Annotated in this window: 41 protein-coding genes and 1 pseudogene; 19 read left to right on the top strand and 23 right to left on the bottom strand. The window is 58.4% G+C overall.

Annotation, left to right across the window (positions count from 1 at the left end):
• The first annotated feature begins 197 nt into the window (after positions 1-197).
• Together arfA and GIR22_RS23310 are read left to right on the top strand one after the other, a co-directional pair.
• On the top strand, positions 198-362 hold the full coding sequence (arfA, locus tag GIR22_RS23315) for an alternative ribosome rescue factor ArfA (protein ID WP_154745622.1): 165 nt from the start codon (positions 198-200) through the stop codon (positions 360-362).
• Between the two features lie 61 nt (positions 363-423).
• A complete protein-coding gene (locus GIR22_RS23310; RefSeq protein WP_154745621.1) occupies positions 424-1,749 on the top strand; it encodes a lytic murein transglycosylase in 1,326 nt (441 codons plus the stop codon).
• A gap of 57 nt (positions 1,750-1,806) precedes the next feature.
• Here the strand turns inward: GIR22_RS23310 and GIR22_RS23305 are convergent, their stop codons facing one another.
• From GIR22_RS23305 to GIR22_RS23245, 13 genes are all read right to left on the bottom strand, one after another.
• Positions 1,807-2,727 (bottom strand): S66 peptidase family protein, encoded by a 921-nt coding sequence (locus GIR22_RS23305; protein ID WP_154745620.1) that lies wholly within the window; start codon positions 2,725-2,727, stop codon positions 1,807-1,809.
• 2 nt (positions 2,728-2,729) lie between these two features.
• Positions 2,730-3,749 (bottom strand): lipoyl synthase, encoded by a 1,020-nt coding sequence (gene lipA, locus GIR22_RS23300; protein WP_154745619.1) that lies wholly within the window; start codon positions 3,747-3,749, stop codon positions 2,730-2,732.
• Position 3,750: 1 nt separating this feature from the next.
• Positions 3,751-4,398, bottom strand: a complete 648-nt coding sequence (gene lipB / locus GIR22_RS23295; protein ID WP_154745618.1) for a lipoyl(octanoyl) transferase LipB — start codon at positions 4,396-4,398, stop codon at positions 3,751-3,753.
• Complete coding sequence (locus GIR22_RS23290) at positions 4,398-4,673, bottom strand: DUF493 domain-containing protein (RefSeq protein WP_154745617.1); 276 nt, start codon at positions 4,671-4,673, stop codon at positions 4,398-4,400. Before GIR22_RS23290 ends, lipB begins: the two co-directional genes overlap by 1 nt.
• Positions 4,674-4,755: 82 nt before the next feature.
• A complete protein-coding gene (locus GIR22_RS23285; RefSeq protein ID WP_154745616.1) occupies positions 4,756-5,913 on the bottom strand; it encodes a D-alanyl-D-alanine carboxypeptidase family protein in 1,158 nt (385 codons plus the stop codon).
• 183 nt (positions 5,914-6,096) lie between these two features.
• Positions 6,097-7,101 (bottom strand): septal ring lytic transglycosylase RlpA family protein, encoded by a 1,005-nt coding sequence (locus GIR22_RS23280; protein ID WP_154745615.1) that lies wholly within the window; start codon positions 7,099-7,101, stop codon positions 6,097-6,099.
• Positions 7,101-8,138 (bottom strand): lytic murein transglycosylase B, encoded by a 1,038-nt coding sequence (mltB, locus tag GIR22_RS23275; protein WP_377663732.1) that lies wholly within the window; start codon positions 8,136-8,138, stop codon positions 7,101-7,103. Before mltB ends, GIR22_RS23280 begins: the two co-directional genes overlap by 1 nt.
• 5 nt (positions 8,139-8,143) lie before the next feature.
• Complete coding sequence (gene rodA / locus GIR22_RS23270; RefSeq protein ID WP_154745627.1) at positions 8,144-9,247, bottom strand: rod shape-determining protein RodA; 1,104 nt, start codon at positions 9,245-9,247, stop codon at positions 8,144-8,146.
• 31 nt (positions 9,248-9,278) lie between these two features.
• Positions 9,279-11,177, bottom strand: a complete 1,899-nt coding sequence (gene mrdA, locus GIR22_RS23265; RefSeq protein ID WP_154745613.1) for a penicillin-binding protein 2 — start codon at positions 11,175-11,177, stop codon at positions 9,279-9,281.
• A gap of 15 nt (positions 11,178-11,192) precedes the next feature.
• Positions 11,193-11,660, bottom strand: a complete 468-nt coding sequence (rlmH, locus tag GIR22_RS23260) for a 23S rRNA (pseudouridine(1915)-N(3))-methyltransferase RlmH (RefSeq protein WP_178122434.1) — start codon at positions 11,658-11,660, stop codon at positions 11,193-11,195.
• A 9-nt stretch (positions 11,661-11,669) separates the two neighbouring features.
• On the bottom strand, positions 11,670-12,164 hold the full coding sequence (rsfS, locus tag GIR22_RS23255) for a ribosome silencing factor (RefSeq protein ID WP_154745612.1): 495 nt from the start codon (positions 12,162-12,164) through the stop codon (positions 11,670-11,672).
• Positions 12,165-12,233: 69 nt separating this feature from the next.
• Positions 12,234-12,878, bottom strand: a complete 645-nt coding sequence (gene nadD / locus GIR22_RS23250) for a nicotinate-nucleotide adenylyltransferase (protein WP_154745611.1) — start codon at positions 12,876-12,878, stop codon at positions 12,234-12,236.
• Positions 12,878-14,143 carry a glutamate-5-semialdehyde dehydrogenase gene (locus GIR22_RS23245; RefSeq protein ID WP_154745610.1) on the bottom strand — a complete coding sequence of 422 codons (1,266 nt, stop codon included), beginning with the start codon at positions 14,141-14,143 and terminating at the stop codon, positions 12,878-12,880. The genes nadD and GIR22_RS23245 overlap by 1 nt, the downstream gene beginning before the upstream one ends.
• 176 nt (positions 14,144-14,319) lie before the next feature.
• Between GIR22_RS23245 and GIR22_RS23240 the strand changes: the two genes are divergently transcribed.
• Positions 14,320-15,003: a DNA-3-methyladenine glycosylase gene (locus GIR22_RS23240; RefSeq protein WP_154745609.1), complete on the top strand. Its 684-nt coding sequence runs from the start codon at positions 14,320-14,322 to the stop codon at positions 15,001-15,003.
• A gap of 150 nt (positions 15,004-15,153) precedes the next feature.
• Positions 15,154-16,470: a bifunctional DedA family/phosphatase PAP2 family protein gene (locus GIR22_RS23235; protein ID WP_154745608.1), complete on the top strand. Its 1,317-nt coding sequence runs from the start codon at positions 15,154-15,156 to the stop codon at positions 16,468-16,470.
• Position 16,471: 1 nt separating this feature from the next.
• Here the strand turns inward: GIR22_RS23235 and GIR22_RS23230 are convergent, their stop codons facing one another.
• From GIR22_RS23230 to GIR22_RS23215, 4 genes are all read right to left on the bottom strand, one after another.
• On the bottom strand, positions 16,472-16,678 hold the full coding sequence (locus GIR22_RS23230; RefSeq protein WP_154745625.1) for a hypothetical protein: 207 nt from the start codon (positions 16,676-16,678) through the stop codon (positions 16,472-16,474).
• A gap of 105 nt (positions 16,679-16,783) precedes the next feature.
• Positions 16,784-17,374 carry an LON peptidase substrate-binding domain-containing protein gene (locus GIR22_RS23225; protein ID WP_154745607.1) on the bottom strand — a complete coding sequence of 197 codons (591 nt, stop codon included), beginning with the start codon at positions 17,372-17,374 and terminating at the stop codon, positions 16,784-16,786.
• A 21-nt stretch (positions 17,375-17,395) separates the two neighbouring features.
• A complete protein-coding gene (locus GIR22_RS23220) occupies positions 17,396-18,112 on the bottom strand; it encodes an LrgB family protein (RefSeq protein WP_154745606.1) in 717 nt (238 codons plus the stop codon).
• Positions 18,109-18,471, bottom strand: coding sequence for a CidA/LrgA family protein (locus GIR22_RS23215; RefSeq protein WP_154745605.1), 363 nt, complete (start codon positions 18,469-18,471; stop codon positions 18,109-18,111). Before GIR22_RS23215 ends, GIR22_RS23220 begins: the two co-directional genes overlap by 4 nt.
• Positions 18,472-18,678: 207 nt before the next feature.
• On the opposite strand from GIR22_RS23215, the gene GIR22_RS23210 reads away from it, so the two are divergent.
• The 3 genes from GIR22_RS23210 to GIR22_RS23200 all read left to right on the top strand — a co-directional run bounded on the left by GIR22_RS23210 (position 18,679) and on the right by GIR22_RS23200 (position 21,640).
• Positions 18,679-19,134, top strand: coding sequence for a MaoC family dehydratase (locus tag GIR22_RS23210; RefSeq protein ID WP_154745604.1), 456 nt, complete (start codon positions 18,679-18,681; stop codon positions 19,132-19,134).
• Positions 19,135-19,251: 117 nt separating this feature from the next.
• Positions 19,252-20,970 (top strand): C13 family peptidase, encoded by a 1,719-nt coding sequence (locus GIR22_RS23205; RefSeq protein ID WP_154745603.1) that lies wholly within the window; start codon positions 19,252-19,254, stop codon positions 20,968-20,970.
• 28 nt (positions 20,971-20,998) lie between these two features.
• On the top strand, positions 20,999-21,640 hold the full coding sequence (locus GIR22_RS23200) for an oxidoreductase (protein WP_154745602.1): 642 nt from the start codon (positions 20,999-21,001) through the stop codon (positions 21,638-21,640).
• A gap of 56 nt (positions 21,641-21,696) precedes the next feature.
• Here the strand turns inward: GIR22_RS23200 and GIR22_RS23195 are convergent, their stop codons facing one another.
• The 5 genes from GIR22_RS23195 to GIR22_RS23175 all read right to left on the bottom strand — a co-directional run bounded on the left by GIR22_RS23195 (position 21,697) and on the right by GIR22_RS23175 (position 27,692).
• Complete coding sequence (locus tag GIR22_RS23195; protein ID WP_154745601.1) at positions 21,697-21,981, bottom strand: YceK/YidQ family lipoprotein; 285 nt, start codon at positions 21,979-21,981, stop codon at positions 21,697-21,699.
• A complete protein-coding gene (gene ubiX / locus GIR22_RS23190; protein WP_154745600.1) occupies positions 21,974-22,603 on the bottom strand; it encodes a flavin prenyltransferase UbiX in 630 nt (209 codons plus the stop codon). Before ubiX ends, GIR22_RS23195 begins: the two co-directional genes overlap by 8 nt.
• The gene (mpl, locus tag GIR22_RS23185) at positions 22,600-23,949 is read right to left on the bottom strand and encodes a UDP-N-acetylmuramate:L-alanyl-gamma-D-glutamyl-meso-diaminopimelate ligase (protein WP_154745599.1); all 1,350 of its coding nucleotides are present in this window, start codon (positions 23,947-23,949) and stop codon (positions 22,600-22,602) included. Before mpl ends, ubiX begins: the two co-directional genes overlap by 4 nt.
• A gap of 237 nt (positions 23,950-24,186) precedes the next feature.
• Entirely contained in the window at positions 24,187-25,284 is a 1,098-nt protein-coding gene (locus GIR22_RS26510; protein WP_246208472.1) for a hypothetical protein, read from the bottom strand.
• Between the two features lie 485 nt (positions 25,285-25,769).
• Complete coding sequence (locus GIR22_RS23175) at positions 25,770-27,692, bottom strand: sigma-54-dependent Fis family transcriptional regulator (protein ID WP_154745598.1); 1,923 nt, start codon at positions 27,690-27,692, stop codon at positions 25,770-25,772.
• 329 nt (positions 27,693-28,021) lie between these two features.
• Here GIR22_RS23175 and exaC point away from each other — a divergent pair, with 329 nt between their 5' ends.
• The 11 genes and pseudogenes from exaC (at position 28,022) to GIR22_RS23120 (ending at position 39,669) form a co-directional block, all read left to right on the top strand.
• Positions 28,022-29,542, top strand: a complete 1,521-nt coding sequence (gene exaC / locus GIR22_RS23170; RefSeq protein WP_154745597.1) for an acetaldehyde dehydrogenase ExaC — start codon at positions 28,022-28,024, stop codon at positions 29,540-29,542.
• Between the two features lie 150 nt (positions 29,543-29,692).
• Positions 29,693-31,126 (top strand): ethanolamine permease, encoded by a 1,434-nt coding sequence (eat, locus tag GIR22_RS23165; RefSeq protein ID WP_154745596.1) that lies wholly within the window; start codon positions 29,693-29,695, stop codon positions 31,124-31,126.
• A gap of 52 nt (positions 31,127-31,178) precedes the next feature.
• Positions 31,179-32,573: an ethanolamine ammonia-lyase subunit EutB gene (locus GIR22_RS23160; RefSeq protein ID WP_154745595.1), complete on the top strand. Its 1,395-nt coding sequence runs from the start codon at positions 31,179-31,181 to the stop codon at positions 32,571-32,573.
• Positions 32,570-33,415: an ethanolamine ammonia-lyase subunit EutC gene (gene eutC / locus GIR22_RS23155; protein WP_154745594.1), complete on the top strand. Its 846-nt coding sequence runs from the start codon at positions 32,570-32,572 to the stop codon at positions 33,413-33,415. Before GIR22_RS23160 ends, eutC begins: the two co-directional genes overlap by 4 nt.
• A 91-nt stretch (positions 33,416-33,506) precedes the next feature.
• Positions 33,507-33,952, top strand: a pseudogene (locus GIR22_RS23150) (GNAT family N-acetyltransferase).
• Between the two features lie 194 nt (positions 33,953-34,146).
• Complete coding sequence (locus tag GIR22_RS23145) at positions 34,147-34,803, top strand: DedA family protein (RefSeq protein WP_154745593.1); 657 nt, start codon at positions 34,147-34,149, stop codon at positions 34,801-34,803.
• Positions 34,804-34,809: 6 nt separating this feature from the next.
• Entirely contained in the window at positions 34,810-35,625 is an 816-nt protein-coding gene (locus GIR22_RS23140) for a M90 family metallopeptidase (RefSeq protein WP_154745592.1), read from the top strand.
• 108 nt (positions 35,626-35,733) lie between these two features.
• Positions 35,734-36,261 (top strand): inorganic diphosphatase, encoded by a 528-nt coding sequence (gene ppa, locus GIR22_RS23135; RefSeq protein WP_154745623.1) that lies wholly within the window; start codon positions 35,734-35,736, stop codon positions 36,259-36,261.
• Between the two features lie 222 nt (positions 36,262-36,483).
• On the top strand, positions 36,484-37,257 hold the full coding sequence (locus GIR22_RS23130) for a LexA family transcriptional regulator (protein WP_154745591.1): 774 nt from the start codon (positions 36,484-36,486) through the stop codon (positions 37,255-37,257).
• A gap of 366 nt (positions 37,258-37,623) precedes the next feature.
• Positions 37,624-38,838 (top strand): tyrosine-type recombinase/integrase, encoded by a 1,215-nt coding sequence (locus GIR22_RS23125; RefSeq protein WP_154745590.1) that lies wholly within the window; start codon positions 37,624-37,626, stop codon positions 38,836-38,838.
• Positions 38,839-39,000: 162 nt separating this feature from the next.
• Positions 39,001-39,669: a hypothetical protein gene (locus GIR22_RS23120; RefSeq protein WP_154745589.1), complete on the top strand. Its 669-nt coding sequence runs from the start codon at positions 39,001-39,003 to the stop codon at positions 39,667-39,669.
• Positions 39,670-39,771: 102 nt separating this feature from the next.
• Here the strand turns inward: GIR22_RS23120 and GIR22_RS23115 are convergent, their stop codons facing one another.
• Positions 39,772-40,818, bottom strand: a complete 1,047-nt coding sequence (locus GIR22_RS23115) for a YagK/YfjJ domain-containing protein (protein ID WP_154745588.1) — start codon at positions 40,816-40,818, stop codon at positions 39,772-39,774.
• A gap of 51 nt (positions 40,819-40,869) precedes the next feature.
• Between GIR22_RS23115 and GIR22_RS26140 the strand changes: the two genes are divergently transcribed.
• A partial coding sequence (locus GIR22_RS26140; RefSeq protein WP_218581672.1) for a hypothetical protein occupies positions 40,870-41,053 on the top strand: 184 nt, incomplete at its 3' end.

Genomic DNA, 41,053 nt, shown 5'->3' with positions numbered 1-41,053 from the left:
AGGACCGTCGACCACCGATCACTTGTAGCCGCTGGCGCAGCCTGCGATCGGCTGCGTAGCAGTCGTGTGGGGCCTTGAGATTGTTGAAGGTCCTTCGGTCCTTATCGCAGCCTCGTGCCTCGGCAGCGGGGGCTAGACAGAATCCAAACTTCGGCAGATGATTCGTCCCGCAATTACCCACCTTGAGAGTACATGTCATGAGCAAAAAGCCATCAACGCATGGCCCAAACAAGGCCAAATCCATCATCGCCCAACCCCTGTTCCGCAGCCGCCAGGAACGTGCCAGCAAGGGCAAAGGCAGCTACCGCCGCGAAGCCTTCCAGTCTAATAGCTGGGAGGCTTCTTACTTTCTGGCTGCATGAAGTCAAGCGCCCCTCCGGCATGATAAGGTCTGCACCTGATTCGTTTTTTCTGGACTTGTGCATGCCCTCTAGTCTTTCCCGTCGTTGGCACCTTCGCCAATTGATCGCTGCCTCCAGCCTCATTCTGTTAGTCGCCTGCGCGGAAAAACCTACCGCTGCAGACGCTCAACCCCTACCGACCGTGCAGACTGCAGCGGTGACCGCTCCTGCCGTGGTTGCGCCATTGGCGGTAGACAATCTTGACATCCAACCCACGCAGACCTTCGCCGAATGGCAGGCCGGTTTTCGCGTTGAAGCTTTGAAAGCCGGCATTACCCCAGCGGTGTTCGACACTGCATTCGCCAACGTCAGCCCCGACATGGCCGTGATCCGCGCCGATCGCAGTCAACCGGAGTTTTCCCGGCCGGTGTGGGAATACCTCGACAGTGCACTGTCGCCATTGAGGGTACGTAACGGCCAGGCCTTGCTGATCAAAAATGCCGAGCTGCTGCAAAGCATCGAACAGCGCTATGGCGTCGACCGCCAGGCACTGGTCTCGGTGTGGGGCATGGAAAGCAACTTCGGCCAGTTCCAGGGCAATAACTCGGTGATCCGCTCCCTGGCGACCCTGGCCTATGAAGGCCGTCGCCCGGCGTTCGCCCTGGCGCAGCTCTTGGCAGCCCTGAAAATCATCCAGCACGGCGACATCCCGGCTGACCAGATGCGCGGCTCCTGGGCTGGAGCCATGGGGCAGACCCAGTTCATTCCGACCACCTATGACACCCACGCCGTGGATTTCGATGGCGACGGTCGCCGCGACATCTGGAATAGCCAGGCCGACGCCCTCGCCTCCACCGCGCACTATCTGCAAAGCTCCGGTTGGCAGAAAGGCCAGCCTTGGGGCTTTGAGGTGCAACAACTGCCGTTGAACTTTGATTACGCCCTGGCTGATGGTGGCGTGCGCAAGACCGTCGCCGAATGGCTGAAACTGGGAGTCCAACTGCCGGCCGACGCCAGCATGCCAGCCAACGTCGAGCATTTGTCCGCCGCCCTGCTGCTGCCTGCGGGCTATCGCGGCCCGGCGTTCCTGGTGCTGGATAACTTCCGCGCAATCCTCAAGTACAACAATTCGTCGTCCTATGCGCTGGCAGTTGGTCTGCTGTCGGAGCGGTTTGGCGGTGGCGGTGTGATTCGTGGCGATTGGCCAAAAGATGAGCGGCCACTGAGTCGCTCCCAGCGCATCGAACTGCAGACGGTGCTCAGCGCCAAGGGTTATGACACGGGCAACCCGGACGGGATTATCGGCGCCAATACGCGCAAGGCGATCCGTGCGGCACAGCAAGCGCTGGGCTGGCCAGCGGATGGCTACCCGACGGTGAAGCTGCTGGAGTCGCTGCAGAACCGCTGAGGCCATGAGCATTCCCACGCTCTGCGTGGGAATACCCAAGATCAAACGACCAGGGCTCTAGGGTTTGAGCACCACATCTTGCTCCAACACCAACCTCTTCTCCCCCGCATCCAACCGCACCAGCGCGCCCATTGGCAATGTCAGGTTGGGATCGCAGTGCCCGCTGCGCCAGCCGGACAACACCGGAATGCACAACGGTGCAAAGGTCTGCCTGAGCAAACCTTCAAGCGCTGAGTTATCCACACCCGCCACATCACCCACCACCACACCCGCTACCTGAGCCAGTTTGCCGGCCAAGTGCAAGTGGGTCAGCAAGCGGTCGATGCGGTACAGCGGCTCATTGACGTCTTCGATAAACAGGATGATGCCCTCGGCATCGATCTCGTAGGCCGTGCCCAGGGTTGCGGCGATCATCGACAGGTTGCCACCCAACAGGCGCCCGCTGGCGATACCAGGCTCGAGGGTGGTCAGCGGATAAGCCACCGGATGCGCCAGCACACTGCCGGTGCCTAGTTGTCCACGCAACAAGCTGAACAGCGATGACTCAGTGGGCTGCTGCTTCTCGCCTAGCAGGTCGGCATTGAGCATCGCCCCGTGAAACGTGACGAAGCCAGCATAACGATTGATCGCCAGATGCAACGCGGTGATATCGCTATAACCTACGAATGGCTTGGGATTGGCCGCCAACAGATGAAAATCCAGGCGGTCCAGCAATCGCGGGGAACCATAGCCGCCGCGCAGACAGAAGATGGCATCAATTTCAGGGTCGGCAAAGGCAGCGTGCAGGTCATTGAGCCGCACCTCGTCGCTGCCGGCCAGATAACCGTCCCGCTGGCCGACGCCAGGGAATACTCGTAGCGTGTAGCCACGGGCATGCATCCATTGCTGCGCCTTCGCGGTATCCAGAGTGGCAGGCCCGGCGGGAGCAATCAGGCCGATCACCCCTTCAGCGCGCAACGCCGGTACCGCAGCGCTCATGCTCAGGAAACCAAGCTGGCCTTGACCAGTTTCGCCTGCTCGTCAGCATGGTACGAGGAACGTACCAGCGGCCCCGAGGCGACGTTCTTGAAGCCCATCTTGTAACCTTCCTCGGCGAACCAGGCGAAGATGTCCGGATGCACAAAACGCTGCACTGGCAAGTGGCTGCGGGACGGCTGCAGGTATTGGCCCAAGGTCAGCATGTCGATGTCGTGTTCGCGCATGCGCTTCATGACTTCGATCACTTCATCGTCGGTTTCCCCCAGGCCCAGCATCAAGCCGGACTTGGTCGGGATGTGCGGCATCATCTGCTTGAATTTTTGCAACAGGGTCAGCGACCACTGGTAATCCGAACCCGGACGCGCGGCCTTATACAGGCGCGGCACGGTTTCCAGGTTGTGGTTGAACACATCTGGCGGCTCGGCAGCGGTGATTTCCAGGGCTACATCCATCCGGCCACGATAGTCCGGGACCAGGGTCTCGAGCATCACGTTCGGTGACAGCTTGCGGATTTCGCGGATGCAGTCGGCAAAGTGCTGGGCACCACCGTCACGCAGGTCGTCGCGGTCTACCGAGGTGATCACCACGTACTTCAGTTTCAGGTCGGCGATGGCAATGGCCAGGCTTTCCGGCTCGTTGACGTCCAGCGGCTTCGGACGGCCGTGGCCGACGTCACAGAACGGGCAACGACGGGTGCAGATGTCGCCCATGATCATGAAGGTCGCGGTGCCACCGGAGAAGCACTCGCCCAGGTTCGGGCAGGACGCTTCTTCGCAGACGCTGTGCAGCTTGTGCTTGCGCAGCAGGGCCTTGATCCGGTCGACTTCCGGCGAAACCGGGATGCGCACGCGAATCCAGTCAGGCTTTTTCGGCAGTTCGGTGGTCGGAATGATCTTCACCGGAATGCGTGCAACCTTCTCGGCGCCGCGCAGCTTGACGCCGGCTTCCACCTTGGCACGCGGGGCCGGGCGCTCGGTAATGTCCAGCGTCGGGATCATGGTTTGCACAACATCAGTAGTCATATCAGTCGATTCCGCCCGTCAGGGTCGTCTGCTCAGCATAGTCGAGGTGTTTGACGAGCTGCGCGCGCAGCCGGGCACTTACCTCGGCAAATTCTATTGGTGCTGCGTGATCGCTCAGCTGGGTCATCGCCAGCCCGGCGTAACCGCAGGGATTAATCCGTTGAAACGGTGCCAGGTTCATGTCCACGTTCAAGGCCAGGCCATGAAAGGAGCAACCGTGGCGGATCCGCAGGCCCAGGGAGGCGATTTTCGCACCGTCGACATACACGCCCGGGGCATCGGGCTTGGCCGCCGCGGTTACGCCATAGCTGGCCAGCAATTCGATCAGGCAGGTTTCCATGCGGCTGACCAGATCGCGCACGCCAAAACCCAGCTTGCGCACATCCAGCAGCAAATAAGCGACAAGCTGCCCGGGACCATGGTAAGTCACTTGGCCACCTCGGTCGACCTGCACCACCGGGATATCACCCGGAAGCAGTAGGTGCTCAGCCTTGCCGGCCTGCCCCTGGGTGAAGACAGGCGGGTGTTCCACCAGCCAGATTTCATCATCGCCAGTAGAGCCACGCTCATTGGTAAACCGCTGCATGGCATGCCAGACAGGCTCGTAAGCCATCTGGCCGAGCTCGCGAAAGCCCAGAACCTGTGACATCACAACACCATGTGCACGAAGCCGGTAGCCCGCAGTTCGCTATTGATGTTGTAGAGCTGGTCCTGATCAGTTGCAACGATGTGCAACTGAATCGTGGTGTACTTGCCGTTGGAGCTGGAGCGCTCGTCCACACGGTTGTCATTGATCGTCGCGTGCTTCTTGACGATCTCAAGGATCTTGTCCTTGTTGCCCACACCTGTATCGCTGATCACCTTGACTGGATAATCAGTCACTGGGAATTCGATCTTTGGTGCCTTAACTTCGGTATCGGTCATGGCGTAACGGCCTCGTAAGCGGTAAGCCGTGGCGACGGGCAAAGCCCCGCGGATCAACGCGAGGCTTTGCAGGTGCACACTATCAGTTGAACAAGCCGTAGAAGAATAGACGGATGCTATCCCACACGCGGCGGAAGATACCACCTTCGTCGACAGCCTCGAGGGCAATCAGGTCGGCGCTGTGCACCACCTTGTCATCCAGCTTCACTTCGACCTTACCGATGACATCACCCTGGGCGATCGGTGCGACCAACTGCGGGTTCATGGTCATGCTGGCGGCGAGCTTCTTCAACTGGCCTTTCGGCATGGTCAGGGTCAGGTCGCCAGCCAGGCCGGCCTTGACTTGCGAGGTCGCGCCTTTCCACACCGGAGCCTGAGCCAGTTCGGCGCCCTTTTGGTAGAAGGTCTGGGTTTCGAAGAAACGGAAACCGTAAGTCAGCAGCTTTTGCGTCTCGGCCGCACGGGCCTGCTCGCTATTGGTACCGAACACCACGGCAATCAGACGCTGGCCGTCACGTACGGCCGAAGACACCATGCAGTAGCCGGCTTCTTCGGTGTGACCGGTTTTCAGACCGTCAACGGTCTTGTCACGCCACAGCAGCAGGTTGCGGTTTGGCTGCTTGATGCCGTTCCACAAGAACTCTTTCTGCGAGTAGATCGCGTAGTGCACAGGGTCGATACGAATGATCGCGCGAGCCAGGATCGCCATGTCATGAGCCGACGAATAGTGCTCCGGGTTCGGCAGGCCAGTCGGGTTCATGAAGTGACTGTTGGTCATCCCCAGGTCAGCCGCGGTCTTGTTCATCATGTCGGCGAATGCATCTTCGCTGCCGGCGATGTGCTCGGACAGGGCCACGCTGGCGTCGTTGCCGGACTGAATGATGATGCCATGCAGCAGGTCGCTGACGGTCACCTGGGTACCGACCTTGATGAACATCCGCGAACCACCGGTGCGCCAGGCGTTTTCGCTGACAGTCACCGGATCGTTTTCGCCGATCTGGCCGCCACGGATTTCCAGGGTCGCAATATAAGCCGTCATCAACTTGGTCAGGCTGGCCGGCGGCAGGCGCTGATCACCATTGTTCTCGACCAGCACGTTGCCGCTGGCGGCATCCATGAGCACATAGGACTTGGCGGCCAATTGTGGTGGCGCTGGCATCATTTCGACCGCCCAGGCAGCAGGCGTGATGATCAGCGGGACAAGCAGGCACAGGCGTTTGGCTAAGGTAGTGATGTTCATCCGTCTCTCGAAATTGCTTATGGAAACTTGCCCTCGCGGGCAAAACTATTCAGACAGCCCGTTTCCAGACTGTCCCGCGTTCGGTTGCCCGCTCACCCCTTGCCCCTGGGTTTTATTGTTCAACGAGCCAACAACCAGGGTCCGAGCCCGCAAGCGAGCCTGAACCATCAATTAAGGTACTGCTTATTCTGCACTGACCACACTGGGCTGCCCCAGGTTGGCCAGACGCACGCTGTTCTGCACTTGCTGGATCTCACCCGGCGAACCGATCGGCCCCAGGCGGACCCGGTGCAAGGTCTGTTGGTTACGCACGATGGAGCTGATAAAGACCGGGGCGCTGACCATCCCACTGAGCTTGGACCTTAACAGTTCTGCCGCATCCGGGTTGGCGAAAGCCCCGACTTGCAGGTACTGACCATCGGCTGCACTGCCAGCCGCCGCTTGAGGTACGGCCACCACAGGCGCTGCGTGTTGCTGCGCCGGTGGAGTCCACTGCTCGACCTTGCCCGCTTGAGCAATGTGCGACTGCGCGGTTTTCGGCTCGTTGAGCATCAACGGCGCCGGCTTGCCACGCGCCGCCCAGTATTGCTGTGGATCGATGCCCTCGACCTTGACCCGGGCGGTACCGGTTTCGGCGTAACCCAGTTTTTTCGCGGCTGCGTAGGACAAATCGATGATCCGGTCCGAATAGAACGGCCCACGGTCGTTGACCCGCAGGATCACCGTGCGCTGGTTGTCCAGGTTGGTCACCTTGACGTAGCTGGGCAACGGCAAGGTCTTGTGGGCCGCACTCATGCCGTACAGGTCATAGACTTCGCCGTTGGCCGTGTTCTGGCCATGGAACTTGGTGCCGTACCAGGAAGCAGTACCGGACTGGACGTAGGTCTTGGATTCCTGCAGCGGAAAGTAGGATTTGCCCAGCACGGTATACGGGTTGGCCTTGTAGGGCCCTGTGTGCAGGGTCGGCGTGGCGTCCGGGATCCGCGAGACATCAACGTCCCACCACGGCGCGCCATCTTTGTGGGCGCGATTGATGTCCAGGCCAGGTGCCGAACGCACAGCAGTGCCGCTGGTTTTTTGCGCTGGAGCTCGACTGGTGCTGGTGTTGGTGGAACAACTGGCCACCAGCAATGACAATGCAGCAAGTGCCACCAGCTTCAGGGGTTTATTGATCGGCGATACCCGCATTACTTGACGCCCCGTGCTTGTACCAGCATGTCTGACAGCTGATGCACGGCCATGGCGTACATCACACTGCGGTTATAACGCGTAATTGCGTAGAAATTTTTCAAGCCCATCCAGTACTCAGGGCCGTCCGAGCCTTCCAGGCGGAAAGCCGTAACCGGCCTATCATCGCGTAGCGCATCATGACTTGACCAGCCCAATGCCCGCAACTCCCCGACAGTCTTGACCGGCTCGATACCTTGGGTCAGGCCTTCATCGGCGTGATCGCCTGTGACATCGGCGCGAATCACCACCGATTCGCCGGCCACCCAGCCATGCTGCTTGAAGTAACTGGCGACGCTGCCGATGGCATCATCGGGGTTGCTCCAGATATTGATATGACCGTCACCGTCAAAATCTACTGCATAGGCGCGAAAGCTGCTCGGCATGAACTGCGGCAGGCCCATGGCACCGGCGTAGGAGCCTTTGAGGGTCAGCGGGTCGACCTGCTCTTCGCGGGCCAGTAGCAGGAATTCGCGCAGCTCCTTGCGGAAGAACTCGGCGCGAGGCGGGTAATCGAAGCCCAGGGTCGACAACGCGTCGATCACCCGGAAACTGCCAGTGTTGCGGCCATAAAAGGTTTCGACACCGATGATCGAGACAATCACCTGAGCCGGCACGCCGTATTCCTGCTCGGCGCGGGCCAGCACCGCTTCATGCTGGCGCCAGAAGTCCACACCTCGTGCTATGCGGGCATCCGTGAGGAACATCGGGCGATATTCCTTCCACTGCTTCACGCGCTCGGCCGGGCGGGAGATGGCGTCCAGGATCGACTGCTTGCGCTGGGCTTCGCGGAACACGCCCATCAGTTGCTCACCGGCGAAACCATAGTCACGGGTCATCTCGCCGACAAATTCGGCGACCTGGGGCGAGCCGTCATAGTCAGCGGCTTGCGCTGCCTGCATAACGGGCCCCAGCAGGCAGAGCGGCAGGCCTATCAAGCCTACACGGGGCGCGTATCGAGCAGCCCAGCCGCGCATTACTTGCATTGACATCTTCACCTTATTCAAACCTGTGCGATCCACTTACGATGGGTATGGATCGACATCAAAACCCCAAACGCTGACAGCAATGTCACCAACGAAGTTCCGCCGTAGCTAATGAATGGCAACGGCACCCCAACTACCGGCAACAGGCCACTGACCATACCGATGTTGACGAAAACGTAAACAAAAAAAGTCATTGTGAGCGCACCGGCGAGCAATTTTCCGAACAGCGTCTGGGCCTGGGCCGTGATCACCAGGCCGCGACCAATCAACAGCAGATAGATCAGCAACAGCACGCAAATCCCCACCAGGCCGAACTCTTCGCCCATCACCGCGATAATAAAGTCGGTGTGACTTTCGGGCAAAAAGTCCAGGTGTGACTGAGTACCCAGCAACCAACCTTTACCGAAGACACCGCCGGAACCGATGGCAGCCTTGGACTGGATGATGTTCCAGCCGGTGCCCAATGGGTCGCTCTCGGGGTCGAGAAAGGTCAGGATCCGCTGCTTCTGATAGTCGTGCATGAAAAAAAACCACATGGCCACCGCCACCGGCACAGCAGCCGCCAGCACACTGAGGATCCAGCGCCAGCGCAAACCGCCCATGAACAGCACGAACGCGCCGCCCGCCAGGATCAGCAGCGAGGTACCGAGGTCCGGCTGGCGCACGATCAGGATAAAGGGCACACCGATCAATATCAGGCTGACCCCCACATGCTTGAGCTGCGGTGGCAAGGTGCGCTTGGACAGGTACCAGGCGATCGTCGCTGGCATCAGGATCTTCATGAACTCCGACGGCTGGAAGCGAATCACCCCTGGAATGTTGATCCAGCGGGTCGCCCCCATGGCGTTGTGGCCCATGACATCCACCACCACCAACAGCAATACACCCACCACATAACCCAGGGGCACCCAGCGCGCCATGAAGCGTGGCTCCAACTGGGCAATCACTACCATCGACAACAGGCCCAGGCCGAACGAAGACGCCTGCTTGATCAACAGGTCCCAATTCTTGCCGCTGGCCGAATACAACACAAACAGGCTGCCGGCAGCCAATGTCAGCAGCAGGATCAACAACGGGCCATCAATGTGTATGCGCTGCAGAAAAGTGGCGCGACGGCGCATCACATCTTCGCTGGACAGGATGCGGTCAAAATTACTCTTCACGGGCCTTAGCCTCCGAGCTTGAGGGGTTGGCGCCGTACTCGGGCTTGAGTTTGCCGTCTTCGCCCAGCAACCAGGCGTCCATGATCTGGCGCACCACCGGAGCTGCCACGCCGGAACCGGACTCGCCGTTTTCCACCATGACTGCCACAGTGATTTGCGGGTTATCCGCCGGGGCGAAACCTACGAACAAGGCGTGGTCGCGGTGACGCTCCTGAACCTTGGAACGGTCATATCGCTCGCCTTGCTTGATCGCTACCACCTGGGCGGTACCGCTCTTGCCGGCGATCCGGTATTGCGCGCCGGCTGCCGCCTTGCGCGCGGTACCCCGGGCGCCGTGCATCACTTGCTGCATGCCATGGTTGACCTTGGCCCAGTCGGACGGGTCGCGCAGGACGATGTCCGGGATCGGGTTTTCATCCACCGGCTTTTCACCCTCGATGGTCTTGGCCAGGTGCGGACGGTTCCACTTACCCTTGTTGGCCACCAGCGCCGTGGCCTGGGCCAATTGCAACGGAGTTGCCTGCATGTAGCCCTGGCCGATACCGAGGATCAGGGTTTCACCCGGGAACCAGGCCTGGCGACGGGTAGCACGCTTCCACTCCCGGGATGGCATCAGGCCAGGAGACTCTTCGAACATATCCAGGGAGACTTTCTGACCGAGACCGAACTTGCCCATGTAGACCGACAAGCGATCAATCCCCAGCTTGTGGGCCAGGTCATAAAAATAGGTGTCGTTGGAACGCATGATTGCCGTATCCAGATCCACATAACCGTCGCCGCTACGGTTCCAGTTACGGTATTTGTGATCGTAGTTGGGCAACTGGTAATAGCCCGGATCGTAAACCCGGCTCGAAGCCGTCACTACTCCGGAGTCCAGGCCTGCAATGGCCACCGCCGGCTTGATGGTCGAGCCCGGGGGGTACAAACCGCGCAGTACCCGGTTGAACAGCGGCCGGTCAATGGAGTCGCGCAACTCGGCGTAGGCCTTGAAGCTGATCCCGGTCACGAACAAGTTGGGATCGAAGCTCGGCTGGCTGACCATCGCCAGTACTTCGCCAGTGTTCGGGTCCAGCGCCACCACTGCACCACGGCGCCCCCCCAGGGCCATCTCCGCAGCTTCCTGCAACTTGATGTCCAGGCTCAGGACAATGTCCTTGCCGGGGATCGGGTCGGTACGCTTGAGCACCCGCAATACTCGGCCGCGAGCGTTGGTCTCGACTTCTTCGTAACCCACCTGGCCGTGCAGTTCGGGCTCGTAGAAACGCTCGATACCGGTCTTGCCGATATGGTGGGTGCCACTGTAGTTGACCGGATCGAGGGACTTCAGCTCTTTCTCGTTGATCCGCCCCATGTAGCCGACGGAATGGGCAAAGTGTGCTCCCTGTGGGTAATGACGCACCAACTGTGCCACCACCTCAACACCTGGCAAGCGGAACTGGTTCACCGCGATCCTGGCGATTTGCTCTTCAGTCAGCTCAAACAGAATCGGCACCGGTTCGAAAGGCCGACGCCCTTGCCTCATACGCTTTTCGAAGATCGCCCGATCTTCTGGAGTCAGCTGCAATACCTCAACAATGACGTCGAGGGTCTGTTGCCAATCGCCGGAACGCTCGCGGGTCATGCTCAGGCTGAAGCTGGGCCGGTTATCCGCTATCACCACACCATTACGGTCGAAAATCAGCCCACGGGTCGGTGGAATAGGCTGGACATGCACCCGATTGTTTTCCGACAACGTGGAGTGATATTCGTACTGGATCACCTGCAGGAAATACAGGCGAGCGATCAGCACCCCCGTCAAAACCGCAACCAGGATCGCGCCGAACACGACCCGACCGCGCACCAGGCGTGCGTCTTTCTCATGGTCCTTGATGCGGATCGGCTGGGTCATCAGGTAGGGCGCAGACTATTTGTGATAAGGGTGCCCGGACAGGACTGTCCAGGCGCGATACAGCTGTTCACCCATCAGAATCCGCACCAACGGATGTGGCAGCGTCAGGGGCGACAGCGACCAACGCTGATCGGCCCGCGCGCAGACTTCCGGCGACAGCCCTTCAGGGCCACCGACCATGAAATTCACCGTGCGCGAATCCAGGCGCCAGCGATCCAGCTCTACCGCCAGTTGCTCGGTGCTCCAGGGCTTGCCGTGCACTTCAAGGGTGACAATCCGCTCATTGGGGCCGACCTTGGCCAGCATGGCCTCGCCTTCCTGACGGATAAAGCGCGCCACGTCGGCATTCTTGCCGCGGGTATTGAGCGGTATTTCCACCAGTTCCAGCGCCAATTCGGATGGCAGACGCTTGGCATACTCATGCCAGCCTTCTTCCACCCACTTGGGCATGCGTGAACCGACAGCGATCAGACGCAGGCGCACAGCCGTTCCTTATTCCTGGTCTTTATTGAGCTTGTCGAAATGCGCGTGACCGACTTCAGGGCTGTGGTGCTTGCCATCGGCGGCACGGCTCTGCTCGGCACCTTTCCACAGACGCTCCAGGTCGTAGAACTGACGGGCGTTGGACGTCATCATGTGGACGATAACGTCGTCCATGTCCAGCAGTACCCAATCACTGTCGCCCTTGCCTTCTTCACCCAGCGGCTTGACGCCTTGGGCTTTGACGGCTTCGCGGACCTTGTCCAGCATCGCGCCGATCTGACGGTTGGAAGTACCGGTGGCGATGATCATGAAGTCGGTGATGCTCTGCTTTTCGCGTACGTCCAGGACTTGAATGTCCTGGGCCTTCACGTCTTCCAGAGCCGCTACAGCAACCTTCACCAGCTCTTCGCCGGCGAGTTCAGGGCCGGTGTGCGCCTCTACTGGCAGCGGGGCGCTCTTGAACGTGCCTTTGCGTTTAACTTTGCTTACGTCTTTGTTCGTCATAAAAAACTCGTTTTGCTCGTATGTTCGGGCGCTCGCTGCACGACTGTTCGTGCGTTCAAGCGCGCCTTTTCAGTTCGACGCACGGTAAAGCCCGTGCGCATCGATGTAGGCCAGGACCGCGTCAGGCACCAGGAAACGTACCGACTTCCCGCTGGCCAGCAGTTGACGGATCTGGGTGGCAGACACCGCAAGCGGGGTCTGCCAGACGAATGCAATATTCCCGTTCGGCCCGGTCAGGGCCAAGGGGTCACTTACCGACCGCGCGGCCAGCAGGTTGCGCAAGGCATCCGGCGGTTCGCTGTCGGCATCCGGGCGTTGCAACACCAGGATGTGGCAATGCTGGAGCAATTCTTCCCAGCGATGCCAAGTGGGCAGGCCGCAAAATGCGTCCCAGCCCAAAAGTAGAAACAACTGGTCGTCGGCAGCCAACTCGGCCCGCGTCTGCTCCAGGGTGTCGATAGTGTAGGACGGTTTATCGCGCTTGAGTTCGCGGTCGTCCACCACCAGCGGCGATATACCGGCAACGGCACATTCGACCATTGCCAAACGGTCGAGCGCCGAAACCTGTGGGGTATCCCGATGAGGAGGCCTGGCATTGGGTATCAGGCGCAGCTCATCCAGCCCGAGGGCGTCCGCCACTTCCAGGGCACTGCGCAAATGGCCGATGTGCACGGGATCGAAGGTGCCACCGAGCAGCCCGATGCGTTTACCCATCAAGTGCGCACATGACCGTCACCGAAGACCACGTACTTCTCACTGGTCAAGCCTTCCAGGCCAACCGGGCCGCGCGCATGGAGTTTATCGGTGGAAATACCGATCTCCGCGCCCAGGCCATACTCGAAGCCGTCGGCAAAGCGCGTCGAGGCGTTGACCATCACCGAAGCGGAGTCCACTTCGTTGAGAAAACGTCGGGCATCGCTGAAATGCTCGGTGACAATGGCGTCGGTGTGTTTGGAACCGTAGGTGTTGATGTGTTCGATGGCTTGGTCCAGGTCGTCGACGATGCGAATCGACAGGATTGGCGCGGTGTACTCGGTGTACCAATCCTGTTCGGTGGCTTCGATCACGTCCGTACCGAGCAGCGCACGGGTACGCTCGCAACCGCGCAACTCCACGCCCTTGTCACGGTAGATCGCAGCCAGCGGCGGCAACACCCGCTCCGCGATGCCTGTGTGCACGAGCAGGGTTTCCATGGTGTTGCACGGGGCGTAGCGATGAGTCTTGGCGTTGTCGGCAATGCGGATGGCCTTGTCGAGGTCGGCGGCGACATCGATAAACACATGGCAAACGCCATCCAGGTGCTTGATCACAGGCACCTTGGCATCGCGGCTGACGCGTTCGATCAGGCTCTTGCCACCCCGCGGGACGATCACGTCGACAAATTCGGGCATGGTGATCAGCGCGCCAACGGCGGCGCGGTCAGTGGTGTCGACTACTTGCACCACTTCGGCCGGCAAATCAGCCACGGCCAAGCCCTGCTGAATGCACGCGGCGATGGCTCGGTTGGAATTGATCGCCTCGGAGCCGCCCCGCAGGATCGTCGCGTTACCGGACTTGAGGCACAGGCTCGCGGCATCGATGGTCACGTTCGGCCGCGACTCATAGATGATGCCGATCACGCCCAGGGGCACGCGCATCTTGCCGACCTGGATACCTGACGGCAGGTAACGCATGTCGCGGATTTCACCGATGGGGTCAGGCAGCTTGGCCACCTGACGCAGACCTTCGATCATGTCGTCGATACGTGCCGGCGTCAGCGCCAGGCGATCCAGCAATGCCGGTTCCAGACCATTGGCCCGGCCGTTGGCCAGGTCTTGCTCGTTGGCAGCACTTAGCTCGAAGCGCGAAGCATCCAAAGCATCGGCAGCGGCCAGCAGCGCACGATTCTTCTGCGCGGTGCTCGCACGGGCGATCAACCGCGCGGCCTGTCGGGCAGCGCGACCCAGGCGGGTCATGTAGTCAAGAACGGACTCAGTCATGGTCTGGTGGGGTCTTGGCAAAGAGGAAAGCGGCAGATTATAGCTGTCGCGCCGCCCTACGGACAGCGGTGAGGGGCGGATGGTCGAAATGAACTGTAAATACTCGCTGTTCAGGAGGAATTAAGGCTGGAGTTGTTATCATCCTGTCACATTTAGCTGCCTCCCCCCCGACCGACATGCCCAGTCTTGCGCCCCCGATCCCCGTCAATGCCCTGCCCGACAGCTTTTTCGACCGTGACGCGCAGCAGCTAGCGCGGGATTTGCTTGGCAAAGTCATTCGTCACCGCGTCGGCGATTTGTGGCTCTCGGCGCGAATTATTGAAACCGAAGCCTATTACGTGGCCGAAAAAGGTAGCCATGCCTCACTGGGCTACACAGAAAAGCGTAAGGCTTTGTTTCTGGATGGCGGCCACATCTATATGTACTACGCCCGTGGCGGTGACTCGCTGAACTTCAGCGCCCAGGGGCCGGGCAACGCGGTGCTGATCAAATCGGCCTATCCCTGGGTCGATGAGTTGTCCGGCCGGGCCAGCCTGGCGCAGATGCTATTGAATAACCCGGACGCCAGTGGCCGGCCACGCCCCACCCAAAGGCTGTGTGCCGGGCAGACCCTGCTGTGCAAGGCCCTGGGCCTGAAAGTGTCAATGTGGGACGCCAAGCGCTTTGATCAGGAGCTGTTGTACGTCGAGGACGTGGGCCAGGCACCGACACAAATCATCCAGGCCACCCGCCTGGGCATCCCCAGTGGTCGGGATGAACACCTGATGTATCGATTCGTCGATGCAGGTTATGCGCCCTACTGCACGCGGAACCCGCTACGCCGGGGGCAGGTCGAAGGCCGCGACTACTTTTTAGTTTGAGAAATATAAGCCCACCCACTGTAGGAGCGAGCTTGCTCGCGAAGAACTTCAAGGCAACACGTTTACTCAGGCTGCACGCGCTGTCGTTGACGTTGTTCGCGAGCAAGCTCGCTCCTACAGAGGATTGTGAATACCAATGGAGTTGATTGTATGGGCCCATGGCTCGATAGCATTACCGGCTGGCTAACCCTGAACCCGCAATGGCTGGCGGCAGCCGTCTTTATCGTGGCCTGCGTGGAATGCCTGGCGATTGCCGGCCTGATCGTGCCCGGCACCGTACTGTTGTTCGCCATCGCTGCCCTGGCCGGCAGTGGCGCTCTATCCCTGGGTGAAACGCTGTTGCTGGGTTTCCTCGGCGGGTTGTTGGGCGATGTGGTTTCCTACTATCTAGGCCGCCATTTCCATCAAAACATCCGGCGCCTGCCCGGCCTGCGTCACCATCCCGAATGGGTGAGTGGAGCAGAAGCTTACTTTCACAAATATGGCATCGCCAGCCTGCTGGTGGGACGCTTTATCGGCCCGCTGCGGCCAATGCTGCCGATGGTAGCCGGCATGTGCGACATGCCGTTCCCGCGTTTTGCCATCGTCAGTCTGCTAGCCGGTGCCGGTTGGGCGGTGGTCTATCTGCTACCGGGTTGGGCCACCGGCGCAGCATTTCGCCTGCCATTGCCCGAAGGTTTCTGGCCAGAAGCCGGAATCGTCGCCGCCTGCCTGGTGGTGTTCATAGGCGTAAGCCTCAACAGCAGCTTGCGCGGCCAGCCACGGGCGTCACTGCTGACGGGCTGCCTCAGTGCGGCGCTATTGATTGCACTGTTTATCGGCTACCCGCACCTGAACCATTTTGATCAAGGCCTGATGACCCTGGTCCAGGAGCACCGCAGCCCAGCGATGGACCAGGCCATGGTGATGGTCACTCAGCTCGGCGAGTTCAAGAAGATGTTCGTGGCCAGCGCCGTCCTGACCGGCCTGCTGCTGTTGGCGCGACAATGGCGCCAGGCAATTTTCGTGGGTGTCACATTGGCGGGCGCCGCCTTGATCAACACCGGGACCAAACTGTTCTTTGCGCGGATGCGCCCAGAAGTCATCAGCGACCCACTGACCAGTTTCAGCATGCCCAGTGGCCATGCCTCCGGCTCATTCGCATTTTTCCTGGCCCTGGCAGTGCTGGCCGGGCGCGGCCAACCTACCCGTTTGCGCCTGACCTGGTTATTGCTCGGCGCCATCCCTGCCGCGACCATTGCCCTGTCACGGGTTTACCTGGGAGCCCACTGGCCGACGGACATCCTGGCCGGCACTCTGCTGGCGATGACCGTCTGCGCCTTCAGCCTGACCCTGAGCCAGCATCAACGCGCGCTGCCACCCATGGCGCAGAAAGTCTGGTGGCTGATCTTGCCGGCCTGCGTCGCGGTACTCGGCTTCTTCGCCTTCAGCGGTACCACTCACGCCCTGCTCAGGTATGCCTATTGACTTAGTCCGGCCTGATCCTGTCCACCGAGGCAGAGCGCCGCTCAACGCACCGTTCGCGCCGCTCCAGCAGCATCTCATCGGCAATTTCGGCGGCGCGCTCGGCGATGTACTCCGGGCCGCGCTGATCAGCTTGCCGGATCACTTGCACCGTGACGCTGACAAAAAACATATCCCAGACTGCTTGCTCCGATGGTGATAACCGAATCATGTTCATCCCCTGTCCTGATTGGTGATAGCCAACTATTTCAGGCAACAGGACCCAGGCAACGACGAAAAATCCGAAAACAGCCATGGATAAATCCGAAGATTGGACTCAGGTGAACAACTCTCCTTGCAGCTCATCGAGTAACAGCTGAATCGCATCCAGGCGTTGCTGCGGGTCATCGAGTTGCAGCAGGTCGACCTTGTCGGCCTCGGTGAAGGGCAGCAGATACGCCAACTGATTGCCCAGCGCCAACTGCCCCTCGGCGTGGGCGTCCATGTCCAGCGAAGCGACCATCGGGTGTTCCGCCAGAGCCTGGAGCAACGCCAGCAAGTCGGCATCCTCCTCATCCAGAGGCTGCTCCGGCAGCTCTTCCAGCCACTGGACTTCGGCCACCAGCAACTGGTCGCGCTGAACACCCGCTTCACGCACCCGGAACCGCCGACCGCCCTCCACCCGAATACCTAGCAGGCCGTTATCCTGCTGCTTGAAGTCACGGATCAGCGCTTCACAGCCAATCATCGCGTAGCCATCCGGGGCCTGCCCCACTTCCTTGCCATCGAGGATGCACACCACGCCAAAGCTTTCGCCCTTTTTCATGCAGCGGCTGATCATGTCCAGGTAACGCGCCTCAAACAGTTGCAGATCAAGGGTGCAACCGGGGAACAGCACAGTGTTGAGCGGGAAAAGCGCCAAACTCATAAAAATTTCCTTAATCCCGACTTAAACAACCAGCGACACGGCCAACGGCAAGAATACTGCCGTGGCCACGCCCATCAAACTCATGGCCAGCGCAGCGAAGGCGCCGCACTCTTCACTTTCCTGCAAGGCTACCGAGGTGCCGACGGCATGGGCAGTCATCCCCAAGGCCATGCCCCGCGCTTCAGGGCCATGAACCCCCAGAAAAGACAAAAGCGCCGGACCGACCATCGCCCCGACCACCCCGGTAATCAGCACAAACACTGCAGCCAGCGCGGCCACACCGCCGATCTGCTCGGCCACCAGCATGGCAATCGGCGAGGTCACCGACTTGGGCGCCATGGTCATCAACACCATGTGTTCGGCGCCAAACCACCACCCCAGCAACACGCACAGGCCAGTGGCCAAGACACCGCCCACCACCAGCGTAGTAAAAATCGGCCAGAACAACTGTCGAATCCGTCGCAGATTCAAGTAAAGCGGTATGGCCAAGGCCACCGTCGCCGGGCCTAGCAAGATGCTCATGATCTCGGTGCTTTTGCGGTATTCGACATAAGTCAGCCCACAGCCAAGCAAGACGCCGATCACCAGCAGCATTGATACCAGCACCGGTTGCAGGAAAACCCAGCGGGTTTTCTCGAAGCCCGCCAGCACCAGTTGATAAGCCCCCAGGGTGATGCCGATGCCAAATAATGGATGATGAATCACCGCTCCCCAGGCGCCTTGCCAGTCGAAGGTCATTGCCCGTCCTCCCGGCGCGCCTGGCGCTTGACCAGCCGCTGCATCAGTACCCCGGCAAAACCCATGGCGATTATCAGGGATAGCACCAACGCACCGACAATGGCCCAGAAGTCAGCGACAATATCCTTGGCATACACCATCACGCCCACCGCTGGTGGCACCAGCAGCAACGGCAAATAGCGCAACAAACTGCTGGCGGCAAGGCTCAAGGGCTCGCCGACTTCACCGCGCCAGATCAGGTAGGCCAGCATCAGCAGCAGGCCGACAATCGGCCCCGGCAACACCGGCAGGAATAAATGATTGATCGCCGTGCCGAGCAATTGAAACAACACCAGCCATGTCAGGCCACGTAACAGCATCCGCCCTCTCCCCTAAAAATCGTGCCTCGCATTATAAACACGCCGGCTCTATGGATCGGCATTCGCCAAAAGCATGGTGGGTTGACCAGGCCAGATGCTCATGATGATCTACATTGGTTCTCAGTAACCTGCCTGAAACAACAAAACGGCAAAAGCGAGCGGGACTCTTAGTCCCGACCAGAACCGATGAACCCAAGGAGTGTCGCAATGCCCTATGTACCCGTAGCGCAGCTCAAAGATTACGTCGGCAAGGAACTGGGACGTTCCGAGTGGCTCACCATCGACCAGGCACGCATTAACCTGTTCGCTGAGGCCACCGGCGATCATCAGTTCATCCACGTCGATCCGGTGAAAGCCGCCCAGACTCCATTCGGCAGCACTATCGCCCACGGTTTCCTGTCGTTATCGCTGATGCCCAAGTTGATGGAAGACATCCTGATCATGCCCGAAGGCCTGAAAATGGCCGTCAATTATGGCCTGGACAGTGTGCGGTTCATTCAACCGGTGAAGGTCAATTCGAAGGTGCGCCTGAACGTCACCCTCACCGATGTCACCGAGAAGAAACCCGGACAGTGGCTGTTCAAAGCCACGGCCACTCTGGAAATCGAAGGCCAGGCAAAACCTGCCTACATCGCCGAGTCGCTGTCACTCTGTTTCGTTTAAACCTTTCCTGTGGCGAGGGTGCTTGTGCCCTTTGCCACAGCCCGCGCTCTCACCACAAATTTATGTATAGATCTCGCACCTGCGGCATACTCGGCGCTCAATTATCCGGATCCCGCTATGCGCCCACTTGCTCCCCTTGCACTTGTTCTGCTGCTCACCGCTTGCGGCGATGGCGAATCACTGTTGCCGCCCGATGCACGCCTGCCCGACGGCGGTCGTTATCGGGGCGAGGTGGTCAATGGCTTACTGCAAGGCCAGGGACGGGTGGACTACCCCAGTGGCAGTTGGTACGCCGGGCAGTTCGACAAGGGCCAGTGGCATGGCCGTGGCGAATGGCACGGTCGTAATGGCGAGGTCTATAAAGGTCAGTTCCAGCAAGGCCTGTTCGATGGCCAAGGCAGCCTGACCACTCCGGGCAGCAGCTATGTCGGCGGCTTCAAGAAAGGCAGGCGCAACGGCGAAGGCACCCTCAAAGAGGGCCTGATGACCTATCGCGGCGGGTTCAAGGATGACCAGTATTCCGGCCTCGGCCGCCTGGAGCTTCCCGACGGCAGCCAATACCTGGGCCAGTTCGCCCACGGCAAACCCAATGGCGAAGGCCAGCGCAACGACGACAGCGGCAACCAGTTCAGCGGCCACTTCGTCGACGGCCAACTGGAAGGCAGCGGCACCTTCAACAGCGCCGATGGCGATATGTACGTCGGCGGCTTCAAACAGAACCAGCTCAACGGTCAGGGCCGCTATGAAAACGCCGACGGCGATGTGTGGACCGGAGCGTTCGAGGAAGGTGCACTGAGCGGCAAAGGCGAACTCACCGGTATCGACGGCAGCCATTACGTTGGCCAGTTCAGCGATTGGCGCTTTACCGGCAAGGGACGCCTGAACCTCACCGACGGCAGCTTCTACATTGGTGGCTTCGACAACGACAATTATCAGGGGCACGGCACCCTGGTACTCACTGATGGCACCGTGCAAGCCGGCACTTGGGCCAACGGCATGCGCGTGCGTAATGCCGACGGCACATTGCTGCCCGACGCCCTGGAAGTCGGGGTACTGGCCCAAGGCCGCCTGCTCGACCAGGCCCTCGCCTCTGTGCCCGCCTCTACCCCCGCGGTGGAGTTGTACACCCTGACATTGGCCGGCGACGGCAAGCAAAGCGTATTCCTGCGCGAAGCCGACTACGTCAGCAACATGCTTGCCACCCGCTTCGGCGCCTACGGCCAGGTCCGCCTGGTCAACCACCGCGACCATATCACCGACCGGCCCATGGCCACCCGCGAAAGCCTGCGTCGTGCAGTGCAGACCCTGGCCGAGCGTAGCGGGCCGGAAGACCTGGTGTTCATCTACATGACCAGCCACGGCACCCATGAGCACGAACTGGTGCTGGACCAGCCGCGCATGGAACTGGCCGACCTGCCAGCCGATGAATTGGCGGCCGTCATGGCACCGCTGAAAAACCGTGACAAGATCATCGTCATTTCAGCCTGCTACTCCGGCGGTTTCATACCGGCGCTAAAAGACCAACACACCCTGATCATGACCGCCTCCCGGGCCGACCGCGTCTCGTTCGGTTGCTCCGAGGAAGCTGACTTCACCTACTTTGGTAATGCCCTGTTCGCCCAGGCCTTCAACCAGACCGACGATCTGCAGCACGCCTTCAAACTCGCGCAAATGCATGTCACCGAGCGTGAACTGGCGGACGACTTCGAAGCCTCCGAACCCCAGATCTGGGCCCCCAAGGCGGTGATCGCGCATTGGCAATTATTGCGCAAAAAGCAGGCACGAAAGGCGCTGGAAAGCGCGTCTATCAATAGCAAGGATGCGAAGAGCAACTAAGCTGAAACTGTACACAGGGGGAAACATCATGTACTTGACGCCTCAGCATATATTGCTTGCCGGAGCCTCTGGCCTGACCGGGGAACATCTGTTGGACCGCCTGCTCAATGAGCCCACGGTCAGCCGGGTACTGGCGCCCAGTCGCCGGCCACTGGCCGAACATCCGCACCTGGAAAACCCAGTGGGTGATCCGGCTGTATTTCTGCCACAACTGAGCGGCCAGGTAGATATCGCTTTTTGCTGCCTGGGCACGACCATCAAGCAAGCAGGCTCCGAAGCGGCTTTTCGCGCCGTCGACCTGGACATGGTGGTGGCTTTTGCCAAGCGTGCGCGGGAAATGAGCACCCGGCACCTGATCGTGATCAGCGCGATTGGCGCCGACCCGAAGTCCTCGATCTTCTACAACCGGGTCAAAGGGGAAATGGAAGACGCCCTGAAGGCCCAGGGCTGGCCGCAGTTGACCATTGTCCGGCCATCGCTGTTGCTGGGAGAGCGGTTGGAGCCGCGTCTGGCGGAGAAACTAGCCGGGCCGTTGTCGCGACTGATTCCAGGTAAATACCATGGCATCGAAGTCTGCGAGCTGGCCCGGGCCATGTGGCGCCTGGCGCTGGAAGAGCAGGACGGCGTGCGGATTGTCGAGTCCGATGAACTGCGTAAGCTGGGCAAGTAATGATCATTCCCGCGCCCGGCGCGGGAATGCATCTTGTGACGATCAACCAGTGGAAGCTACAACCCACCCGTCGCGTTAAACCCAACCCCCAACACCGTCAACACCGAGAGCGGCAACAGCAGGGTGTCCAGCAACGCGCTGGCCGGCAGGTCAAGGCCAGGGTAGCTCGGCGCTTCGGCACCGAAGCGGTCCATCGCGCAACACCCACCCTGCATCGCATACACATCCAGCCGCGTCCCGGCATACACCACCGGCGCGCCGGGTTGCGCCGCGTCCAGGGTGCGCACCGTGGCGCAGCCGGCCAGTTGCAGAGCCAGCAACACCATCCAGGCTTTATTCATCACTGCTCAAATGGTGTTCGCCCCAGCGCGGCAACATATCCTGGGGGATGTTCAGCAGATTGAGAATCCGCGCCACCACAAAGTCCACCAGGTCATCAATGGTTTGCGGCTGGTGATAAAAACCGGGCGACGCCGGCAGAATGGTCACGCCCATGTTCGACAACTTGAGCATGTGCTCCAAGTGGATGCTCGAGTACGGCGCTTCGCGAGGCACCAGAATCAACTGCCGACGCTCCTTCAAGGTCACGTCCGCCGCCCGCTCGATCAAGTTATTGCAGGCACCCGTGGCAATCGCCGACAAGGTGCCGGTAGAACACGGCACCACTACCATCGCCGCCGGCGCGCCGGAGCCGGAGGCCACTGGCGACATCCAGTCCTCCTTGCCATAGACCTTGATCTGCCCCGCCGACGCACCGGTGTATTCGGTGAGGAAGGCCTGCATCATCTGTACCTTGGCGGGCAGCGCGACATCAGTCTCGGTGGCCATCACCAATTGCGCGGCCTTGGAAATCAGGAAGTGCACCTCACGCTCTTCCCGCACCAGGCAATCCAGCAACCGCAGGCCATAGGGCGCGCCTGACGCACCGGTCATCGCCAGGGTAACGCGCTCCGGCCCGCTCATTTCAAAGCCTCGGCCAGTTTGCCGTGCAAGCCGCCGAAGCCGCCGTTGCTCATGATCACCACATGGGCGCCGGGTTTGGCCTGGTGTTTCACGTGATCGATGATGCCCTCAAGGGTATCGCAGACTGTCGATGGCACCGTGCACTGCGCAGCGATGGCGGGCAGGTCCCAACCAAGGTTGGCCGGGGCATACCAGACCACCTGATCAGCATCGTTCACACTTTCCGGCAAGCCATCACGGTGTGCGCCAAGCTTCATGGAGTTGGAGCGTGGCTCGACAATGGCGATTACCTGGGCATCGCCGACGCGCTTACGCAAGCCATCGAGGGTGGTGGCAATCGCCGTCGGGTGGTGGGCAAAGTCGTCGTAGATGGTAATACCGTTCACTTCAGCGACTTTTTCCATGCGGCGCTTGACGCTTTTGAACGCACTCAGCGCGGCAATGCCCATGGACGGCACTACGCCGACGTGCCGGGCAGCCGCCAGGGTGACCAAGGCATTGGCGACGTTGTGCTGGCCCGTCATGTCCCACTCGACGGTACCTTGGGCGACACCTTCGAACAGCACCTCAAACCTGGAGCCGTCGTCGCTCAGCAACTTGACCTGCCATTGTCCTCCCACGCCGGTGGTTTGCACCGGGGTCCAGCAACCCATCTCGATCACCCGCTGCAATGCAGGCTCGGTGGTTGGATGAATCACCAGGCCTTCGCTGGGGATGGTGCGCACCAAGTGGTGGAACTGCCGCTCGATGGCTGGAAGATCAGGGAAGATGTCAGCGTGATCAAACTCCAGGTTATTCAGGATCGCCGTGCGCGGGCGGTAGTGAACAAACTTGGAGCGCTTGTCGAAGAAGGCGCTGTCGTATTCATCGGCTTCGATGACGAAAAACGGCGTATCGCCCAGGCGCGCCGAAACCGAGAAGTTCTGCGGCACGCCGCCAATCAGAAACCCCGGGCTCATGCCCGCGTGCTCCAGGACCCAGGCCAGCATGCTACTGGTGGTGGTCTTGCCATGGGTACCAGCAACCGCCAGCACCCAGCGGCCTTGCAACACGTGGTCCGCCAGCCATTGCGGGCCGGACACATAGGGCAGGCCTTTGTTCAGTACATACTCGACCGCCGGATTACCGCGGGACATGGCATTGCCGATCACCACCAGGTCCGGCACCGGGTCGAACTGCGCCGGGTCGTAACCTTGGGTCAACTCAATGCCCTGGGCCTGCAGTTGCGTGCTCATGGGTGGATAAACATTGGCATCGGAGCCGGTAACATGATGGCCCAGCTCTTTGGCCAAGACCGCCATTGAGCCCATGAACGTGCCGCAAATACCGAGAATATGAATATGCATAGTCGACCTCGTAAAACATCGAGGCAGGTTAGCGTAGGGTGGAAAATTTCGCTAGGGAGCGTCGCCGGTCACTGACAGACAGGCACGTCATTTTTTCTACTCTTTTACAGCGCTGAAAGAGCTGCCATCACGTCCGGAACCTGGTACTCCTGTACAGCGCCGAACCTGATAGCAGGTACTCAGACAAAACATACAACTGCACTTAAACTGCAGTATCAAACACCCAAAATATACCGATCAAACAGACAACTCACTTGTCTTCATTTCCACTTCCCGAACAGCAACAATTCTTGCAATACCCTTATTGATTGCCTCATTCCTTTTATCAAGCGCATCCAAACGAGCAGTAACACCTTTAGTCCCGGGCACCGAATCATTTTTATAAGGCTTGAAAATAAAATCATTTTCCGTTGCAATAGCTTCCAGATTTTTTTCGGAAACACTGTACAGCTTTTCAACATTGTCGAGCCGCTCAGTTGTTTCGACTGGCCAGCTAGATCCTTTGACAAGCGCCTTGCCTTCACCACCCTCAGTTAGCGTCTGAATCGTATTAGCCGCGAACAAGAGTTTCAACTCAGTATTATCCAAACGCAGCTTGGTGGTTTCTGCGTCTTGTTCCCCTGCTGAGCTTGCCACCGGCCCGGCCCCATTACTTTGCTGGCTTGGCGCAGGCTGATGGGCCGGAGGCAGTAACGGGGTAGCGGCGGAAAAATTACCTTTGATCGTTTCGCCACTCCAGACAGACCCCGCGTAAGTACCAATACTCAACGGAGTGCTGACAAGTCCGTTTATGGAAGCATTCACAAAGGCATCACGTGTGACGGTCTTCAAGCTAGTGTCGGTTTTAAATACACCGGCCTTGACCAGACGATCAGCAGCAATCAGATTACCGGCTATATCGCCAAACGTCTTGGGTTGCGCAGCGACCGGCGGGGAAGGCCTGATGATTGATGAGCCTGGGTGCTGCGATTTGAATATAATATCCCTGAAGTTGGCCATCCCCCTGGAGTTAGGAGCATTACTGAGCGGATGGGCTTTGGGCGGTACAATGGGTTTAAATGTACCCGGCATCCCAATCGGGGGACTTGACTTGGGTGGCCGTCTCATGATGCTGGGCATCCTGAACCCTCTTTTACTACGCTCACCTGTATTCGAATGATCGACAGTCGTATTCAAGTCACTGGACGCCTCGACCTCGTGATTATCCACTGATGCATTCGAACCCTGCGCACTTTTCACACCACCCGCAGACTGTTGACTGGGCGACGTTGACACGTCATCCGCCAGAGCTTTAATTTGCGAAGAAATCAAAACAGGTAAACCTGTAATATTCATGCATTCACCTCTACAGTAAAAAACATATCCCTGACACCTGACTATCCTACGCATTCATTCCTAGAGTTACCCTTCTAAAACAATGAACGCTCCTTGTACTCTCTGTAGTATCGAAAAACTAAAATTCAGTTCCACAAAAAAATACAAATACTAAAACAATCATTATAGTCAGTAACATCCGCAAACAAGACGTCATTATCTGCAGCAAAAAAAAACCCCCGAACCCCAACCAACCACACAGCCCCACGAAAGCAGAGTTAAACCACCAAACATTCACCTGAAATAAAAACACTTCACCCGCACTGCTGCACAAGTCCACACTTGAAAACCATAAAACAAATAGAAACTCACACTGCCAAAGTTATTAAATCTTACAACCTTCGCCCCATTCATCGCAGACTCGCACACCGATGCCCAACGAGTCGAAGGCGTGAGCGATTTATCCAAGAAGCGCGTAAAAGATCATGCCCCGCGCTTATCCTCACTCACCCCGTTGAGCGCAAAGAGATTCCATGTTTACGTAGCTTGCGGTACAGCGTATTGCGGCTAACGCCCAACTGCTGCGCGGTGAGGGTCATATGCCAGCGCTGCTGCTCCAAAGCGGTAAACAGCGCTAAGCGCTCGGCATCCTCCAAAGGCTGCTTTCCCCCCCGCACTGTTATTTGCGCCTGGGAGGAAGCCTGGCGGATCATCACCGGCAAATCGTTCAGCCCTACCCGCCCACCATCACACAGTGCGGCCAAGGTGCGCAGTACTGTACGCAGTTGTCGTACATTACCCGGCCAGGAAAAACCCAACAGCGCCTGGCGAGCATCAACATCGAGCACTATCTGCTGGCCTTGTGCTTCTTGCGCCAGTAGAAAATCCAGCAACTGTGACTTGTCACTACGCTCGCGCAACGCCGGTAACGCAACGTCCAAGCCGTTAAGGCGATAATACAAGTCCTCACGGAAGGTGCCATTGGCTACGCGCTCCAACAGATCACGATGGGTGGCGCTGATGATGCGTACGTCCACCGGCTGTGGCTCGCCGCCGATAGGCACCACCAGGCGGTCCTCCAGCACTCTTAAGAGACGGGTTTGCAAGGCCAGGGGCATGTCGCCGATCTCGTCGAGGAACAAGGTGCCGCCGTCAGCCTGTTGCAGCTTGCCACGCATGCCTTCCTTGAGGGCACCGGTAAAACTGCCGCCGCGATAACCGAACAGCTCGCTCTCGATCAGGCTTTCCGGGATCGCTGCGCAGTTGAGGGCAACGAAGGTTTTGTCCGCCCGCAGGCTGGCGTGGTGCACCGCCTTGGCGAAGGCCTCCTTGCCAGAGCCGGTTTCGCCGTTGATCAGCAGCGGTACGTCGCGCTCGAACACGCGCAAGGCCTTGCGAAAATCGTTTTGCAGCGCCGCATCGCCCAGGCAGATACCTGGCTCGCGCGGCTTCTCAAGCAGCGGTACGGGCTGGACGACCGGGCTTGGTACGCTGCGCGGCTGGCCACGCAACACCGCGAACAAACCTCGTCCATCGCGGGTGCGCAAGGGCCAACTGGCGCTGGCATTGGCGCTGGCGCGACCGAGCAGTTCATCCAGGGAGCAATCGAAAAACGCCTCAACCGATTGCCCGAGCAAACCACCGCGCAGTTGCCCCAGCAGGTTCAACGCGCTCTGGTTGACCGCGCAGACCCGCCCTTCACCATCGAACGCCAGCAACCCTTCGCTGAACAGGCCCACCGACTCGGCCTGCAGATGAAAACGCAGCAACCAGTGGTTTTCGAAGTGACGCAGGAAGTAACAGCTTTCGATCATCTTCGCCGAGAGGTTGACCAAGGCCATGGTGTGGAACTGGCTTTGCCGGGACACCGCTTCGCGCGCCGAAGAAACGTCCAGCACCGCCAGCAATTCACCATGGGGGTCGAACACCGGACTGGCCGAACAGGTAAGGCCGGTATGGCGACCTCGGAAATGTTCATCACGATGAATCGTCAGCGATTGTCGCTCCACCAGGCAGGTGCCAATGCCGTTGGTGCCTTCGCAGGCCTCACTCCAGTCGGCGCCGAGCCACAGGCCGGCGCGTTCGAAAATCTTCCGTTCGCTGGGGGCGGTGACGCAGTTGAGGATCACCCCGCGGGCATCGGTCAGCAACACCGCGTGGCCGGCGCCGGAAAGCTGTTGATGCAGGCTGTTCATTTCACTGCCAGCGATGTGCAGCACTTGCTGCAGGCGTTCGCGGCTTTCCAGCAGCCGGCCATGCTCCAGCACCGTCGGGGGGATAGTCAGCGCGGGGTCGAGGTGATAATCCTCCAGGCAACGCAGCCAGGAGCGGGCGATGGACGGATCGCTACCGGGGCCATGCACAGGGTCCTGCCCGCGGGTGACGGTCAGCACTTGCTGGGCATGGCGACTGAAATGATCGTTATGCATGTTCTTATTGTTCTCCTGCTGCGTGAAACACACGCGCCCTTATGACTCGGCCGCGGCTACAAATCAGGGTCGGATGCCCAGCATCCCCCAGCCTTCCCGCCATTGCAATCCCGACTCTACTCGCCGGTCACCGGCTGTATCGGTTGTGGCACAAACTGTCACTCAGACTGTGCCAGTCCTGTCGCAACCCTCACCGGCAACACATCGCAACCCCTTGATTTACCTCACCAGCCAGGCACTGGCCCGACCTTTGCTCTACGCTTTGATAACCGCAGACTGCTGTAGCAGTGCGTCCTCCAATAAACACAAAAAGCCAGGAGATACCCACCATGCGTTACGCACACCCCGGTACTGAAGGCGCTATCGTTTCGTTCAAGGCCAAGTACGGCAACTACATCGGTGGCGAATTTGTCGCGCCTGTGGATGGCAACTATTTCACCAATACCTCGCCGGTGAACGGCAAGCCCATCGCCGATTTCCCGCGCTCCACCGCCAAAGACATCGACAAGGCGCTGGACGCCGCCCATGCCGCCGCTGACGCCTGGGGCAAGACCTCGGCCCAGGACCGCTCGCTGGTACTGCTGAAAATCGCCGACCGCATCGAACAGAACCTCGAACTGCTGGCCATCACCGAAACCTGGGACAATGGCAAAGCAGTCCGCGAAACCCTCAACGCCGACATCCCACTGGCTGCTGACCACTTCCGTTACTACGCCGGTTGCATCCGCGCCCAGGAAGGCAGCAGCGCAGAAATCAACGAACTCACCGCCGCCTATCACTTCCACGAACCGCTGGGTGTGGTCGGCCAGATCATCCCGTGGAACTTTCCTCTGCTGATGGCCGCCTGGAAACTCGCGCCAGCCCTGGCCGCCGGTAACTGCGTGGTGCTCAAACCCGCCGAACAAACCCCGCTGGGCATCAACGTGCTGATGGAGTTGATCGGCGACCTGTTGCCGCCTGGCGTACTGAACGTGGTCCACGGTTTCGGCAAAGAAGCTGGCGAAGCCCTGGCCACCAGCAAACGCATCGCCAAAATCGCCTTCACCGGGTCCACCCCAGTGGGCTCGCACATCATGCATGCGGCGGCCGAGAATATTATTCCGTCTACCGTTGAGCTGGGCGGCAAGTCGCCGAACATCTTCTTCGCAGACATCATGAAAGCCGAACCGCAGTTCATCGAGAAAGCCGCTGAAGGCCTGGTGCTGGCGTTCTTTAACCAGGGCGAAGTCTGTACCTGCCCTTCTCGCGCCTTGGTGGAAGAGTCGATCTACGACGACTTCATGAAAGTGGTGATGAAGAAGATCGAGCAGATCAAGCGCGGCGATCCGCTGGACACCGACACCATGGTCGGCGCCCAGGCGTCCGAGCAGCAATTCGACAAAATCCTGTCCTACCTGGAAATCGCCAAGGGCGAAGGCGCCGAGCTGCTGACCGGCGGCAAGGTCGAGAAGCTGAGCGGCGATCTGGCCACCGGCTATTACATCCAGCCGACCCTGCTCAAAGGCACCAACAAGATGCGGGTATTCCAGGAAGAAATCTTTGGCCCGGTAGTGAGCATCACCACCTTCAAGGATGAAGCCGAAGCCCTGGCAATTGCCAACGACACCGAGTTTGGCTTGGGGGCCGGCCTGTGGACCCGCGACATCAACCGCGCGTACCGCATGGGCCGGGCGATCAAGGCCGGGCGCGTGTGGACCAACTGCTATCACTTGTACCCGGCGCATGCGGCGTTTGGCGGTTATAAAAAGTCAGGTGTAGGCCGTGAAACCCACAAGATGATGTTGGATCACTATCAGCAGACCAAGAACCTGCTGGTGAGCTACGACATTAATCCGCTGGGGTTCTTCTAACACCGTACCGAACGTTCCCACGCCCTGCGTGGGAACGCCGTCTCAGCCCAGTACAAGGTGACGCGGAGCGTCACGGGTGTATCACCACGCAGAGCGTGGGAACGGTCAATCCTTGTCGCGATAAAACAATAAAAACGGACGGTACTTCTCATGCCTAGCGAACCCACTGGCTCCTCCGTCGACTTCGAAAAAGTCGGCACCGAATATTTCCAGCAACGTGAATTGAAAAAAGGCGCCGCTGGTTGGGTGCTGTTGGTCGGCCTCGGTGTTGCCTATGTGATCTCCGGCGACTACGCCGGCTGGAACTTCGGCCTGGCCCAGGGCGGCTGGGGTGGGATGTTCCTCGCCACATTGCTGATGGCCACCATGTACCTGTGCATGTGTTTTTCCCTGGCCGAACTGTCTTCCATGATTCCTACCGCAGGGGGTGGCTACGGCTTTGCCCGTAGTGCGTTCGGGCCTTGGGGTGGATTCCTCACGGGCACGGCGATTTTGATCGAATACGCCATAGCCCCTGCCGCCATTGCGGTGTTTATCGGCGCCTATTGCGAGTCTTTGTTCGGTATTGGCGGCTGGATGATCTACCTGGCGTTCTACATCATCTTCATCGGCATCCACATATTCGGCGTCGGTGAAGCATTGAAGCTGATGTTCGTCATCACGGCCGTCGCCGCCATTGCCCTGGGCGTGTTCCTGGTGTCGATGGTGCCGCACTTCAACATTGCCAACCTGCTAGACATTCCAGTGACCGAGGCCAAAGGCGCCAGCGCCTTCCTGCCATTTGGTTATGTAGGCGTATGGGCGGCGATTCCCTACGCGATCTGGTTCTTCCTCGCCGTCGAAGGCGTGCCGTTGGCGGCCGAAGAAACCAAGAATCCCAAACGCGACCTGCCACGCGGGCTGATCGGCGCCATTGTGGTGCTGACCAGCTTCGCCCTGCTGATCCTGGTGATCGCACCGGGCGGCGCCGGCACATTGGCGCTGGTCAAGTCCGGCAATCCGCTGGTGGAGTCCCTGGCCCTGGCCTACGGCGGCTCGACTTGGATGGGCAGTTTCGTCAACTTGGTAGGCCTGGCCGGTTTGATTGCCAGCTTCTTCTCGATCATCTATGCCTACTCTCGGCAGATTTTCGCCCTGTCCCGCGCGGGCTACTTGCCGCGCAAACTGTCGCAAACCAATAAAAGCAAGGCGCCAGTATTGGCCCTGGTTATCCCCGGCATCATCGGTTTTGGCCTGTCGCTGACCGGCCAGGGCGACCTGCTGATCCTGGTGGCGGTGTTCGGCGCGACTATTTCCTACGTGTTGATGATGGCTGCGCACATCACCCTGCGCATCCGCCGCCCCAAAATGGACCGGCCGTATCGCACACCGGGCGGTATCTTCACCTCTGGCGTGGCGCTGGTACTGGCGTGCATCGCTGTCGTGGCGGGCTTTCTGGTGGATCCGCGAGTGGTGATTGGCGCAGCGATCATCTATGGAGTATTAATTGCTTACTTTGCTTTCTACAGTCGGCATCACTTGGTAGCAGGCACGCCGGAAGAAGAATTCGCGGCGATCCAGGCCGCAGAGGCCGCCCTGCACTAAACGCCGTAAACCTCGGTGCGCACACAAGTGCGCACCGTCATGGAGACTCTGTATGGCAAGTTTTTCCCACGCGGTCGGCGCATTGACCTACCGCTTCGATAGCCTCAAGGACGTGATGGCCAAGGCCAGCCCGGCGCGCTCCGGAGACTTCCTCGCAGGTGTCGCCGCACAGAACGATGGCGAACGGGTCGCGGCGCAAATGGCCCTGGCCAATATTCCCTTGAAGCACTTCCTCGAAGAAGTGCTGATCCCCTATGAAAGCGACGAAGTCACCCGACTGATCATCGACACCCACGACAAACAAGCGTTTTCGCCGGTCAGCCACCTGACCGTTGGCGGCTTGCGCGACTGGCTGCTCAGTGACGCGGCCGACGAACACAGCCTGCGCGCCCTGGCGCCGGGACTGACACCGGAAATGGCCGCCGCCGTGTCGAAGATCATGCGCGTCCAGGACCTGGTACTGGTGGCGCAGAAAATCCGTGTCGTCACCCAATTCCGAGGCACCATGGGCCTGCGCGGGCGCCTGTCCACCCGCTTGCAACCCAACCATCCCACCGATGAACCGGCAGGCATAGCCGCGAGCATTCTCGATGGCCTGTTGTACGGCAACGGCGACGCGATGATCGGCATCAACCCGGCCACCGACAGCATTGCCTCGATCTGCGCCATGCTGGAAATGCTCGACGCGATCATCCAGCGCTACGACATCCCGACCCAAGCCTGCGTGCTGACCCACGTCACGACGTCCATCGAGGCCATCAATCGCGGCGTGCCGCTGGACCTGGTGTTCCAATCGATTGCCGGCACCGAAGCGGCCAACGCCAGTTTCGGCATCAGCCTGAGCCTGCTGCAGGAAGGTTATGAGGCGGGCTTGAGCCTCAATCGCGGCACCCTGGGGCAGAACCTGATGTACTTCGAAACCGGCCAGGGCAGCGCGTTGTCGGCCAACGCGCACTTTGGCGTCGACCAGCAAACCTGCGAGACCCGCGCCTATGCCGTGGCGCGGCACTTCAAGCCATTTTTGGTGAACACCGTGGTCGGCTTTATCGGCCCCGAGTACCTGTACAACGGCAAACAGATCATCCGCGCCGGCCTGGAAGACCACTTCTGCGGCAAACTGTTGGGCGTGCCCATGGGCTGCGACATCTGCTACACCAACCATGCCGAAGCCGATCAGGACGATATGGACACCCTGCTGACCCTATTGGGCGTGGCCGGGATCAACTTCATCATGGGTATCCCGGGCTCCGACGACATCATGCTCAACTACCAGACCACCTCGTTCCACGATGCGCTGTACGCCCGACAAACATTGGGCTTGAAGCCGGCGCCGGAATTTGAACAGTGGCTGGCGAACATGGGCATCTTCACGCAGGTCGATGGCAAGGTACGGTTCGGCAACAGCCTGCCACCGGCTTTCCGCCAGGCCTTGGCGCAATTGGGATGAAGGAGCCACCTGTGCAGATCGACACCCCTGAAACCCGCCTCGACAACCCATGGCTGGAACTGCGACGCCTGACCCCGGCACGCATTGCCCTGGGCCGTACCGGTACCAGTATTCCCACCAATGCGCAGTTGGATTTCCAGTTCGCTCACGCCCAGGCTCGGGATGCGGTGCATTTGCCGTTCGATCACGCAGGCCTGAGTAGCCAACTGGCCGAGCGTGGCCGCGAAAGCTTGTTGTTGCACAGTGCGGCCGCCGACCGTCACAGCTATCTGCAACGCCCGGACCTGGGGCGCCGCCTAAGCGATGAGTCAGCCCAGGCCCTGCGCGATTACGCCGACGTCAACCCCGGCGGCGTGGACTTGGCAGTGGTGGTGGCCGATGGTTTATCCGCGCTGGCCGTGCACAAACACACCTTGGCATTTCTGGCACGCATGGAAGAACAGACCCACGCCGAAGGCTGGTCACTGTCGCCAGTGATTCTGGTGGAACAGGGCCGGGTGGCGGTGGCCGATGAAATAGGCCAGTTGCTGGGTGCAAAGATGGTGGTGATTCTGATCGGCGAACGGCCAGGGCTCAGTTCGCCGGACAGCCTGGGGCTGTATTTCACCTACAACCCCAAGATCGGCCTGACGGATGCCTATCGCAACTGCATTTCCAATGTACGCCTGGAGGGCTTGAGCTACGGCATGGCGGCTCATCGCTTGTTGTATTTGATGCGTGAGGCGTGCCGTCGGCAGTTATCCGGGGTCAATCTCAAGGATGAAGCCCAAGTGCAGACGATCGAATCGGACGACCCAACCATGATGAAAGGCAACTTCCTGCTCAGCCCGCCAGAGGACTGATCCCGACACGATTAGGATTTTTTACCGTTTTAGGCAGCATCAAGCCACGGCCGCTCGTGTCGTCATAACCCACTGGAAGTCGAGGCCTAGCATGCGGATCACTCAAGCGACCCTGGAACACTTGGACCTGTTGACTCCGATGTTCGTAATACCGCGAGTTTTACGGCGCGCGGCCCTTCCCCGACTCGACGCGGACCTTCCAGGAAAAACGCCTTCGCCGCAAGGAGTCGGTGATTTACCTGGCCCTGCCGGATGACGATGACAGCAAGTTGCTCGGGTTTTGCCAGCTGTATCCGAGCTTTTCGTCGCTGTCGCTAAAACGAGTGTGGATCCTCAACGATATCTATGTGGCCGAAGAGGTCCGGCGACAGTTGGTGGTCGATAACCTGAAAAAAAATGGCCAAGGAAACGAATGCCGTGCGGCTTCGGGTGTCTACCAGCAGTGACAATGAAGTGGCGCAGAAGACCTATGAGTCCATTGGGTTTCGGGAAGATACGGAGTTCAAGAACTACGTGTTACCCATCAACGAAGACTAGCCCCGACTGATCGGAGGTCAGGATAGCCGCCCATCTGCGACATCCTTCGCTACAAAACCAACACGCTTTTCATCGCTCGATCCGTATAATGCGGACCTTTCAAGGTCGTAAGAAATACGACAAATTGTTGTAGTCTTATTACCCGAAGCTTCGCACAGGCCCATAGAGTCGGGTCATTCACACAGGTGCCATCCATGGATTTCAACCCGCTCGACCTTATCCTGCATCTCGACGTGTACCTCGACCTGCTGGTAACCAATTACGGTCCGTGGATCTACGCCATTCTGTTTCTGGTGATTTTTTGTGAAACCGGCCTGGTGGTCATGCCGTTCCTGCCAGGTGATTCCCTACTGTTTATTGCCGGTGCCGTCGCCGCTGGTGGCGGTATGGACCCAGTCTTGCTGGGGGGCCTGCTGATGCTGGCCGCGATCCTCGGTGACAGCACCAACTACGTCATTGGGCGAACGGCCGGAGAACGCTTGTTCAGCAACCCCAATTCGAAGATCTTTCGCCGCGACTACCTGCAAAAGACCCACGATTTCTATGACAAACACGGTGGCAAGACCGTAACCCTGGCGCGCTTCCTGCCAATCCTGCGGACCTTTGCCCCCTTCGTTGCCGGCGTCGCGAAAATGCCATACCCGCGCTTCTTCGGCTTCAGCGTACTAGGTACCATCCTCTGGGTCGGTGGCTTGGTTACTCTCGGCTACTTCTTCGGTAACGTACCGTTCATCAAGAAAAACCTGTCGTTGCTGGTGGTGTTTATCATCCTGCTGTCCCTGGTGCCGATGATCATCGGCGTTGTTCGCAGCCGCCTTGACCGCACGTCGTCCGAAGCCCGCCCGCACTGACCAACGATGTGGTCGATCAGCGCCTGGCGTCGCCGGCGCCTCCTGGCCAAGCACCCGATTGCCGATGACACATGGCAGCGGGTGCGCCAGCACCTGACCTTTCTCGACGGTATCAGCGTTGATCAAGACCAATGGCTGCGGGACGCTTGCGTGGTGTTCCTCGCACAAAAACACCTCACCGCCCTGCCTGGCGTCGAACTGCACCAAGAACAACGCCTGTTGCTCGCCGCCCAGGCGCAACTGCCGCTGATGAACCTGGGCGATCTCGACTGGTATCAAGGCTTCCACGAAATCGTCCTGTACCCCGACGACTTTCTCAGCCCCCAACGCCATCGCGACCCCAGCGGCGTCGAGCACGAATGGGACGGTGAACACAGCGGCGAAGCCTGGCAGCAAGGCCCCGTGATCCTCGCCTGGCCTGGCGTACTGGCCAGCGGGAACTGGGAAGGCTACAACCTGGTAATCCACGAACTGGCCCACAAGCTCGACATGCTCAACGGCGACGCTAACGGCCTCCCCCCCTTACACAGCGACATGCGCGTGCAAGAGTGGGCGAGCGTCATGCAAAGCGCCTTCGACGACCTGAATCGCCAGCTCGACCACGACCCGGACGCCGAAACGCCCATCGACCCTTATGCAGCGGAAAATCCTGCGGAATTCTTCGCCGTCACCAGCGAATATTTTTTCAGTGCCCCGGATTTACTGGTCAGCACTTATCCACAGGTCTATGACCAACTGAGCCGCTTTTATCGTCAGGATCCCTTGGCCCGCCTGGCCCGACTGCAAGCCAGCGACCGGCGCTATCAGCCACACGACGAATAACCGTACGACGTCTGGCGCATGGCATCAGCTGCAGAATATGCCTATAATCGCCGCCACTTTCAGGCCAATCCGGCCAAGTTTTATGGCCAACTACGGGGGCAACGCCCAATGAGCTACAGCAAGATTCCGGCTGGCAAAGACCTGCCGAACGACATCTACGTCGCCATCGAAATTCCGGCCAACCACGCGCCGATCAAATACGAAATCGACAAAGACAGCGACTGCCTGTTCGTTGACCGTTTCATGGCCACCCCGATGTTCTACCCGGCCAACTACGGTTTCATCCCCAACACCCTGGCCGACGACGGCGACCCCCTCGACGTGCTGGTCGTGACCCCTTATCCGGTCACTCCAGGTTCGGTCATTCGCGCGCGTCCAGTTGGCATCCTGAACATGACCGACGACGGCGGCGGCGATGCCAAAGTCATCGCAGTACCCCACGACAAGTTGTCCCAGCTATACGTCGACGTGAAAGAATACACCGACCTGCCGCCATTGCTGCTGGAACAGATCAAGCACTTCTTCGAGAACTACAAAGATCTCGAAAAAGGCAAATGGGTGAAGATCGAAGGTTGGGGCAACGCAGAAGCCGCCCGTACCGAGATCATGAAGTCGGTTGCCGCCTACAAAGGTTGATACCCGCGACTCATTGCGCAAGCGATCAAAAAGCCCCGATTATTCGGGGCTTTTTTGTGCGAATTCATAAACAACCAAACAACTAACTAAACACCATGCCACAACATGTTTAACCAACGAAAATGAACACAGGTTTTAACCGTCACTAAGGAAACACCTACATACAACAACTCAACGCATAGTTTATTTGATCTAATTTTCCGGCCAGTAAACTCTGCGTTTATGAATACATCAGGTGACCGCTTAAGAGCGCTACTTCGGGAAGTTCATCTTTCCGCTTCCGACTTCGCCAAGAACCGCGGCGTCACGCCCCAACACGTGAACAACTGGTTCAAACGCGGCGTCCCCATGGCCCGGCTCAACGAGTTTGCCGAACTGCTGTGCGTCACCAGTCGCTGGCTGCGCACCGGCGAAGGCCCCAAACATCCATCCATGAACTTCCCGCTGGAAAACCCCGACTCCAACAGCGCACTCCCCGCCCGGGAAGACAACGGCAACTACCTTGTAACCCCGGACTGCGGCCCGAACAAAATCGACGTGGAAATCCCCCTCCACGCATCACTCAATTCACTGGAAAGCATCCGTCTCTCCTTGCAAACCCTGGAAACCCTCAACGTCACACCAGAACGCGCCCTGGGCGCCTACATGATCGGCAACAGCATGACCGACATCATCCAGGACGGTGCCACCCTCGCCATCGACCGCGGGCGCACCCAAATCATCGACGGCCAAATCTACGCCCTCGAACACGACGGGATGCTGCGCATCAAATACCTCTACAACCGCCCCGGCGGCGGCTTGCGCCTGCGCAGCCACAACAGCGCCGAACATCCTGACGAACATTTGACCTACGACCAACGGCACGAGCAAAACCTGAAAATCCTGGGCTGGGTGTTCTGGTGGTCAACCCTCAACAACCGCCGACCACCAGTGCCGCTGGATGAGCATTTATTGAACGGCGAAGGCTCTAAAGCGGATATGAAGCTGGGAAATTGAAAATAATTTGGGTATAGTGCGCCGCACATTTGGCAGGGGCTGGCGCAAAGCGACCCACCTGCCCGGCGACGCGGAGGAGCTCCCGCTGATGCCCCCTATCACGCAGATGAGAATCTGGGTGAACGATTTGAAGGCTGGTGAGGTTTACCAAAAATAGACTTAACCCGTCCCCGAGAAGCCGGCCACAAGCCGGCTTTTTAATTGTCCGAAATAATCCTATCCCATCCAAGAATCTTCCTGATAGCTTAGCTACTCCGGGGGTTTAAGGCATTCCTCTGTCCGATGGTGTTCAACGCCATTTGACCTCATCCGACGATGAAGTGGGGGGACAGATGGGGGGACAAAACGGACTACAGGGGAAATCCAATGGGTAAACTGAATCCGAAACAAATCGAAAACCTGACCGAACCTGGCACCTATGAAGATGGTGATGGCTTACGGTTGGAAGTCAAACCTAGCGGAAGTAAATCCTGGACACTTCGCTTCCAACTGGCAGGTCGCCGTAGAGAGATGGGCTTGGGCTCATTCCCTGAAGTGAGCCTCAAGAAGGCTAGGCAAGATGCCAGTGCTAAACGCAGCCAACTGAGTGATGGCATCGATCCCTTGGCAGCCAGAGACATAGAACGAGCAGCTCAACGGGAAGCCCAGCGTGCAAGCGAAGCCAAGCAACTGAAGTTCGAGACGCTCGCAACGGAATACCGTGATGCTCATGGCGCGGCGTGGTCGGAGAAGTGGCGTAAAGGTTGGTTGCGAAAGCTGGAGCTGTATGCGTTTGATCACATAGGCAAGCTGTCAGCCGAAGACATCGGTACTCCCGAAGTGCTCAAGGTGCTGCAACCTATCTGGGCTACCAAAACGCGAACCGCCGATGAGGTACGTGGGCAAATTGAGCAAGTTTTGGATGCCGCCAAGGCACGCAACCTGCGACAGGGTGAGAACCCTGCTCGCTGGCGCGGGCACTTAGACAATCTGTTGAGCCGTGCTGAAAAGAAGAAGGCTCGGAAGCGTGAGCACTTTGAAGCTTTGCGCTGGCAGGATATGCCGAATCTGATGATAAAACTCAGGGCACATTCCACGCCTCCGTCTTGGGCCGCTCAACTGTTGATCATGACCAGCGCACGTGCCCACATGGTCAGGTTCGCTCGCTGGGATGAGTTTGATCTAGAAGCTGCGATTTGGTCGCTGCCTGGTGAGCGAATGAAGATGCGAGTAGCTTTCGTAATTCCGCTTGCCGAGGAAGTCGTAGAGCTTGTGAAGAGCATTCCACGAGATGAGGGAAGCGTCTTTCTATTTCCAGGCCAGGGCAAGACAGGGGTCATGCACGCAAACGCAGTACGAACGCTGCTGCATGCCATGGAGTACGAGCACATCACACGACACGGCTTTCGGTCATCATTTCGAGACTGGGCCGGGGAATGTACCCATTACCCACGCGAGGTATGTGAGATGGCGCTGGCGCATGATGAACGTGACCAGACCGAAGGGGCCTACTCTCGCTCAAACTTTCTCGATAAGCGGCGCCTCTTGATGAACGACTGGAGTAAATTTATAAACACTGCCATAAGAACCTCCAAATTCTGAACTTGAACCATCATCCCACTATCAGCTTGCAAAAGTAGAATATTGCTCTTCATCACAACGCTAACTAACGATGCGCGATACTGCATTAATGTTCAACACCAAGGAATGCACAATGCCTAAAAAACTCAGCCGCTATTTCCACCGCACGAGGTCACAGCGGACATGAATCAAAGTATAGGCAACACCACAATTGGTGAAGCTATAGCTAGAAACCATGGCTTGCTCTGGCATCATTTTTTTGATTCGCTACTTAATCTCGATGACTATACTCAATTGTTTGAGAGCATTCGCGCAGTCACAGGCAATCCAGCACTACAAGCTGAATTAGAAACTCGCTGGGAAGACAAAGACATACAGCAGGATGAAGAAATCAACACACTGCTACATCACGTGAGATATGCCTGCCTGTACCTCGAGCTGGGGAGCACCGCTGAGGCACAAAAAAACCGTGACCGGGCATGGGCTTTCACCAACTATGCCAGTGTGATGGTCGGCGAAATCATAGAAAAATCTGCAGCCATCCTTAATGCGAGAGATGCTGAAAGCCGTGCCAAGCAAAACAGTAAAAATGCTCAAGGACGAAACAACTCTATTTTACCAATCAAAGAAGAAGCTGCAAGGCTGCTATATAAGCTGAAACCAAAAACAGGCTGGCCATATAAAACGACTGCCATTTCAAAACTTGAAAAGCCTTTGAGTGAGTTTATTGAAAAAAACAAAATCCCTACTTTACAAATCTCAAATATTGAAAAATGGCTTAAAGAGTGGATGCGTGATGACGAACTCGTCAACCGTGCGTGGGAGAGTAATAAGCATATGAAAGCACGATGACATTTGGACTATACCACATCAAATTTCGTCATTACCTAAGCGGTCCTCAGCGCTTCCAAGGCCCCTTTACCGTGCGCACCTAGGCCTAGCACTGGTTGCCGGCTAGATGGCTCTTGGCCTACCGCGCGAGCCTTTTCCACTCGGTCGATTACCCTTTCCCATACCCCGCCCTACAGTCTGGAGTTTCATGTAGAGATCCGTCTTGGTCAGATAGAACACTGCAGCTTGCAAGCCTTCGCGCAAAAGGTCATCTCCATAATTGACCATTCCGATCCCACGTTTTTCGTAGCGCCATTTGCTTGCATTGCAGTTGTAATACAAACCCCGACCTTTAGTCACTACGGACTTCCAATACTCACCAATCCTCTTGGCCAAATTTACGTCTTCTCGAACCTTGGAGCCGTCAAAGAAAAACATCATGTGATAATGGAAGCCTTTCTCCGGCCCGTGCTCCAGCTTCCAGATGTAGCCCAGCATGTCACCAAACAGCTTGTTCGACCTCGCGTTTTCGAACAAGCGTTCTCGATCTCGCTTAGCTTGAGCCTGGGTCGTCTTCGAGTTCTCCTTCGAATAGGAAAGGTCAACCCTCAGCACCAGCAGCCTGGCATGGTGCTCAAACAACGCGTCTACATATTCTGTGAGTTCCTTGTAGTTTTTATTACTAGACCGCTGATAACCGTTGAGCCTTGATAAAAACCTTGCAGACTTGACCTCTTGGCGAATCTTATGCACGTAGTCATTAAAATGTTTCATGAGCATTTGAGCTTCACTAGCGGACCTTTGCATCCACCATGTCAAAAGGAGTGGATATAGACCAAATTCTTTGATGTGATCCATCGCCATTTCTATATACGGCTCAAATTTGTAAAGCGCATTAAATCGGCTATCGTTAGGAATGTGGAGCTTTAGTAGTTTGAGCAGCATCTTACCTGGAGCATTATATTCCAAGCATGCATTACCAGATTCATCTAGAGCACTTAGACCAAACGCATCTCCCTCCGACACCATTAATCTTCTCAGCAATGAAGATGCTTCTTTCAATGTACAGATCAACTTTGGATCCACCCCCCCTGTTACACCCACTCCCTCTACATGCATACCAATCTTGCTCATGAGCGCCCTATAGCGCTCATTATCTTTATCACTCATAAACCCCTCATCACATCCCCAATCACTCACCAATAAGGTCTACTTACTGACTTGATTACTGGTCAAGTCAATCCTATCCACATCAGCTCTATAGATACCTCCGCTTACTTATTGATATTGATTACCAATTTACCAATAACATATAAACCAAAAAAATTAGAGCAAGCCAATCCCAATCAAAGTACTGCCGGCAGCGCACCTCGCAACAGAAATATGAGTCAAACGGTTATACGGA

This window comes from Pseudomonas karstica, from assembly GCF_009707515.1.
Taxonomy (GTDB): domain Bacteria; phylum Pseudomonadota; class Gammaproteobacteria; order Pseudomonadales; family Pseudomonadaceae; genus Aquipseudomonas; species Aquipseudomonas karstica.
The sequence above is the reverse complement of the archived record's forward strand: the minus strand, read 5'-3'. Positions and strand labels throughout refer to the sequence as shown.

Coding starts and splice junctions, on each gene's coding strand:
- arfA (WP_154745622.1), top strand. CDS start 198: ATGAGCAAAAAGCCATCAACGCATGGCCCAAACAAGGCCAAATCCATC.
- GIR22_RS23310 (WP_154745621.1), top strand. CDS start 424: ATGCCCTCTAGTCTTTCCCGTCGTTGGCACCTTCGCCAATTGATCGCT.
- GIR22_RS23305 (WP_154745620.1), bottom strand. CDS start 2,727: ATGAGCGCTGCGGTACCGGCGTTGCGCGCTGAAGGGGTGATCGGCCTG.
- lipA (WP_154745619.1), bottom strand. CDS start 3,749: ATGACTACTGATGTTGTGCAAACCATGATCCCGACGCTGGACATTACC.
- lipB (WP_154745618.1), bottom strand. CDS start 4,398: ATGTCACAGGTTCTGGGCTTTCGCGAGCTCGGCCAGATGGCTTACGAG.
- GIR22_RS23290 (WP_154745617.1), bottom strand. CDS start 4,673: ATGACCGATACCGAAGTTAAGGCACCAAAGATCGAATTCCCAGTGACT.
- GIR22_RS23285 (WP_154745616.1), bottom strand. CDS start 5,913: ATGAACATCACTACCTTAGCCAAACGCCTGTGCCTGCTTGTCCCGCTG.
- GIR22_RS23280 (WP_154745615.1), bottom strand. CDS start 7,101: ATGCGGGTATCGCCGATCAATAAACCCCTGAAGCTGGTGGCACTTGCT.
- rodA (WP_154745627.1), bottom strand. CDS start 9,247: ATGCGCCGTCGCGCCACTTTTCTGCAGCGCATACACATTGATGGCCCG.
- mrdA (WP_154745613.1), bottom strand. CDS start 11,177: ATGACCCAGCCGATCCGCATCAAGGACCATGAGAAAGACGCACGCCTG.
- rsfS (WP_154745612.1), bottom strand. CDS start 12,164: ATGACGAACAAAGACGTAAGCAAAGTTAAACGCAAAGGCACGTTCAAG.
- nadD (WP_154745611.1), bottom strand. CDS start 12,878: ATGGGTAAACGCATCGGGCTGCTCGGTGGCACCTTCGATCCCGTGCAC.
- GIR22_RS23245 (WP_154745610.1), bottom strand. CDS start 14,143: ATGACTGAGTCCGTTCTTGACTACATGACCCGCCTGGGTCGCGCTGCC.
- GIR22_RS23240 (WP_154745609.1), top strand. CDS start 14,320: ATGCCCAGTCTTGCGCCCCCGATCCCCGTCAATGCCCTGCCCGACAGC.
- GIR22_RS23235 (WP_154745608.1), top strand. CDS start 15,154: ATGGGCCCATGGCTCGATAGCATTACCGGCTGGCTAACCCTGAACCCG.
- GIR22_RS23230 (WP_154745625.1), bottom strand. CDS start 16,678: ATGATTCGGTTATCACCATCGGAGCAAGCAGTCTGGGATATGTTTTTT.
- GIR22_RS23225 (WP_154745607.1), bottom strand. CDS start 17,374: ATGAGTTTGGCGCTTTTCCCGCTCAACACTGTGCTGTTCCCCGGTTGC.
- GIR22_RS23220 (WP_154745606.1), bottom strand. CDS start 18,112: ATGACCTTCGACTGGCAAGGCGCCTGGGGAGCGGTGATTCATCATCCA.
- GIR22_RS23215 (WP_154745605.1), bottom strand. CDS start 18,471: ATGCTGTTACGTGGCCTGACATGGCTGGTGTTGTTTCAATTGCTCGGC.
- GIR22_RS23210 (WP_154745604.1), top strand. CDS start 18,679: ATGCCCTATGTACCCGTAGCGCAGCTCAAAGATTACGTCGGCAAGGAA.
- GIR22_RS23205 (WP_154745603.1), top strand. CDS start 19,252: ATGCGCCCACTTGCTCCCCTTGCACTTGTTCTGCTGCTCACCGCTTGC.
- GIR22_RS23200 (WP_154745602.1), top strand. CDS start 20,999: ATGTACTTGACGCCTCAGCATATATTGCTTGCCGGAGCCTCTGGCCTG.
- GIR22_RS23195 (WP_154745601.1), bottom strand. CDS start 21,981: ATGAATAAAGCCTGGATGGTGTTGCTGGCTCTGCAACTGGCCGGCTGC.
- ubiX (WP_154745600.1), bottom strand. CDS start 22,603: ATGAGCGGGCCGGAGCGCGTTACCCTGGCGATGACCGGTGCGTCAGGC.
- mpl (WP_154745599.1), bottom strand. CDS start 23,949: ATGCATATTCATATTCTCGGTATTTGCGGCACGTTCATGGGCTCAATG.
- GIR22_RS26510 (WP_246208472.1), bottom strand. CDS start 25,284: ATGAATATTACAGGTTTACCTGTTTTGATTTCTTCGCAAATTAAAGCT.
- GIR22_RS23175 (WP_154745598.1), bottom strand. CDS start 27,692: ATGCATAACGATCATTTCAGTCGCCATGCCCAGCAAGTGCTGACCGTC.
- exaC (WP_154745597.1), top strand. CDS start 28,022: ATGCGTTACGCACACCCCGGTACTGAAGGCGCTATCGTTTCGTTCAAG.
- eat (WP_154745596.1), top strand. CDS start 29,693: ATGCCTAGCGAACCCACTGGCTCCTCCGTCGACTTCGAAAAAGTCGGC.
- GIR22_RS23160 (WP_154745595.1), top strand. CDS start 31,179: ATGGCAAGTTTTTCCCACGCGGTCGGCGCATTGACCTACCGCTTCGAT.
- eutC (WP_154745594.1), top strand. CDS start 32,570: ATGAAGGAGCCACCTGTGCAGATCGACACCCCTGAAACCCGCCTCGAC.
- GIR22_RS23145 (WP_154745593.1), top strand. CDS start 34,147: ATGGATTTCAACCCGCTCGACCTTATCCTGCATCTCGACGTGTACCTC.
- GIR22_RS23140 (WP_154745592.1), top strand. CDS start 34,810: ATGTGGTCGATCAGCGCCTGGCGTCGCCGGCGCCTCCTGGCCAAGCAC.
- ppa (WP_154745623.1), top strand. CDS start 35,734: ATGAGCTACAGCAAGATTCCGGCTGGCAAAGACCTGCCGAACGACATC.
- GIR22_RS23130 (WP_154745591.1), top strand. CDS start 36,484: ATGAATACATCAGGTGACCGCTTAAGAGCGCTACTTCGGGAAGTTCAT.
- GIR22_RS23125 (WP_154745590.1), top strand. CDS start 37,624: ATGGGTAAACTGAATCCGAAACAAATCGAAAACCTGACCGAACCTGGC.
- GIR22_RS23120 (WP_154745589.1), top strand. CDS start 39,001: ATGAATCAAAGTATAGGCAACACCACAATTGGTGAAGCTATAGCTAGA.
- GIR22_RS23115 (WP_154745588.1), bottom strand. CDS start 40,818: ATGAGTGATAAAGATAATGAGCGCTATAGGGCGCTCATGAGCAAGATT.